General features: G+C 31.7%; 55 protein-coding genes, 2 pseudogenes and 1 other annotated feature (1 of these 58 running past the window's edge). Of the genes and pseudogenes, 15 read left to right on the top strand and 42 right to left on the bottom strand.

Annotated elements, in window-relative coordinates; translation table 11 throughout:
* The 8 genes from asrA to J418_RS0106345 all read right to left on the bottom strand — a co-directional run.
* Window positions 1–467 carry the beginning of an anaerobic sulfite reductase subunit AsrA gene (gene asrA / locus J418_RS0106380; protein WP_017895141.1) on the bottom strand. The gene continues 517 nt to the left of window position 1, outside the view, so the window shows 467 of its 984 coding nt (coding positions 1–467); it begins with the start codon at window positions 465–467; its stop codon lies beyond the left edge, outside the window.
* Between the two features lie 86 nt (window positions 468–553).
* Window positions 554–1234, bottom strand: a complete 681-nt coding sequence (locus tag J418_RS0106375) for a Crp/Fnr family transcriptional regulator (RefSeq protein WP_017895140.1) — start codon at window positions 1232–1234, stop codon at window positions 554–556.
* 12 nt (window positions 1235–1246) lie between these two features.
* On the bottom strand, window positions 1247–1846 hold the full coding sequence (locus J418_RS0106370) for a molybdenum cofactor guanylyltransferase (protein ID WP_017752895.1): 600 nt from the start codon (window positions 1844–1846) through the stop codon (window positions 1247–1249).
* On the bottom strand, window positions 1833–2375 hold the full coding sequence (gene mobB, locus J418_RS0106365; RefSeq protein WP_017895138.1) for a molybdopterin-guanine dinucleotide biosynthesis protein B: 543 nt from the start codon (window positions 2373–2375) through the stop codon (window positions 1833–1835). The genes J418_RS0106370 and mobB overlap by 14 nt, the downstream gene beginning before the upstream one ends.
* Complete coding sequence (locus tag J418_RS0106360; RefSeq protein ID WP_017895137.1) at window positions 2353–3546, bottom strand: molybdopterin molybdotransferase MoeA; 1194 nt, start codon at window positions 3544–3546, stop codon at window positions 2353–2355. Before J418_RS0106360 ends, mobB begins: the two co-directional genes overlap by 23 nt.
* A 22-nt stretch (window positions 3547–3568) precedes the next feature.
* Entirely contained in the window at window positions 3569–5641 is a 2073-nt protein-coding gene (locus tag J418_RS0106355) for a molybdopterin oxidoreductase family protein (RefSeq protein ID WP_017895136.1), read from the bottom strand.
* A 5-nt stretch (window positions 5642–5646) separates the two neighbouring features.
* Window positions 5647–6951: an MFS transporter gene (locus tag J418_RS0106350; RefSeq protein WP_017895135.1), complete on the bottom strand. Its 1305-nt coding sequence runs from the start codon at window positions 6949–6951 to the stop codon at window positions 5647–5649.
* Between the two features lie 283 nt (window positions 6952–7234).
* Window positions 7235–8950 carry a methyl-accepting chemotaxis protein gene (locus J418_RS0106345; RefSeq protein ID WP_017895134.1) on the bottom strand — a complete coding sequence of 572 codons (1716 nt, stop codon included), beginning with the start codon at window positions 8948–8950 and terminating at the stop codon, window positions 7235–7237.
* Between the two features lie 304 nt (window positions 8951–9254).
* Between J418_RS0106345 and J418_RS0106340 the strand changes: the two genes are divergently transcribed.
* Entirely contained in the window at window positions 9255–10478 is a 1224-nt protein-coding gene (locus tag J418_RS0106340; protein ID WP_017895133.1) for an EAL and HDOD domain-containing protein, read from the top strand.
* Here the strand turns inward: J418_RS0106340 and J418_RS0106335 are convergent.
* A complete protein-coding gene (locus J418_RS0106335) occupies window positions 10468–10890 on the bottom strand; it encodes a GNAT family N-acetyltransferase (RefSeq protein WP_017895132.1) in 423 nt (140 codons plus the stop codon). The two genes, J418_RS0106340 and J418_RS0106335, sit on opposite strands and share 11 nt — an antisense overlap.
* A 705-nt stretch (window positions 10891–11595) precedes the next feature.
* Between J418_RS0106335 and J418_RS0106330 the strand changes: the two genes are divergently transcribed.
* The gene (locus tag J418_RS0106330; protein WP_017895131.1) at window positions 11596–11826 is read left to right on the top strand and encodes a DUF1292 domain-containing protein; all 231 of its coding nucleotides are present in this window, start codon (window positions 11596–11598) and stop codon (window positions 11824–11826) included.
* A gap of 78 nt (window positions 11827–11904) precedes the next feature.
* On the opposite strand, the gene J418_RS0106325 is transcribed toward J418_RS0106330, so the two are convergent.
* From J418_RS0106325 to licT, 3 genes are all read right to left on the bottom strand, one after another.
* Window positions 11905–13743 carry an APC family permease gene (locus J418_RS0106325; protein WP_017895130.1) on the bottom strand — a complete coding sequence of 613 codons (1839 nt, stop codon included), beginning with the start codon at window positions 13741–13743 and terminating at the stop codon, window positions 11905–11907.
* A 173-nt stretch (window positions 13744–13916) separates the two neighbouring features.
* A complete protein-coding gene (locus tag J418_RS0106320) occupies window positions 13917–15806 on the bottom strand; it encodes a beta-glucoside-specific PTS transporter subunit IIABC (protein WP_017895129.1) in 1890 nt (629 codons plus the stop codon).
* Between the two features lie 198 nt (window positions 15807–16004).
* Window positions 16005–16832: a BglG family transcription antiterminator LicT gene (gene licT / locus J418_RS0106315; RefSeq protein WP_017895128.1), complete on the bottom strand. Its 828-nt coding sequence runs from the start codon at window positions 16830–16832 to the stop codon at window positions 16005–16007.
* Between the two features lie 344 nt (window positions 16833–17176).
* Here licT and J418_RS0106310 point away from each other — a divergent pair, with 344 nt between their 5' ends.
* The 4 genes from J418_RS0106310 (at window position 17177) to J418_RS0106295 (ending at window position 21332) form a co-directional block, all read left to right on the top strand.
* The gene (locus J418_RS0106310; protein WP_017895127.1) at window positions 17177–17890 is read left to right on the top strand and encodes a MurR/RpiR family transcriptional regulator; all 714 of its coding nucleotides are present in this window, start codon (window positions 17177–17179) and stop codon (window positions 17888–17890) included.
* 165 nt (window positions 17891–18055) lie between these two features.
* Window positions 18056–19393, top strand: a complete 1338-nt coding sequence (locus tag J418_RS0106305; protein WP_017895126.1) for a 6-phospho-alpha-glucosidase — start codon at window positions 18056–18058, stop codon at window positions 19391–19393.
* A gap of 304 nt (window positions 19394–19697) precedes the next feature.
* Complete coding sequence (locus tag J418_RS0106300) at window positions 19698–20192, top strand: DUF2798 domain-containing protein (protein ID WP_017895125.1); 495 nt, start codon at window positions 19698–19700, stop codon at window positions 20190–20192.
* A gap of 261 nt (window positions 20193–20453) precedes the next feature.
* Window positions 20454–21332, top strand: coding sequence for a YitT family protein (locus J418_RS0106295; protein ID WP_017895124.1), 879 nt, complete (start codon window positions 20454–20456; stop codon window positions 21330–21332).
* 107 nt (window positions 21333–21439) lie between these two features.
* Here the strand turns inward: J418_RS0106295 and J418_RS0106290 are convergent, their stop codons facing one another.
* Window positions 21440–22393: a MerR family transcriptional regulator gene (locus J418_RS0106290; RefSeq protein ID WP_017895123.1), complete on the bottom strand. Its 954-nt coding sequence runs from the start codon at window positions 22391–22393 to the stop codon at window positions 21440–21442.
* A gap of 71 nt (window positions 22394–22464) precedes the next feature.
* On the bottom strand, window positions 22465–22791 hold the full coding sequence (locus tag J418_RS0106285) for a winged helix-turn-helix transcriptional regulator (protein ID WP_017895122.1): 327 nt from the start codon (window positions 22789–22791) through the stop codon (window positions 22465–22467).
* A 112-nt stretch (window positions 22792–22903) separates the two neighbouring features.
* Between J418_RS0106285 and J418_RS0106280 the strand changes: the two genes are divergently transcribed.
* The gene (locus J418_RS0106280; RefSeq protein WP_017895121.1) at window positions 22904–23692 is read left to right on the top strand and encodes an amidohydrolase family protein; all 789 of its coding nucleotides are present in this window, start codon (window positions 22904–22906) and stop codon (window positions 23690–23692) included.
* Window positions 23693–24077: 385 nt separating this feature from the next.
* A complete protein-coding gene (locus J418_RS0106275; RefSeq protein ID WP_017752906.1) occupies window positions 24078–24266 on the top strand; it encodes a hypothetical protein in 189 nt (62 codons plus the stop codon).
* Window positions 24267–24491: 225 nt separating this feature from the next.
* On the opposite strand, the gene J418_RS0106270 is transcribed toward J418_RS0106275, so the two are convergent.
* The 3 genes from J418_RS0106270 to J418_RS0106260 all read right to left on the bottom strand — a co-directional run bounded on the left by J418_RS0106270 (window position 24492) and on the right by J418_RS0106260 (window position 26228).
* Complete coding sequence (locus J418_RS0106270; RefSeq protein WP_017752907.1) at window positions 24492–24935, bottom strand: GNAT family N-acetyltransferase; 444 nt, start codon at window positions 24933–24935, stop codon at window positions 24492–24494.
* A 97-nt stretch (window positions 24936–25032) separates the two neighbouring features.
* Entirely contained in the window at window positions 25033–25488 is a 456-nt protein-coding gene (locus tag J418_RS0106265) for an AraC family transcriptional regulator (RefSeq protein WP_017752908.1), read from the bottom strand.
* Between the two features lie 125 nt (window positions 25489–25613).
* Window positions 25614–26228 (bottom strand): GNAT family N-acetyltransferase, encoded by a 615-nt coding sequence (locus J418_RS0106260; protein WP_017752909.1) that lies wholly within the window; start codon window positions 26226–26228, stop codon window positions 25614–25616.
* Window positions 26229–26380: 152 nt separating this feature from the next.
* On the opposite strand from J418_RS0106260, the gene gdhA reads away from it, so the two are divergent.
* Complete coding sequence (gene gdhA, locus J418_RS0106255) at window positions 26381–27727, top strand: NADP-specific glutamate dehydrogenase (protein WP_017752910.1); 1347 nt, start codon at window positions 26381–26383, stop codon at window positions 27725–27727.
* 180 nt (window positions 27728–27907) lie between these two features.
* Here the strand turns inward: gdhA and J418_RS0106250 are convergent, their stop codons facing one another.
* The 5 genes from J418_RS0106250 to J418_RS0106230 form a co-directional block, all read right to left on the bottom strand.
* Entirely contained in the window at window positions 27908–29149 is a 1242-nt protein-coding gene (locus J418_RS0106250; RefSeq protein ID WP_017895120.1) for a hypothetical protein, read from the bottom strand.
* A gap of 106 nt (window positions 29150–29255) precedes the next feature.
* On the bottom strand, window positions 29256–29843 hold the full coding sequence (locus tag J418_RS0106245; protein ID WP_017895119.1) for a nitroreductase family protein: 588 nt from the start codon (window positions 29841–29843) through the stop codon (window positions 29256–29258).
* A 76-nt stretch (window positions 29844–29919) separates the two neighbouring features.
* On the bottom strand, window positions 29920–30396 hold the full coding sequence (locus J418_RS0106240; RefSeq protein WP_017895118.1) for a PhzF family phenazine biosynthesis protein: 477 nt from the start codon (window positions 30394–30396) through the stop codon (window positions 29920–29922).
* Window positions 30397–30462: 66 nt separating this feature from the next.
* Window positions 30463–30675 (bottom strand): hypothetical protein, encoded by a 213-nt coding sequence (locus J418_RS0106235; protein ID WP_017895117.1) that lies wholly within the window; start codon window positions 30673–30675, stop codon window positions 30463–30465.
* Between the two features lie 93 nt (window positions 30676–30768).
* A complete protein-coding gene (locus J418_RS0106230; protein WP_017752915.1) occupies window positions 30769–31650 on the bottom strand; it encodes a DMT family transporter in 882 nt (293 codons plus the stop codon).
* 138 nt (window positions 31651–31788) lie between these two features.
* On the opposite strand from J418_RS0106230, the gene J418_RS0106225 reads away from it, so the two are divergent.
* Window positions 31789–32667: a LysR family transcriptional regulator gene (locus J418_RS0106225; RefSeq protein WP_035123007.1), complete on the top strand. Its 879-nt coding sequence runs from the start codon at window positions 31789–31791 to the stop codon at window positions 32665–32667.
* Window positions 32668–32679: 12 nt separating this feature from the next.
* Here J418_RS0106225 and J418_RS0106220 read toward each other — a convergent pair whose 3' ends face one another.
* The 6 genes from J418_RS0106220 to J418_RS0106190 all read right to left on the bottom strand — a co-directional run bounded on the left by J418_RS0106220 (window position 32680) and on the right by J418_RS0106190 (window position 38309).
* Window positions 32680–35046, bottom strand: coding sequence for a type IA DNA topoisomerase (locus tag J418_RS0106220; RefSeq protein WP_017895115.1), 2367 nt, complete (start codon window positions 35044–35046; stop codon window positions 32680–32682).
* A gap of 184 nt (window positions 35047–35230) precedes the next feature.
* The gene (locus J418_RS0106215; RefSeq protein WP_235807033.1) at window positions 35231–35632 is read right to left on the bottom strand and encodes a hypothetical protein; all 402 of its coding nucleotides are present in this window, start codon (window positions 35630–35632) and stop codon (window positions 35231–35233) included.
* Window positions 35633–35994: 362 nt separating this feature from the next.
* Complete coding sequence (locus tag J418_RS0106205; protein WP_017895113.1) at window positions 35995–36363, bottom strand: BlaI/MecI/CopY family transcriptional regulator; 369 nt, start codon at window positions 36361–36363, stop codon at window positions 35995–35997.
* Between the two features lie 56 nt (window positions 36364–36419).
* Window positions 36420–36776 carry a low molecular weight phosphatase family protein gene (locus tag J418_RS0106200; protein ID WP_017895112.1) on the bottom strand — a complete coding sequence of 119 codons (357 nt, stop codon included), beginning with the start codon at window positions 36774–36776 and terminating at the stop codon, window positions 36420–36422.
* A 128-nt stretch (window positions 36777–36904) separates the two neighbouring features.
* Window positions 36905–37945: an ACR3 family arsenite efflux transporter gene (gene arsB / locus J418_RS0106195; RefSeq protein WP_017752922.1), complete on the bottom strand. Its 1041-nt coding sequence runs from the start codon at window positions 37943–37945 to the stop codon at window positions 36905–36907.
* Window positions 37946–37988: 43 nt separating this feature from the next.
* Complete coding sequence (locus tag J418_RS0106190; protein ID WP_017752923.1) at window positions 37989–38309, bottom strand: ArsR/SmtB family transcription factor; 321 nt, start codon at window positions 38307–38309, stop codon at window positions 37989–37991.
* A 385-nt stretch (window positions 38310–38694) separates the two neighbouring features.
* Between J418_RS0106190 and J418_RS15880 the strand changes: the two genes are divergently transcribed.
* Window positions 38695–39159 carry a hypothetical protein gene (locus J418_RS15880; protein ID WP_017895111.1) on the top strand — a complete coding sequence of 155 codons (465 nt, stop codon included), beginning with the start codon at window positions 38695–38697 and terminating at the stop codon, window positions 39157–39159.
* 28 nt (window positions 39160–39187) lie between these two features.
* Here J418_RS15880 and J418_RS0106180 read toward each other — a convergent pair whose 3' ends face one another.
* Complete coding sequence (locus tag J418_RS0106180) at window positions 39188–39919, bottom strand: hypothetical protein (protein ID WP_017895110.1); 732 nt, start codon at window positions 39917–39919, stop codon at window positions 39188–39190.
* 550 nt (window positions 39920–40469) lie between these two features.
* Between J418_RS0106180 and J418_RS0106170 the strand changes: the two genes are divergently transcribed.
* Window positions 40470–41015 (top strand): HXXEE domain-containing protein, encoded by a 546-nt coding sequence (locus J418_RS0106170; protein ID WP_017752927.1) that lies wholly within the window; start codon window positions 40470–40472, stop codon window positions 41013–41015.
* 25 nt (window positions 41016–41040) lie between these two features.
* On the opposite strand, the gene J418_RS0106165 is transcribed toward J418_RS0106170, so the two are convergent.
* From J418_RS0106165 to J418_RS0106130, 8 genes and pseudogenes are all read right to left on the bottom strand, one after another.
* Entirely contained in the window at window positions 41041–41673 is a 633-nt protein-coding gene (locus J418_RS0106165) for a hypothetical protein (protein WP_017895108.1), read from the bottom strand.
* Complete coding sequence (locus J418_RS0106160) at window positions 41670–42173, bottom strand: flavodoxin family protein (protein ID WP_017752929.1); 504 nt, start codon at window positions 42171–42173, stop codon at window positions 41670–41672. The genes J418_RS0106165 and J418_RS0106160 overlap by 4 nt, the downstream gene beginning before the upstream one ends.
* Window positions 42174–42515: 342 nt before the next feature.
* On the bottom strand, window positions 42516–43187 hold the full coding sequence (locus tag J418_RS0106155) for an MFS transporter (RefSeq protein ID WP_080629771.1): 672 nt from the start codon (window positions 43185–43187) through the stop codon (window positions 42516–42518).
* Between the two features lie 67 nt (window positions 43188–43254).
* Window positions 43255–45197: pseudogene (gene iolD, locus J418_RS15500) on the bottom strand (3D-(3,5/4)-trihydroxycyclohexane-1,2-dione acylhydrolase (decyclizing)).
* 16 nt (window positions 45198–45213) lie between these two features.
* The gene (locus J418_RS0106145) at window positions 45214–46014 is read right to left on the bottom strand and encodes a 5-deoxy-glucuronate isomerase (protein ID WP_017895106.1); all 801 of its coding nucleotides are present in this window, start codon (window positions 46012–46014) and stop codon (window positions 45214–45216) included.
* A gap of 32 nt (window positions 46015–46046) precedes the next feature.
* Window positions 46047–47063: a 5-dehydro-2-deoxygluconokinase gene (gene iolC / locus J418_RS0106140; protein WP_017752933.1), complete on the bottom strand. Its 1017-nt coding sequence runs from the start codon at window positions 47061–47063 to the stop codon at window positions 46047–46049.
* A gap of 12 nt (window positions 47064–47075) precedes the next feature.
* Complete coding sequence (locus tag J418_RS0106135) at window positions 47076–47921, bottom strand: class II fructose-bisphosphate aldolase (protein ID WP_023625460.1); 846 nt, start codon at window positions 47919–47921, stop codon at window positions 47076–47078.
* Window positions 47922–47929: 8 nt separating this feature from the next.
* Entirely contained in the window at window positions 47930–49084 is a 1155-nt protein-coding gene (locus tag J418_RS0106130; RefSeq protein WP_017895104.1) for an iron-containing alcohol dehydrogenase, read from the bottom strand.
* Window positions 49085–49365: 281 nt separating this feature from the next.
* Between J418_RS0106130 and J418_RS0106125 the strand changes: the two genes are divergently transcribed.
* The gene (locus J418_RS0106125; RefSeq protein ID WP_017752936.1) at window positions 49366–50148 is read left to right on the top strand and encodes a DeoR/GlpR family DNA-binding transcription regulator; all 783 of its coding nucleotides are present in this window, start codon (window positions 49366–49368) and stop codon (window positions 50146–50148) included.
* A 96-nt stretch (window positions 50149–50244) separates the two neighbouring features.
* Here J418_RS0106125 and J418_RS0106120 read toward each other — a convergent pair whose 3' ends face one another.
* Window positions 50245–51693: an MDR family MFS transporter gene (locus tag J418_RS0106120; RefSeq protein WP_017895103.1), complete on the bottom strand. Its 1449-nt coding sequence runs from the start codon at window positions 51691–51693 to the stop codon at window positions 50245–50247.
* Between the two features lie 204 nt (window positions 51694–51897).
* Window positions 51898–52149 (top strand) — a binding site (T-box leader).
* An 80-nt stretch (window positions 52150–52229) separates the two neighbouring features.
* Here J418_RS0106120 and J418_RS0106115 point away from each other — a divergent pair.
* Both J418_RS0106115 and J418_RS17005 read left to right on the top strand, forming a co-directional pair.
* Complete coding sequence (locus J418_RS0106115; RefSeq protein ID WP_017895102.1) at window positions 52230–53405, top strand: aminotransferase-like domain-containing protein; 1176 nt, start codon at window positions 52230–52232, stop codon at window positions 53403–53405.
* On the top strand, window positions 53399–53584 hold the full coding sequence (locus tag J418_RS17005; RefSeq protein WP_136711423.1) for a sortase domain-containing protein: 186 nt from the start codon (window positions 53399–53401) through the stop codon (window positions 53582–53584). Before J418_RS0106115 ends, J418_RS17005 begins: the two co-directional genes overlap by 7 nt.
* An 18-nt stretch (window positions 53585–53602) precedes the next feature.
* On the opposite strand, the gene J418_RS0106110 is transcribed toward J418_RS17005, so the two are convergent.
* The 4 genes and pseudogenes from J418_RS0106110 to J418_RS15495 all read right to left on the bottom strand — a co-directional run.
* Entirely contained in the window at window positions 53603–54757 is a 1155-nt protein-coding gene (locus tag J418_RS0106110; protein WP_017895101.1) for a mannitol-1-phosphate 5-dehydrogenase, read from the bottom strand.
* Between the two features lie 2 nt (window positions 54758–54759).
* Window positions 54760–55200 carry a PTS mannitol transporter subunit IIA gene (locus J418_RS0106105; protein ID WP_023625458.1) on the bottom strand — a complete coding sequence of 147 codons (441 nt, stop codon included), beginning with the start codon at window positions 55198–55200 and terminating at the stop codon, window positions 54760–54762.
* 17 nt (window positions 55201–55217) lie between these two features.
* Window positions 55218–57263, bottom strand: coding sequence for a BglG family transcription antiterminator (locus J418_RS0106100; RefSeq protein ID WP_017895100.1), 2046 nt, complete (start codon window positions 57261–57263; stop codon window positions 55218–55220).
* Between the two features lie 22 nt (window positions 57264–57285).
* Window positions 57286–57671 (bottom strand): annotated as a pseudogene (locus tag J418_RS15495) (PTS mannitol transporter subunit IICBA); the annotation flags it as partial.

Here is a 57671-nt window from a genome sequence, read left to right as displayed (position 1 = left end):
ATATTGTATTCATCAGTTTTATTACTGTTCATACTTGTACAAAAACAGTTTTCAAAACTATGCTCGCATTCCATAAGGACAAGTTTGACTTTTTGCCTTAATTCTTTATAATATATATCTTCAAAACCACTTTTCAAATAGATTTGATCCAATCTTTTAATTGCATGAATATCACAGCTTCTCAAAAATAAAAGTATCTTTTTGTCACTGATTTTAGGTTCCTTTACACTATCTTCAGTAAAATAAAAAAGTGTCTGAGTAATTGGAAGAAGTACTTCCTTTGGCGAAAAGTCAGATTTTCTGACAAACTCTATGTCTGCAATGGATTTTATCTTTTCATATCTAACTGAATCAGTATCAGAAAATCTTCCCATACCTTCCATATCTACTGGAGCATAAATATTATATTCTCCACCTATACTATTTAAAAATTCATCAAACTTTTCAGTAGTTGTACTATACCCCATATCACACCTCCTATTTAAAATTATATTAAATATACTACAAACTCGAAAATATGGATATGACACAAATCACACTCTGTAATTATCTTTTAAATTCCTCTAAAATAGGAAGACAGCATGTGAACATCTGGAATTATTATCTTCTTATCGTGAAATTCAACCATATTTTTCTTCTTAAAGTCACTTATACATCTTGATATAGTTTCTCTTGTACTTCCAAGCATATCTGCCAGATAGGTTATGCTTATATCCAGATCTATTAAAACTCCACCTTCAACTTCTACACCATAATCCCTCGACAATTTCCATAGCTTGGCAGCCAGTTTTTTGTCCATTCGTATTGGAACTGCATTTTTCAACTGCCTGTAGAGTCTTCTTATCTTTTTGGACATTGAGGTTAATACTAGACTTGAAAATTTGCAATCTTTAGCCATAATCTCGACAATATCCTGTTTTGAGATACACAGTACCCAACTGTCTTCAAATGCTTCACAGCTTACAGATACGGATGCATTCCCAAATATGTCCTCATTTATCAAATTTCCATTGTCAAGAATATAGATAATTCTTTTCTGTCCATTTTCAGATATCCTGTATACAGTTACCTTTCCATATATCACTATATATATTTCATCTATCCTGTCTTTTTCATAAAACAGTGCATCACCTTTTTTCAATTTTCTTTTAAAGCATTTTTGTTGAAGAATATTCAATGTAGATTCATCCATGTCCTCAAATATTTTTAAATCATCATAAGTAACTTTAATCATTTCCTCATCTCTCTAACGTAAACATAATAATCTGTACATATCCTCTTTTGTATTGATATTGAAAAACATATCCATCCCTGGATCATACCTTGCTATAATATCCTTTTTTATATAAAATGTATTTACGGTTTTTATAAGTTCCTTCACAGACCTTTTATCCTGTTTTAACATTTTCTCTATATATCCCACTAGATTTTTTGAATAAAACCCATTAAATGGCTCAATGTATTCCCTGCCTTCAAATCCTTTAGTAACACATGCATCTACATTAATGTCCTTTATACAATTTTTCATAAATCTTATATAATCCAAATTTATATTAGGCATATCACATGAAATAAAATACACGTATCTACTTGAACTTTCATAGAGTGCTGAATGAATACCTGCAAGGGGTCCACCTGTTCTGAGCTTATCAAAAGCCAATTTACATCCGCTGTATTCTCCATAAAATTTATTGGCGGATATTATTATTTCTTCAAATTCCATTTTAAGATTGGATATCAACATATCCATTACATATCTTCCGCCTATCTTTAGAAGCTGTTTGTCAAATCCCATCCTGGAACTCATGCCGCCAGCCAGAATTACTGCTGTTTTAAATGTATCCATTTTCAATAAAATCTGCTATGGAGCAAGCATCATTCAAATTAAAAACCGGAATAGGCATATCTAAAGGTTCATCACTTGCTATCCCAATATATTTTTCGGGGTCAACTCTTTTTGAATTTTGGTAGAGCAATTCATCATTTATTTTACTTCTGTGTACTTCTATTTTAGGGTATTTATTTTCCCTGAAACCTTCTATAAATACAATATCAATATCATTGAATAATCTCAAGACTTCCTCAATATCCAGTTCTTGAGGTAAAACCTTCATTATCGCCATTTTACTGGAATTTGATATTATTACGTTGTCTGCACCTGCTCTGGTAAATCTATAAGTGTCTTTGCCCTCTTTATCTATCTCAAATTCATGAGTTCCATGTTTCAAAACTCCAACTCTATAATTTCTATCTTTTAAAATTTTCACAAGTTTTTCAATAAGTGTGGTCTTACCGGAGTTGGAACCTGCAGCAATTATGGAAATTACTGCAGGTTTTCTCTTGGTATTAAGATTACCTAAATATGAATTTTCCATTTAAAACACTCCCTGCCTTTACACTTCCATAATCTTTTGGTACTATTACAACACCATTTGACCTAGTTAAAGTATAAAGCGTATTTGAACATTGAGAACCTGTCTGAAATGCATAATATTTTTCACCATGCTTTACTATTTTGACGTATATATTCTTTTCCCTTCCGATTTTTCCATGAAAATCATCTCTTAAAATTACAGGAAATTCACTGTGATTCTGGGAACCTCTTCCCATCATTTTATATATTGCTGGTTTTACAAATTCTTCAAAACTGTTTATAAGTGACAGTGGATTGCCCGGAAGTGAAAATATAAGTTTATTATGATATTCGGCAAATGTAACTGGCTTTCCAGGCTTTACCGCCACCCCCGAAAATTTAACATGAGCTCCTATTTCCTCAAGCACATCTTCTACAAAATCATAGTCACCTGCAGAAGCTCCTCCAGATATTATTACTATATCTGCCCTCTTTAGTGCATCTTCAATTTTAAACTTTATTATTTTTTTATCGTCTGGTATAATACCATAGGATATTGCAACTGCCGATACATTATCTATCATGGCTTTTAAAGAATATCCGTTAGAATTTCTTATTTTTCCATGAGTAAGACTTGACTCTATATCAACAAGTTCATCCCCGGTAAGCAATATTGCAATCTTTGGGCTTCCATATATATTGACAGAACTGTATCCAAGTGATGCCATGAATCCTATTTCTGCGGGTCTTATAGCTGTACCTCTTTCAAGTGCCAGATCACCTTTTCTAATTTCTTCTCCATATTTGATTGTATTATTGTACTTTTTAACATTGTTTTCTATAAAAATACATCCATTTTCCACATGGACTTTTTCTTTCTCGATAACTGCATCTGCTCCAAATGGCAAAGCCGCTCCTGTCATAATCTTGTATGTTTCTCCACTTTTCAGTTCATACTTGTTGGTATCTCCTGCTCTTATTATGCCTTTTATTTTAAATAACTTTCTTTCACTATCACTGCTTCGAATTGCATATCCATCCATAGCGGACTTGTCGAAATTGGGCAAATTATCTCTTGAATATATATCTTCTGCCAGTACTTTGCCCAAACAGGAAACTATATCTCTATTTTCAATTTTCATCTGATTGGTTTCCTGAACAATAATCCTAACTGCATCCTGTTTGTCAATCATATATATACTCCTTTCCCTTTATTTAGATTTTCTCTAAATTTACAGGTATATATTTATAAGAAGGTTCTTTTGAATAGGTATCAAATACTGAAACAGAAAGTACATTTGTCTCTATATAGTGCAGAGGCGCATACAGTTGGTTTTCTTTAATCATACTACTTAATCTCGCCTTGAATTTACTGTTGTTTCCATTTATAGATGAAATTATTACATTGTCACCTTCTTCTATGCCAAGTGTTTCAGCCAATTTCACATTGAGTATTACATATGCTGCTTTAACAATTGAAGAATTTCCTGAATTTATTTCTCTTGTTCTGCTCTGAGTATGCCACTGGCCTACGGATATTCTGCCCGTATTCAATATATATGGAAATTTTGAATCGACCGGACACGGATTTTCCATTACATTCTCATATATGAACTTCATCCTTCCGTTTTGGGTAAAGTATATATTGTCCTCAAAAAGTCTTCTTTCATCTTGAAGTAATTTGTCCCCACTTTTAAAAGGCCATTGTATCCCTTTGGAGTTTACAAGCATTTCATAATCTATGCCTGTTATATCACAGGGCATTCCCCTGCTGAGTTCTTTTATGGTATTAAATGCGTCAAGTGGGGTTTTCCACTTTTCAAGTTCTTGTTTCATTCCAAGAGCTCTCCCTATTCCCAGGAATATATCATAGTCACTCATCTCATCTTTTCCCATATCAATTACAGGTACTACTGCCGACAATCTTCTCTCAGTATTTATAATGGATCCTTGCTTTTTTGTAAGTGGAACGGAAGGAAGAAACAGGTCACATATTTTTGAACTGTCTGTATCTCCATAGAGATCCTGTACTACAAAAAAGTCCAGTTTTTTTACTGCATTTTCAAATTCCTTGTTGTTGGCCCATGAATGCCTGGGATTGGTGGCAATAACCCAAAGTGATTTTATCTCACCCCTATCTATCCTGTTTATTATTTCACTGTAGGGTATAGTAGGCTTTTTAGGAATCTTTTCTTCATCCACTCCAAGAATTTCAGCTGTATCCCTTCGGTGTTTAGGATTGTCAAAGTTCCTTCCTCCATAAAGGGCCGTGGTATTGCTGAACATTCTAGATCCCATTGCATTGCACTGTCCAGTTAATGAATTTGGTCCTGTTCCCTCTCTTCCAATATTCCCAGTCATAACTGCAATGTTTATAATTGCCTGTGCAGTTCTTACAGCCTGATACCCCTGGTTTACACCCATGGTCCACCAAAATGACACTCTCTTTCCATTGTGAATCAACTGCGCAAGTTCAAGCACTCTTTCACTCGATATACCGGTATTTTTCTCCACACTTGCAATATTATACTTTTTTACGTGGTCTCTAAATCCATCAAAATCCATAGTATAATTATCTATATATTCTCTGTCAATCCAGTTGTTTTCTATAAGCACATTGGCAAGTGTATACAAAAGATAAATATCTGACTTTGGAATTATATCCAGCCAAATATCCGCATTTTGTGCTGTCTCTGATTCTCTTGGATCTATGACCACTATACTGGCAGATTTATTTTTTTTGACTCTAGACCAGGCTACAGGATGGGCAATAGCGGGGTTTGCTCCTATAAATACAAGTGTATCTGAAGTTTCAAGATCCTTTAATGTATAGGGAGGAGCGTCAAATCCAAAACTCTGTTTATACGCCATAACTGTAGAAGCCATGCAAAGCCTTGTATTGCCATCTCCATTTATGCCCATGTGTATTCTGCCTACAAGTCCCAAAAGTGCAAGTTCTTCTGTAGTTATCTGGCCTGTGCTTATATATGCAGCACTTTCAACTCCGTATTTATTTTGTATGTACCGCATTTTATCTGCAAATAATTCAAAGGCCTCATTCCATGAAATAGCCCTTTTATTTCCATATTTGTCTTTCAGCACAGGTAGTTTATCTTTTCCATATCTACTGCACTGTTTATCAAGATTTATACCTTTTAAACAGGTGAATTTTCCATTCACAGGGTAATCTTTTTTAGGCAATATTTTTTTAATCATATTATCTTCTACATAAAATTCCAGATTACAGGCTAGAGAACAATAATTACAAGTGGACTGTTTTATCTCCATTTATCTCACCTCACTGCCTCTTCACACTTTCTATCTTTTGAAATCAAACCAAGTATTATAGAGGAAATTATTATCAATATTATAAAAATTATAAATCCTCTTGAATAACCTACAAGGCTTTTATTTGATTTATCTATAAAAGATGCCATTAAAGGCGGTATTAAAAATCCTCCAAATGCACCTATTCCACCTATCCATCCAGATGCTCCTCCAATTGCCTTAGGTATAGCTCTTGGTACTATCTTGAATACTGCAGCATTTACAGCTCCCATGCCTACAGCCAGAAGCAATATTCCTACAACAGATAAAGGAATTGATGAACTGAACACCATGCATAATGTACCTAATATTGATATAAATAGAGCAATGGCAGCTGTTCTTTCTCCTCCATATGAGTCTGCTATTTTACCTGTACATGCTCTTGTTATGGAAGTTACTATTGAATAAAGTGCAGTAAGAAGTCCTGCATATTTTATGCTCAATTTAAAAAATCCTGTCCAATAAGTAGGAAGCCAACTTGTAAGTGCCATGAACCCTCCAAAGGTAGTAAAATATATAATTACAAGTGCCCATGTTTTCCACATTCCAGCTGACAAAACCAGGCTTTCACTCGCCTTATCATTGGGAAAGAGTTCCTGTCCATATTTTTCATTTGCTATTTTTCTTGCTTCATCTTTCTTAATGCCTTTATCCATAAGCTGAAAATACCATGCATTCTGACCTATAAATATATAAATTATAGTTCCTATAACTAGAAAAATAAGCCATGCAAGATATGAGCCTGATAATCCCCAAAGTGGAATTGCTATATTGGGAACTATAATCATGAATATTCCAGGTGCTATATTTCCTACACCTGCATAGATTCCAAGTGCAGATCCCTGCTTGTCCTGTGGAAACCAGTAAGATGCCTGGCTTACACCTACAGAAAATGTAGCTATGCCACAGCCTGACAGGAGTGCAAGAATAAAGAGAACCCAGTAATATTCACTTAGATTCTGCCTAAAAAATGCCATGACAACGTATAACCCAAACATTCCAATTATAGAAAGCACCAATAGTACGATAAATGGTTTCCTTCCACCTGTGGTATCCACCCAGGCAGCAAATGGTATTCTAAGGAGAGAACCTGATAAAGACGGTGCTGCTACAAGAAGTGCAAGCAGAATAGGGCTGACTCCTGAAAAACTATTTTTAAAAAGTGCCGCAGTGGAGCCATAAAGTGCTACTGCTGCAAAACCTATAAAGAATCCTAAAGTAGCTCCTGTAAGCCCTTGCTTTGAATTTCCTTTTAAATACAAATCATTCATAATGCCAAAACCTCCATCTATAAAATTTATTGTTACAATAATATCATAGTTGGCTGCTTTTAACTGTGATATATATCACGATTTATTTAAAATATTATCAATATTTTATATTTTATCGCGTTATAATGATAATCTCTGAATTATCTATGTGTATATTTTTCAATATTTTATGTATCATAAAAAGATTTTGAAATGATAAATAACAGTTGAATAAAAAAAGGATGACCCAAAATAATATTTGAGCCATCCCTATATCTATAATATATTGCACTTTACACCAAGTTTAATTTATTTTGAATTTACTTATCAAATCAGAAAGTTTTTCTGCCATTTCAGCCTGTCTTTGAGAAGACTCTGAAATTCCTTCAACGGCTTTTGTAACTTCGCCTACACTTCCAAGTATCTCTTCAGAACCTGAAGCGGATTCCCCTGCTGTAGATGCTGCATTCTGTATGGCAGTACTTACCTGGGATACAGCTTCGTGCATCTGTTTTGAAGAGATGTCTATTTGATTGGATATATTATTTATAAATTCAGAATCCTTCTCATACTGAATTCCCGTATCCATAAGGAACTGATAATCCGGTTTGACACTATTTGCTATGTATTCAAGCACTTCTTTGCTGCTGTCAGATAAATTCTTAAAAGCTGCTTCTACAGCCAGTACCATTTTGTTTATATTTTCAACGGCATTCGATGATTCTTCCGCAAGTTTTCTAACTTCATCTGCAACTACGGAAAATCCTTTTCCCTGCTCACCAGCTCTTGCTGCTTCAATAGCTGCATTTAATGCAAGAAGATTGGTCTGCTCGGCTATATTTCCAATGGAAGCTGCCATTGTCTTTACTTCTGAGACTACCTTTCCAGCTTCAATAGCCTTTAAAATTCTATTGTTCTTTTCTTCATATACAGATGTACTCTCTTCTATGCTTTTGGAAGCTTTCTGCTTTATTTTTACAGCACGGTTTTTTATTTCAACAGATGATTTTGCAGCCTCATCAGCTTTTCCTGAAAGTTCACTTGTATTTGATTCCATTTCCTCTGATGATGCACTTATTTCTTCTGTAATACTGCTTAAATTTTGTGATCCATCAGCTATTTGCCCTGTCGACTCATTTACGGAGGACATCATTGATGATATTTCCTGAGTTGTAGCAGATAAATCCTGACTGGAATCATTTATATCTTTTATGGTTTTCGTTACTTCACTAATAAGATTATTTATACTTTTATTTGCATTGTTTAATCCATTGGCTATTATACCAAACTCATTTGTGCTTGAAATATTCAAGGATTTGGTCAAATCCCCATCACTCATAGAATTTGTAAATGCTAAAATTTCATCAAGTACTTTACCTGTAATACGAGAAAGGAAATTGCCCAATAGTATTGCAATAGCAAATCCAATTATGGTGAGTATCATTATAGTAAAAAAAGCTGATTTAAATATGGAATTGCTGTTATTATTTCTGTCAATGGACTTTTGTGATTCCACCTTAACCAGGTCTTCTATCGTAGATGTCACCTTTTCTCTATAACTTGCTGACTTTCTATTTAAATTCATGGCATCGTCATACTTTCCTGCAGACATTGCATCAAAAATATCATTGATACTATTTCTGTATGCAGCTAAATTATTCTCAAGTTGTGAAATCATATCCTTCTGATCAGAATCTGAATTGGTTTTTTTGTATGAATCCAATATATTGTTATTTTGCTTCATATATGAATCCAACTGCTGTATTGTCTTTTGAGTTCCATTTTTATTATGGCTTTCCACCAAATTTATTATATCCAATCTGGCATTTAAAGTATTGCTATCTAATTTATTAAGATTTCTAATATCAAGCAAATTTTCATTATATAGTTTTTGGGAAGATGAATTTACTCTCCCAATATCTATAATACCTATTGCACCTACTATTACAATAAATGCAGCTACTACACAAAAACTTAGCACTAACAATTTTTTTACTTTCATATTACTGATGGACTTCACAATATAACCTCCCCAATACATGTTTAAGTTTTATAAACAGAATTAATAAATGCACACATTTACTTGAAAAATTTAATTACTTTAAAATAGCCTCCCAATTGCGGTAAATTTAACCCCGCCAGGAGAGCACATAAAACTTGTTAAGTTATTAACAGATAAATTATAACATCGACAATGTTAGTAATCAATATTATTCGTTTAAAAAGTGTATAATGTTATTATATCTTAAGCACTTGAAAAATACAATATATTATATAATAATATTTATTATGAAATATTATTTGTTAAAAGGAAGAATGGTATTATGGATATTTTTTTAGCACGTCAGCCAATTCTTGATAAGTACGGCAAAATAATAAGCTATGAAATCTTATTTAGAAATAGCGGCACAGGTAATACATATAAATTTAACGATGGTGATGAGGCCACTATTAAAGTTATGCAAAATATTTTAATCAATATTGGTATGGAAAAAATCGTTGGACATAAAAAAGCCTTTATAAATTTTACTGAAAATATTTTAAAATCAGATTTATACTCTCTAATTCCATCTGAAAATATTGTAATAGAACTTTTAGAAGATATTGTTCCAAGTGAATCCGTCGTTAATTCATGTAAAATTTTAAAGAAAAATGGTTTTACAATTGCTTTGGATGACTTCATATTTGATGACTCATATATAGAACTTGTTAAACTTGCGGATATTATAAAAGTAGATTTTATTTTAACTAAAGGGAACAAAAGAAAAGAAATAATAGATATAGCAAGAAATATAAACCCACATTTAAAATTTTTAGCTGAAAAAGTTGAAACTTTAGAGGAGTTTAATGAGGCTTTATCTTTGGGTTATTCCTATTTTCAAGGATATTATTTTAGCAAACCTCAAATAGTTAAAGGAAAAAAACTAGAAGGTAATAAACTTATTTATCTGAAGCTTATAAAGGAACTTAGTTCTAAAGAATTTTCTCTGGAAAATATTCAGGACTTGATAAAAAAAGATATATCAATGTCCTACGAAATATTAAAACTGATAAATTCGGCAAAATATTATTTTAAAAATAAGATTAAATCAATAAATCATGCTGTATCTTTGTTAGGGGAAAGTGAGATAAAAAGGTGGCTTTACTTTATATGTATGAAGCCTATATGCAGCAACAGGCCACAAATAGTTATGCTGGAATCCCTATTAAGAGCTGAATTTTTAGAAAAGTTGGCTAAAAAATCTTCATTAGATAAAAATTCCTCTAATTTCTATCTAATGGGTATAATGTCCCTTATGGACGTAATCCTCCAAATGCCATTATCCAAAGTATTAGATGAACTTATGATTTCAGATGATGTCAAATATGCATTGACAGGCAGAGAATCAAATTATTACAGCAAAATGCTTGACATAGTAATCTCTTTTAGAACTGGCAATTTAAATAAAAGTATGCTTATGGCATCTTCTTATTTTAATCTCAATTATAGAGATTTACAAAACTGTTATATGGAATCTATTCAATGGGTGGATGAGGTCACTTTGTAAAGCCTTTTGATTGCATTTTCTCTACATCATTGAATAGAGCCATTCCCGTTTTCATTTTCTTGAAATTCATTTTTTCATAAAATTTCTCTTTCCCCGGTGAAGCATATAGTATAAAATTGCAGTATGGAATTTTCTTTATAATACTCTTTATAATTGTACTACCTACATGTTTTCCTTGATATTCAGGCAGTACTGCCACATCGTAGATTGCCGCCTGGTATACTCCATCTGAAATTACACGTCCAAAACCAATCAATTTATCGCTATGATAAACAAATACAACTGTATGACTATTTTGAAATGCCTTTTTATGTATTTCTGGATCAAAATAAGCCATATTTACTTCTTCCAAAATTTTAGATACACGATTCCAATCAACATTTGAACAATTATATTGAATTTTTAGATTCATTTTTTATCCTCTTTTCATTTTTAAAATACTTGTATTATATAACATTACCCCGTGTAACGTGCAAATTTAAATTATTATAGCAAAATTCGACAAAGTATAAAGGTATATGCGTTTGTGTGTCCGTCTATTATAAAAACAAATTTTAAAAATGTCCGCCTAATAGACGGACACATATATGTGACATACTTTAAATTTATTATATTGGTCTATTGAACAATTAATATATAATCGCCTACCCTCTTTAAAACAGATTTAAAAATAGTTTTTAATTTGTACCAAAAAGGTATTGATTATTTTCATTTGTATGCTATAATAATAATTAATAAATAGTAGTTATTAGTTATTGAATTTAGTAAACAGAGGGATTAATTATGAAAAATAAAAAAATGCAAGACCAGAAGAAAAAGTACATGAAAATGTTATATTTGCAGCTGAGGGAGACGATGTAGCTTTGAACTGTGATGGTGAACCTTGCAACTTCTCATATAGCAAAGGTCTATCTGATAATTAATGCGCCATACTCATTTGAGATGGCAGCAATTACAACTGGTAATTCAAAATAAAAAACCTCCTAATAGATATAAATTTATAGCAGCCAATCCGGCTGCTTATTTTTTTATTCCATATAATGTAAATAGCATATGGAAATTTGTATAAAATATCTCCCCTAGAGGAAATATAATAATTATGAGAGGTGGTGTATATATGGAAACAAGCAAATTGATAACTGTGGAAAATGAAGATGGTGAAAAGGTGGAGTTGGAGTTTATAGACACTATAAAAGTAGATGATCAGGAATACGTAATACTCGGGCCAAAAGGTTCAAATGAAGCTTTTGCCTACAAGTCAATTACTAAAAATGGTGAAACCCAGTATTTTGCAATAGGTACAGGAGAGGAATTCCAGAAAGTACTTGAAAAATACAATCAGGATTAAGGAAATAACATGTTTTTCAAAAAACCCGTAACCTTTAAAGGCTGCGGATTTTTAGCACTTTATAATATATTTCTTTTCTTATTTGCTTATTATATATGGCAATGTAATCAATCCTATATTCCTTTTCTTTAATAATGTACTCCTTATAAATAGAGAAGTTTGATTATGGAGAATATTTTGCCACCATCTCTTTACGACAAGCTGCGGCATTACAACTGTTATTGTGTCTTGAGGCATTACTTCAAATTCTTCAGATTCTACAAATTTTATAATAGGACCTATTAAATTTCTATAAGGTGATTTTCTTACAACTATAGGAATTTTTATTCCATATTCTTCCCAGTCTGAAAGCAATTTTTTAGTTGCCTCTTCATTTACCGATACATGGAAGACTATTATATCATCAGTAAAATTTCTCGCATAATTATACGACTTTAAAAATGATTTGTTAAGTGAATCAATAGGTATTATCATATAATTTCTCTGTTTATGGCGATCTATATTCTTTGGCTTTTGGGACCAGTCAAGTTTCAAGTCAGATGCAACTACATTATAGTGTGCTTTGATTCTCCACATTATAAACACCAAAATCGGTATTAACATACATACAATCCATGAACCTTCCTTGAATTTTGTAACACCTAGGACTATAGTTGTAACACATGAAATTATTGCACCGATTAAATTAATTACTGCCTTGTGTTTCCATGAACCACTTTTGTCCTTGAACCACTTCAAAACCATACCAGTTTGTGCAATTGTAAATGATACAAAAACCCCCACTGCATAAAGTGGCAATAATCTATGGTTGTCCCCTTTGAAACATATAATTAGGATCACAGCTATAAAAGATAAAAACATTATACCATTTGAATAGCTAAGTCTTGATCCTCTCTTTGAAAATTGTCTTGGAACATATCCATCCCTTGCTATTATTGAAAGTAAAATAGGGAATCCATTATATGAAGTATTCGCAGCCATAACCAATATCAAAGCCGTAAATGCCTGAATAATATAGAACATGACTCCCTTTCCAAATATCTGAATACCTAGCTGTGCAATTACAGTCATATTGGGATTATAAACAGCCTTGTATATTGTAGAAAGATATGAAATTCCTCCAAACAATACAAGTGAAACGCAACCTAAAAGCAGCAATACGATTTTTGCATTTTTCTGCGCCGGTTCTTTAAAATTAGGTACTCCATTACTTACAGCTTCAACTCCGGTAAGTGCTGTACAACCTGCAGCAAAAGCTTTTAAAAACACTAACAGCGAAAGTGTATTTGTAAAGTTTGGTATCTTGTAAATTGGCTGCGGATGAATCCCCATTATATTGTATTTTACAAATCCACATACAATAGTTATAACTAAGATAATAATAAACAAATATGGAGGTATGGCAAAAGTTTTTGCAGATTCACTAATACCTCTTAGATTGCCTATAGTCATTAAAATTATTAGCAAAATACATATAACCACATTATATGGAAGTAACTCTGGAAATGCAGAAGTAATTGCAGCGGCACCAGCTGAAATACTAACTGCAACAGTTAAAATATAATCTATACACAAAGCCGCTGCTGCTATCAAACTTGGCGTAACTCCCAGATTGTCCTGTGCAACTATATAGGCTCCGCCGCCCTGTGGATAGGAGTCAATAACTTGTCTATATGAAAATATAAGTATGAACAGCAGGAGTATAACCATAAGTACTGCATGTACCATATCGGTAAATGCCATAAATCCTACTGCAGGAACAAGTACATAGAGTATCTCCTGACCTGCATATGCTACTGAAGATATTGCATCACTGGACAAAAGTGGCAGGCCCCAGAATATATTGAATTTTTGCGATTTAAGCTGTTCTGTCTTAAGGGATTTTCCAATTAAAAATTTTTTAATACTATCAAACATAAGTCCCACCTCTAATGATTGATTATATATCAAGATAACTTGTACTACAATTTCAAAAAATACCTTAATTCTACTTAAAAACCATCATTGAGGACTTGAAAATTTATTTATCATGAAATTATTGTCTATATATCTGTTTTTAGCTATTTTGAATCGTTTTCCCAAAGTTCCCTTTATATCATAACAGTCAATAAACTATCCTTATAATCTATATTGCCCTTGTCTGTTTCAATAACACCTAAATAGGTACTGGAATTTGTTATTACTACTGGAGTTATTATAGAATATCCTTCTTCTTCTATAGCTTTAATATCAAATTCAAGTAATTCCTGACCTCTTTTTATTCTATCCCCTTGTTTTACTTTAGGAGTAAAATGTTTTCCTTCCAGTTCAACTGTATCCATACCTATATGAATAAGTATCTCCACACCATTATCGCTTGTTATCCCTATAGCATGTCCGGTTGGAAACAATGTTGTTATAATACCATCCACAGGAGAAACTACTTTACCTTCCGTTGGCTCAATAGCAATTCCATCTCCTAATGCACCTTTTGAAAAAGCTTCATCTTTAACTTCTGCCAGTGCTTTAACTGCACCTTTTAATGGACTGTTTAATATTTCCTGTTTCGAAGATGAATTTTCTTTCTTTGACTTTGTTGCCTCCACTTGAGTGTCCTCATCACGAACTCCTATAGCAAACATTATTAGAAAACTAGATACAAAACTTATTAAAATAGCCATGATTACACCATAAAATTCTCTGTTGAATCCCTGTGGACCAATATATCCAGTTATTCCAAGTATACCTACAGGCAGCATATAAGCCTTGCTTCCCATTAATCCCATTACAGCTCCACCTATTGCAGCACCTATACAACTTATTATAAATGGTTTCTTACGAGGCAGTGTAACACCATAAATAGCCGGTTCAGTAATACCAAAGAGTCCTGAAATAAATGCTGGTACTGCCAGTGATTTTAATTTGCTGTTCTTAGTCCTGAGCATAACTGCGAGTACTACACCTATTTGTGCAAAAGAGGCTGCAAAGAATGGTGAAATAACCGCATCATATTTAAGTACCCCTATATTATTGAATAATATTGAAAGCAATCCCCAATGTACTCCAAATATTACAAATACCTGCCATGTAGCACCTAAAAGTACTCCTTCAACAACGGGACTCAAACTGTAAACAGCAAGTGTTCCAGCTCCGATTAATTTTCCTGCCCAGGTTGCCAGAGGACCAATAACTATAAATACCAGCGGAACCGTAACTAACAAAGTGCAGACTGGAACCATAAATGATTTAACTACATCCGGTACTACTTTCCTGAATAATTTTTCTATCTTGGACCCTACATATGTTGACAGTATAATAGGAATAACACTTGATGAATAAGTCATCAATACAACTGGAATACCTAAAAAAGTCATGTATACAGGAGATTGAATTACAGTGCCGCTAAACAAAGTATATATTGGTTTGGTTGTTGTCAAATTAACTATTGAAGGATAGACAAGAACTGCACCTATTATCATACCCACAAATTCATTAAGCTTGAATTTCTTTGCAGATGTATATCCCAATACAACCGGGAAGAAGTAAAATAATGCATCTCCTATTCCATACAAAATATAATAAGTTCCAGAGGTATTTTCAATTAAATTCAAAGCAACAAGAAGTGATGTAAGTCCTTTAATAATACCTGATGCACATAACATTCCTAAAACTGGTGAAAATATTCCTGATATAACATCAATAAATTTGTTGAATATTCCTGATTTTTCTTTGGATTCTTCGGCTGAAGATCCTTGAAAACCACTGACCTTAATTATATCCTCGAATACATCTCCTACATGGTTTCCAATAACTACTTGATATTGTCCACTGTTTTTAACAACGGTTACAATACCATCCATATTTTTTAGAACTTCAGTATTGGCCTTGCTTTCATCCTTCAATTTAAAGCGCAGTCGTGTAATACAGTGAAATACATCATTTATATTTTCTTTTCCACCAACATTTTCAATAATGTGTTTAGCTAATTTTTCATACTTCATTTTTCATCTCTCTCCTTTTTTATTATTTTTAAATAATAAAGACCCCAACCAATCAGAAAAAATACAAATGATTTTTTCTCATTAATTAAGGTCTCGCCTGATCGAATCAGTAACAATCTCAATATTTATTTGTAAACGATTATCTATGCTTAAATAATAACTTGTCTTTTATTAATTGTCAATACCTTTTTATACTTTTTAATTTCTCTGAGTCACTCTCTGAATGTGAACAGTTAGATATAGCTGCTCCTCACTAGACAGACTTATTTCCAAATATTTCTGTATCCTCAACATACAGTTGTAAGCCTTCTTGTACTTTGCCTTAACCTGTCTCAACAGGAAGTCATCCTCTGAATCTTCTCTTTCTTTCTGACCAAGCCTTTGAAAGAAAAATCTCAAATGAGTTACAAACCTCTCATAATTAATGGATTTTTCATCTAAAACAATATTATACGTATATTTAACAATATTCAAAATGTCCCTTACCATTTTTGTCTGCCTTGTAATATCTATTTTATTATTTGAAACATTCCCCTGTGCATTTATTAAATGAAGTGCAATATTGGCAGCTTCATCTTCGGGCAGTTGTTTTCCAAGTTCATCTTCAATAAATTCAAGAGCCTTTAACCCTACCTTGAATTCTTTTGGATAAAACTTTTTTATTTCCCAGATCAGTGGATTCGAAGTACTGATTCCAGAATCAAACAGTTTTATGGCATTGTTAATGTGATCTGTAAATGTAACATATATATAATCATTTAACTCAACATCCAATATATTTTTAGCATATTCAATAATATCATAACATAGAGAAACATATTCTGAAGGAATGTCTTCTAACAGCAGTTTAAATTTTTCAGATGCATCTTTTTGTTTAAGAATAAAAGTTTTTTCTATCAAGCTTTCATCAACTTTTTCTCCTGGACTTTTTTTAAATGCAATTCCACAGCCCATAACTACATATTCATGTTTATCTGAATCCTTAACTACTATGGCATTGTTGTTGAATATCTTTTTTATTATCATTTCCATCCCTCCTATCTGCATATATTACTGAATTTTAGACAATAAAAACCCCAATTTAATGAAAAGAGACAAAATTTCTCATCTCATCAATTAAGGTTTCGCCTGATCGAATCAGTAACAATCTCGATATTATTTTGTAACCGTTTAGACAGTAATTAAATTATATATTCCTATTTGGATTTTGTCAACTCAAATTTCATTGAAAATAACTATACTTTCTCAAAAACATATACATAGATACATTTTTATCTATTTTACTGACATTACCTTGTTATTTTTTTTATTAATGCCTAAAATAATAGTATAACAAATCAGAGAGGCAGGTTGGTTTGGTGCATAATAACATGAACTTCACAGATCTAGAAAATACTATTTTAAATAGAATCAATTATTATATTGGTAAAAATAAAAGAGTAAACATAGAAACTATAGCAAAGGATTGCTTTGTTTCTAAAGGAACCATTGTCAAATTGGCAAAGAAACTTGGATTTAGCGGATACAGCGAAATGTACTATGTAACACTGGCGTCAAGTAAAAAACCATTTTCCGCTGATTATTCTGATGTAAAACAAATTTTTCAAAATGACAGGTCTCAAAATTATGTCAATACACTTTGTGATCTGCTTTGGAATTACCGAAACTCCAAAATATATATAGATTCTCTTGGAATATGTGATACTGCAAGAGATTATTATCTCCAGAAATTGCTTATTTTTGGTTTTAATGCTTCCAGCAGTTATCATTCCCAGGCATTTCACGTAAAGAATCCGGGATTATATATGTTTATGTCATATTCTGGGAATAATTCAACAGTTATAGACAAGATTAAAATTGCTATTGACAATGATTTTAATGTCATTGCCTTAACAGCAAATCAGAATTCACTTCTTGGAGAACTTGCAAATTCTACTATTGTAGTATCCGGGAATAGGTCATCTATAGAAGATTACAAGCCAAATTTATTTACGGCAAATTTGATTATTTTATTTGAATTTGTTTTAAGCAGATATTCAGAGAAATACTTGAAAAGTGAACAAAATACTAATTATGAGAAATGATGTAAAGAGATTTGCATCATTTCTTGTTTTAGTTAGTGAAAATTTTTATTGTTGGTAAACAATTTCATTAAAGTCCAAAACCTATTGAATAATAATCTTAAAAAAATATAATAGAGTCATAAGGAAGTGGAACAGAAAATTTATTTTAATTTAGGGGGAATCAAAATGAAAAAATATTCAATTTGTATCGTAGGCGGAGGAAGTCGTTATACACCAGATATGCTAGCTATGCTATGCAACCACAAAGAAAGATTTCCACTTAAAAAAATTGTATTGTATGATAATGAAAGTGAAAGACAGGAGATTGTTGGAAAGTATTCAAAGATTCTATTTAAAGAGTACTACCCAGAGTTGGAAGAACTTGTTTATACAACTGATCCGGAAGAAGCTTTTAAAGATATAGATTTTGCACTAATGCAGATTCGTGCAGGAAGAATGAAAATGCGTGAAAAAGATGAAAAAATTTCCATAAAACATGGATGCCTGGGACAGGAAACCTGCGGCCCTGGTGGATTTGCATATGGAATGAGAAGTGTTCCTGCAGTAATTGACATAATCAAGTCAATCCGCAAATATTCTCCAGAGTGCTGGATTTTAAACTACTCAAATCCAGCTGCTATAGTAGCAGAAGCAACTAAGAGAGTATTTCCTGATGATTATAGAATCATAAATATATGTGATATGCCAATTGCAATTATGGACATGTATGCTGCTGTTCTTGGAATGAAGAGAAGAGATTTGGAACCTAAATATTTTGGATTAAATCATTTTGGTTGGTTTACTCATATTCTAGACAAGAAAACAGGAGAAGATTATCTTCCAAAACTTAGAGAAATATTGAAGAAACCAGTAGATGTTCAAACAGAACCTCTTTTCCAGGAACCTTCATGGAAGGCAACTTTCCACTTCATGAGTCAGATGATAAATGACTATGATGAATATCTTCCAAATACTTATTTGCAATACTATCTGTATCCAAAGAAGATGTTTGAAAAAGAAGATCCAAACTACACAAGAGCAAATGAGGTTATGGACGGAAACGAAAAAGAAACCTATGAAAAAATGGAAAAAATCATCTCCCTTGGAAAGATGAAAGGAACTGAATTTGAACTTACAAGCGATGTAGGATGCCATGCAGAATATATAGTGGATTTGGCAACTGCCCTTGCAAACAATACAAAAGAGATATTTTTAACTATTACTGAAAACAAGGGCACTATTGAAAATATTGATTCTGAAGCAATGGTTGAGTTACCTTGCCGCATAGGAAGCAATGGAGTTGAGACTTTGACAGTAGGAAAGATTCCAAGTTTCTATAAAGGCTTGATAGAAAATCAATATGCTTATGAAAAGCTGACAGTCGATGCATGTCTTGAAGGAAGTTATAAAAAGGCTCTTCAAGCCCTTGTATTAAATCGTACTGTTGTGAATACGGATGTTGCAAAGGAATTGTTGTCTGATTTAATGGAAGCAAACAAGGATTATTGGAATGAATTAAAATAAAATGTGGCTATAAAATACCATAAGAAACAGCCTTCTATGATGAAATAAAAATATCATAGAAGGCTGTTTTATTGTGTGAATTGATAATTACTTTCTTAATCCTCTTCATAGATTTTTTAATTGACAGAATTATTTGTAATTTCTTTTGAAAGTTTAAAATTTATTTAAAAAAATTAAAATTAGGGTATTACATCAATTAAAATATTTATGATATACTATTAGTCAGTGAGGCATACCTGTAGGGCACACCGCCTGTTGTAGATATAACTCATTTTTTAGTTTAATAAAAGCAAAGGAGGATATTATGGAAAAATGTATGCCTAGAAATGGCAAAGAAGGTTTACTGTATGGTAGTATTATATGTGCATTGACCTGTATTTTCATGGCAACTATAAACATTTGTATTAATATGGGTGGAGTATCAGGAAAAGCTATAATTACATCACTAAAAGTATTTCCATTAGTTTTTATAATTGCAATGATAATTGAAACTTTTATTGTAGGTAAAATAGCCAATAAACTGATGAATGTTTTTACTGCACCAACAGACAGCTTAAATGCTCATATTCTGTTCAGGACATTTTTTACCGTTATTGGTATGTCAATTATCATGACAAATGTAGGTGGAAGTTTGGCAAGTGGGTTAAATATTGAGGTCCTTAAAAATTTCCCAATTTGCTGGCCACGTAACTTTTGTTTAGTTATATTTTTGGAATTACTCATTGTGCAACCTATTGCAAGAACTGTAATAAAAACAATGCATAAAAATGATGTGGATAATGTTACATTAAGCGCATAAAATAAAGAATTTTCACAATTATATAATAATAATAAGTATGGATAAATCTTTTATATAATATTTATCCATTTTTTTATTGATTCCATTCCCTTTATAAATATACTAATTTTACAAACCAATGTATTATTAGTGGAAAACTAAATTTAAAACAGAAGTTACATCGTCATTTGTCACTTCACATATATTGATTTTGTTATAGATAGCTTTTATACATAATGATACAATATAAATATAAAACTACTAATTTAGGAGGCTTCTTGAATGCTTAAAAGTTTTGTTATAAAAAAAAATATTATATATTATTACATAATTCAATATTTACAAGTAATAATTGGCTGCATACTAATTGCTCTAGCATTTAATTTATTTCTCAAGCCCAATAATATAGCCTCAGGTGGAATAGTAGGTTTATCTTTGCTTATAAATCGTTTATTTGGAATAGAGCCTGCAGTTGTACAATGGTGTGCAAACATACCTTTATTTCTTATCGGATTAATTATACTTGGGAAAAGATTTACAGTAAATACGATTTTAGGTTCTTTAATTTTGCCTTTATTTATACTATTGACATCAAATTTAAAAGCAATTACTTTAAGTCCATTTCTTGGATGTATATACGGCGGTATAATTTCTGGAATAGGACTTGGATTAGTTTTTAAAGGACATGCTTCAACTGGAGGTACATCAATAATAGCCAAAATTGTCAACAAATATACACCATTAAGTATAGGAAATTGCCAGGGTATTATAGACGGATTTGTTGTCATTGCTTCAGCGTATGTTTTTGACATCGAAAAGGCTCTTTATGCAATTATAACTTTATTCATAACAAGCAAATCCATTGATATGATACAATTGGGCTTCAGCGGATCAAAAGTTGCATTTGTAATATCCGACAAATCGGAAATCATTAAAGATGCTATACTAAAAAATTTGGACAGAGGAATTACAAAATTATCTGGTTTTGGAGGCTATACAGATAGAAAACTTACAGTTTTAGTTGTTGTAATGGATCAATCAGAAGTTAATAAATTTAAGGATTTAGTTAAAAATATTGATCCGGGAGCATTTATAATAATAAGTGATACTCACGAGGTTTTAGGACAGGGATTTAATCTAAGCAGAAAGCCTAAAAATTAATGGGAAATACAATCCATCACTAAAGTATTCAATACTACTGTTGAAGAGTTGTTCAAATTTGAAGATTAATTTCATAGGGATTAGCCTTGTAATCCCTATTTGTCATTTTAATTTTCTGTAGTTTTCAGATTTTCGAAAAACTCCTTTGCTGTAAATCCAAACTCTTTTTTTAGCTCTTCATCTATCTCACTCATAAATTTTTTACCTATCTGTCTATATTGTTTATAATCTTCATTTAGTATTTCTAAGTATTCATCAAAGATATTCTCATCTACTCCAAGACCGTTAAACATATCCATTGTTTGAGATACTGATTTAGCAAATATTTTTTTCTTTTCCTTATCTTTATTCATAAATCTTATAAATTCTACATATTGTTTTTTAATTTTTTCAATAAAAATATTATTATTGAAATTTTCCAATATATCTTCTTTAGATTTTTGTCTATATTCTTCTATTTTATTGACATCTATACTGTTCATAAGTTTTATAAATGGTTGGGTGTTATCAATCTCATTTAAATCATCCAAAAACTCAACAAGTTTCACCCATGCATCTTTTTTTTCGTCACTATCTACAGTAATATTTAAAAAAGGCTCATATGAATTCACAAAAATCTTTCCAAAGTTTCCGGGGAAAATTTTCAGCAATCTAGTAGAAATAAATTCTTTCTTTTCAGATATGGAAAATTCCAAAGTCTCTCTTAATTTTCTTACTTGTTCACCAATCGTACTATAATCTTCTAGATTCTTGTTAAGGATATTGCTAATAATAAGTCTGCTTTTTTCTAAATTGCTAATATTCTCCGTTATCTTATTCAGTGTATTCTTCATAATATCTGGGAGACTCTTATTGCCCTCTATCAAGCATTTTATTTCACTTACTGGTATATCTATAACTCTCAATGCACCAATCAAATTAAGTTTTACAATGTCAGTATCTGTATACTCTCTATAATTATTAGAACTATTTTTTGAAGGATTGATTAATCCTTCACATTCATAATACTTTATAGCTTTTTTGGTCAATCCAGTTTTCTCAGCTGCAATTTTAATATTCACAAACAACACCTCCAAAATTAACAAGTTAGCCAACCTATAATTTAAGTATAAGGGTGTCTGTAGGGTGCAAGTCAAGTATTATGTTCTTCTCCCCATTTGCACATCGCCTTTACAATAGGAATAAGACTTTCTCCCTTTTTACTAAGAGAATATTCTACCTTTGGAGGCATTTCCATATATTGTTTTCTTAGTATAATATCTTTATTTTGTAATTCTTTTAGCTGCGAACTCAACATCTTGTGAGTTATTCCATCAATATTCTTTTTAAGGGCACCGTATCTTACAGTGCCCATACATACAAGAAAGTAAATTATTTTCAATTTCCATTTTTCACTTATAATGGACAAAGTATATTCAAATGGTTCTCTATTTCCTACATAGCAAAGTTTCTCTTTCATATAATTACTCTCCTTTTCGAAAGTATATCACAAAAAAGTGCATACTATTAATTTTATTTATATTATATATAATTGATTATAGTAAAAATAAATTAATAAAGGAATGATATTTATGATTATTGATGGACATTCACACCTTACTTTACCTGTCGAAGAACATATAAAAGACATGAACAATTGTGGTGTAGACAAAACAGTATTATTTTCTACCTCCTTTCACCCTGAAATGGCTGCAAATGCACAAGAGGTTAAGACTTCAATGCAGTATCTTCAGGATTTGCTTGCTGGTAAAAAAGGAAATATGACAGAAATACGTAAAAAATCAATTGAAGAATTGGTAAAAGCTATTAATCAATATCCAAGTCATTATGTTGGATTCGGTGCTGTTCCGCCAAATTTAGATTTAAATACTACAGAACAGTACATCAACAATAATATTCAAAAAAATCACTTGGTTGGAATGGGTGAATTTACTCTAGGAAGTGGTCAAGTTCATCTTCTAAAAAATATTTTCAAAGCTTCAAGTGAATTTGGAAATCTTCCAATTTGGATACATGCTTTTTTCCCACTTACATTGAAGGATATCAGAGAAATATCTAATTTTGCATGTAGATATCCTGCTACACCTGTTATTCTAGGACATTTAGGTGGAATTAACTGGCTTGAAACAATGGACATTGTAAGAGAAACTCCTAATTTATTTCTTGATACCTCCGCTTACTATTCTACATTTGTTTTAAAAACTGTAATTAATGAATTGCCTGAAAAATGTATTTTTGGAGTAGATAGACCTTTTGGTGACCTTGCATTGTCTATAGAGGCCATATTAAAAGTTTCCGAATCTCAATCTGTTGCTAGGGCAGTATTAGGAGAAAATATGGCTCAATTGCTTGAAATTTGATTATCGGATTTATTTTAAAATATAAACAATGCATGAAATAATAAAAATTAGGAACTAAAAATAACTGACTTTTTCAGTCCCTAAAACAACTGGGTATTTATAGAACCTTGGGTAATTCAGTTAAAGATTTCAACTCAATATCTGGTGTAAAAGTCAATGCTTCTTTTTACTATTGAAACGATTTATACATGATACATTAAATCCATAGCTTTTGGCATCTGCTATATCCCAAGTATTACATAAAATTGTTATGACCATATTGCTGGAAAATTGGGAGTAAAACTTACAGAAGCTCTTTTGAAATCCAACTATATTGAACTAGAAATTATAAAAAACAGATTAAAAGATATATGAGTTCAGTGATACTAAGAGATAAATCATCACAGTGAGAAGATCAACAATCGTAATTATAATACATGTAAAACTCATAGTTGCTTTAAAGTCCTTAGGTGAATGGGGGAATGAAGTTTATAAATATAAAAAACATCTATCTAACATAATAGGGGTCGCTATAGTAATAGAACAAAAAACAGCAATAAAAAATACATGGATTGCCAAAATGAAGCATTTATAATTTTATCTATTGCCTGACAGTAAAACAGTTCTTCAGATCAGCTTCATTATCTAAATCATGAAAATCTTATATACTATATTTTCTAAATCATCGTTTTTACGACTTAATTAAAGACAAAATTATGTTACTTGAACTCTACGAATTGAAATTTATCAGCTTCGTGATTATGATCTCTCCAACTAATCAAAAGCTCTCTGTAAAATCAACCCGTTATCTGATTATTATCTAAATAGTTTTATTCATAAATGCCATTTTGGTATTGGTTTTGAAACCATTCTTTTCATAAAAATGTTCTGTTAAATTTCCTTTTAATGTAAGCAGGATTATTTTTTTTACACCCATTTCCCTTAATCTTTTCTCAAATTCCATAAGTAGCTGAGAACCAAGTCCCCGACCTCTACCCATATTTCTAATGGCAAATTCTTTGATTATAAACTCTTTTTCATCACAATATTGTTCAAAAAATCCCATAGTAAAGCCACATATTTTATTATCTTGATATGCACTTAATCCAAAAAATCCTTCTGTAAAAATAATAGGGCATAATCTTTTAGAAGATGTTTGAACCGTCCAATTGTCGTTCCAGGGTTGTGAATTGAAAGTTTCTACAAATAATTCTATAATTTCATCTAGCATATCCTCACTGATTTTCTTATATACGACATCCATTTCTTTTCCTCCTAATATTGATCTATGTTTTATCATAAAATATAAATAATCCACAATTCAAAATTATCCTGCAAATTATTATTTATCTTAATATTTTTTATAATATTGGTACACAAATTTCACAGTAATGTTTATCTATCATCCGCATTGCATAGCGTTCAACAATAGATCTTCTATCATCAATTTCATAATTCCTTTTCGATAACTCTGCAAATATCTCCTTCCATGCTTTTTGCACAGCAGCTGCCGTATGACTTATTTTAAATACGCAGTATTTTCCACCAATGGTTTCTCCAAAATTAATGTATTTATTATCATTCTTAAATTCATCTAAAATAACTAAACATACATCATAACGACAATCTTTAGGTTCTGTGAATTGAGGGTTATCTTGGGTTATTCCTAATATGATTGAACTTTCATTTAATAAGTTCTTTTCTCTAGCCCAATTTTTTAATTGTTCCATTATCTGTACATTCTCTGAACCATAAGGTCCTGTTCTCCGTATATAAGCAACTTTATATGATGGTATCATTTCAATATTAGTATTCATAACTTACCTTCTTTTTAAATATAGTACATCGATGCCTGAATTCATCATATAATGATTTAAAATGTATTTCAACTTATTTTTTTAAATGGCTAAATTCTAACATTGTGAATCAAATCAACTTTAATTTATAATTGTAATTCATGCCATTCTGATATTGGGATAACTGATTTTGGGGTTTCAGAATGCTCTCCAATAATTTTCTCCATCCAAATCATATCATACCAACTTCCAAACTTATATCCGCATTTTGTAAAATGTCCAATTTTTTTATATCCTAAATGCTCATGAAAATACATACTTGTATTAGTCAGATATGCATTCTCAGTAGATGTATATGCTATACATGCATTCAAGTTAAGGATATTTTGTCTCTTTAATATTTCCTCCAAAGCTAAATACAATTTTCTTCCTATACCTTTACCTCGACAATTCTGCCTCAAATATATAGTAGTTTCAACAGCCCAATCATATGCAACTCGCTTGTTAAATGACGAAGCATATGCATAACCAATAATTCGATTACTGTCTATAGCTACTATGTAGGGATACTGTTTTGATATATTAATAATTCTATCAGTAAATTCTTCAACAGATGGAACATCATATTCAAAAGAGATTGCAGTATTATTCACATAAGGTACATATATATCCAAAATTTCTTTTGCATCTGCCTTAGTTGCCATACGTATTGTAATATTTGTCATTATTTTACCTTCTTTTAAAAAATATTTGATTTGCATAAGTCTAATTCTCCTTATAAAAATTAAATTATTGTAATTCCATTAATTTTAATATAACATATAAGTTGAGTTCATTTAATAAAATGATGCAAGTAATGCATCTATATTTATTGATTTAGGACTAAAAAATTCAAGAAGGGATGTTAAACAATATGGAAGAAACTAAAATATACATTAAAAGTATTTTAGAAAAAATCAATAATAGAGATCCTTATCAACCAGAGTTTAAAGAAGCTGTTCAAAACTTTTTAAATACTATGGAGCCCGTTTTAGACAAGCATCCAGAGTATATTCATGAGAATATATTGGAACGTATTATAGAACCTGAACGTGCAATTCAATTTCGAGTGCCATGGATTGATGATAAAGGTCAATATCAGATAAATAGAGGTTTTAGAGTACAATTCAATTCAGCTATCGGCCCATATAAAGGTGGGCTTAGATTCCATCCAACAGTAAACCTTAGTATTATTAAGTTTTTGGGATTTGAGCAAATATTCAAAAATAGCTTAACTGGACTTCCAATTGGTGGAGGCAAAGGTGGAAGCGATTTCAACCCCAAAGGTAAATCAGATAATGAAATTATGAGATTTTGTCAAAGTTTTATGACAGAATTATCAAAGTATATTGGCCCGGATTTAGATGTACCTGCTGGTGACATTGGTGTAGGTGGTCGAGAAATAGGTTATATGTACGGACAATACAAACGTTTAAAAGGCTATCAGGCAGGTGTATTGACTGGTAAGGGAATAAGCTACGGCGGTTCTTTAATTCGTCCGGAAGCTACAGGATTTGGTTTGATATATTATACAGAAGAAATGCTAAATACCTTAAATGACTCTTTTAAAAATAAAAAAGTTGTAATTTCAGGATCAGGAAATGTTGCCATCTATGCTGTTGAAAAGGTTCATGAATTAGGAGGAACTGTATTAGCTGTTTCAGATTCAAATGGATACATAGTTGATACAAATGGTATTGATCTTTCCGTTGTAAAACAAATTAAAGAGGTTGAACGAGGGAGAATAAAAGAGTATGCTGAGCGAGTTAAAGGTGCAAAATATCATGAAGGCTCCGTTTGGAACCTGGATTTAAAATATGATATAGCTCTACCTTGTGCAACACAAAATGAAATTGGTGAAAAAGAAGCTCGTAAAATCACTGACAATGGTGTTAAATTAGTAGCCGAAGGAGCAAACATGCCAAGTACTCCAGAAGCTATTCAAATCTATAAACAAAATAATTTGTTATATGGGCCTGCAAAAGCTGCCAATGCCGGTGGTGTTGCAGTTTCTGCATTAGAAATGAGCCAGAATAGCATGAGATTAAGCTGGTCATCTAAAGAAGTAGATGATAAATTAAAAGAAATCATGCAGAATATATTCAAGAAATCCGCTGAAACAGCACATGCGTACGGACTTGGTAATGACTATTTAAGTGGAGCGAATATAGCAGGATTTATCAAGGTAGCAGAAGCAATGAGATCACAAGGGCTTGTATAGTCTTAATGTATAAATCTTTATAGCTTCAAAAATAATAAGTATTTGTATTCCAATGAAGAATATCATATTTCTTATAAGATTTGTATGAATAAAAAAGAATCCCCAAAGCATAGCAGTCAAAAGTGCTTTGGAGATTCCAAACTAAATTTAAAATTAAAAGAATTAATTATCAAAGCAATATTAATGTTTAGCTCGTATTTTTAAAGTATTTCTCCAGCTGCAAAAGAAGTATATAACTATAAATATAAATGGAAAAGCATATCTTCCTTGTCCCTCCGTTATAAAATACATTGATGTAAACATATAAAAGATCACAACTGCATATAAACTAAATCTATCAATTTCATTTCCTTTTCTGTTTAAAAGCATTTTTATCACTTTTATACTAAATAATATAATTGCAATTATTCCAGGCACAAATATTATATTTCTTACTATATTCGTATAAATCAAAAGTATAATTTGAATAGCATTGTCAAGCCCTGCCTGATTGTAGGTAAAAAGTATGTCATCCCCTACAAAATATGTATTGAAAAGCCTTTTGAATCCTAATATCAAAAATTGTTTTGGATGATTCTTTATCCATTTTTTAGCTGCAGCTGAAAGCATCTTGTTTTTCTGAGTCATATTGGCTTCTTTATATTTGTTAGTTGAAACTATGGAATTTTCAACATCTGCTGCTGCCATCCACCTTCCCTTTGTATTTTGAGAATTATTGTTTATATACAAAACTATGCCATTATTATTCGACACATAAGTAAATTGTCCTACAAGCTTGGTATTCCTATACACCATGGGAGCTGTAACAACACATGTAAGTATGAGAACTATAAGAGAATTTACCATTGGTTTCAACAATTTTTTATCAATAATTATTTCCACTAAAAACAGAGCAAAGAAAAACACAATAAAAAATGGTTTTATCATATTTTCCACCCCTGCCAAAATACCTATAAAAACATATTTAAATTTGTTATTTGAAAAGTATATGTTTGTAATTAGAAGCAGCAGCATAGTAAAAAGTATTTCAACTCCAATGATACTGTTGTAAAAAATATTTGTAGGGAAAAATATAAAAATTGTAAAAATTATTTTCTTCCTGGTTTCACTTAAATTGATTTTTTTTAGTAAATTGTACATTAATAAATAGATTATAGCAGTGAGAATTAAATTGAATATTTCACCTACAATAATGCTTTTTCCAAAGATACTAAATATAAATCCCAGTATAATGGAATAGCCTACACTAGTATATGTATCTCCAAAACTTCCACCATCTGCAATTTTTTTTGCCAAATCATAATAATAGTTAAAATCCGAATAAGGCACAGTTTTAACAAATACAACCCATAAAACACACAATACCAATGCTGATAACATTGAAATCAGGTAAAATCTATTGTCCTTTTTTAATATATTCAAAGTTAACCCCCTAATCAAAATATCTCCATAAAATTATACCCATATAGACCACATAATGGTGTTAAATTCCATTATATGGTCTTAATTGTTGAAAGCAATATACTTATTACTTGACATAAGTAACAGTATTTCCTGTTCTCTTAAGAGGTGCCATTTGTGACATTTGAGGGTAACCAAGTGCAAGTCCCCCACAAATTGTTTCATCTTTACTTAGCCCCAGCTTCAGCATATATTCACGGACATATTTATTGTCATCCAGCCAGTGAAGCTGATTTATCCAACAAGAACCTATATCCAGTGACACTGCTGCCAGCATCATATTCTCCAAAGCAACTGAACAATCTGCCATTGCATTGCCATATTCTTTTTGATTTGCAGCCACAATTAATGTTGGAGCATCATATGTAAAGTTGTACCCGCCTTTTTTTGATGCTAAAATTGAATTTTTTATACTCTTGTAAGTATCTTCTTTAATCTCCATTTTGGCAAATTCTCTTTCTACCACGGATTTTAATTCTTCCAAAGTTTCTCTATTCTGTATTACAATAAAATGACTTGTTTGATTATTTCCACCACTTGGAGCAAGACGCCCGGCTTCAACAATTAGAGAAAGTTTTTCATCTGAAATCTGTTCTTTTTTATATTTTCGTATACTTCTTCGTTTACTAATAATTTCCAATGTTTTATTTTTCATAAGATCAACTCCCAATATTCAGAATAAAATCAAGCAACTTTGTAGTTACTTAATTTTTACTTACTATTATAAATTATCATATATTAATATTTCCAATCATATAAGGCACAGCTTTTCCACTTATTTTTACTCTATCTCCAGCTAGTTTACAGTATAATGTTCCTCCACGTGATGACAACTGTCTGGCTACCATTACATCTTTGTTTAGTCTCTGCGACCAAAATGGTATTAAATTGCTATGTGCCGAACCTGTTACAGGATCTTCATTTACACCAAGTTTTGGATAAAAGCAGCGAGATACAAAATCCACATCAGTACCCCTGGCTGTAACAATAACTCCCAATCCATCTTTTAGTTTTATCATCTTTGAAAAGTTTGGAGTTAATTCTTTCAATTGTTTTTCTGTTTCTAGCACCACAAATAAATCTCTGGATAAATATGCTGCAATTTTTTGCATTGTATTATCATCTATCGGATCGTCTAAAACACATACACCTGCTGGATTTCCTTTGAATACCTCATCAGCAAAAGCGTCAACGACATAATATTTCATACTTTATCTCCCCTTCAGATAAGATTCATTATATAAAAATTATATCTATAATTATTAATTTTGTCTTTATTGTTTAACCGCCAAACAATAATTCACATTATCAAAAGCTGTTATTGGATATTCTGGATTTGCTTGATTATATTTTTTGAAATACTGGTCTGTTATTTCATCAGGTATCAAATGTTCATAAATTAAGAAATTATTATCATCCAATAGCTTTTCCAATTCTCTATAAGAATAGCTTGCAAGCATTTTTTCACTTGCAGCAGCAAAAATCAAATACTGTTTTGCACCATGCCTTGAATTCAAAATACTGTAAATAAATAATTAAATTATTTATTGTGCCTTTTCAAAATTTATAGTTTACTGCCCCTATCTTGTCTTAACATGTAATCTATTAGAAACATTAGCTTTACCTTGGGAAGAAATAAACAAACTCATCAGTATAAGTGCACCTCCAAAATACTCCTGAATGCCGAGTACCTCATGTAAAAATAAAGAAGCAAAAACAGCTGAAAATATTGGCTCCAATGCAAATGAAAAGCTGGTACTTTCCGGGGTAGTATATTTTTGTGCTATAGGTTGTACTACAAAACCATAAGCACTGCATATTACAGCAAGCCCTAAAACTGCTATCCATCCATTTCGAGTATCAGGTAATTTGGGAATTTCAAAAATAAATGAAAACAGAATTCCAAATAATGAGGCAAATCCCAACTGAAAAACTCCCAATTGCAATGTATTCCCTGATTTAACAAAATGCTTTGTTGTTATAATATATATTGCATTAAAAACTGCACCCAGTAAACATAATACTGATCCAAAATCCATCTCAAATCCATTTTTCAAAGTTAGAAATCCTATACCTGCAAGTACTACACAAATACCCAGTATTGTTTTTATTTGAGGCAATTTGTGATTTATAAAGACCTGCATTAAAGGTACAAATACTACTGTAGTACCTACCAGGAAACCTGCTGAGGAAGCTGTTGTTGCTTTAAGTCCCAGCAAAATACTTGTAAATATACAAAACAATATAAGTCCTATTATTGCACTATGGACAATTATTTTCATATTTACATCTTTAACTCTTTTAAAAAGAAGAACGAATGTTACGAAAAATGCAAGTCCAAATCTGAGTGCAATTAAATTGAAAGGACCTATGTCCCCAAGTCCCATTTTCATAAGCAAATAGGAAGTTCCCCATGCCATAGAAACAGTTAGAAGTAATAGATTTGCTCTTTTCTGTGTCATAATATTAACCTCATATTTTATAAATTATAATGCTTGTCTTTTCTATAAATCTATTATATAATCACGTATTATATAAGTAAAACAAACTTTTGTTATATTTAACATTAGATTTTCTAATGCACGAAAGGGCTGACAAACATGCGTATTTCAAGATATGAGGTTCTTATGAAGGTTATTGAATTGGGTAATTTAACAAAAGCTGCCGGATATTTTAACTATACACAATCTGCTGTAAGTCAGATAATTAGCTCTTTAGAAAAGGAACTTGGTATATCGCTTCTAAACAGGACTCATTCAGGAGTCTGGCTAACTGCAGAAGGCGAACAGTTACTTCCCTATCTTAGAAATATCAGTAACAGCCATCATAAACTTTCTGAGAAGATTTTTGAACTTTTGAACATGAAAACGGGGCTAATCAGAATTGGTACTTTTTCAAGCGTGTCCTGCCATTGGCTGCCACCTCTTATAAAAGAATTTAAAATTATATACCCAAATATCAAATTTGAATTACTACAGGGCGATTATAATGAAATAGAAACGTGGATAGCAAATGGCGTTGTTGATTTTGGTTCTACATGTCCGCCTCATAAAAAGAACTTTAAAACAATTTTTCTCAAAAATGATAAATTGAAAGTGGTAATCCCAAAGAATCATAAATATGCCCATGAAAAATTTTTTCCAATTCAGGCACTTGCCAGCGAACCTTTTATTTTACTGGAAACAGGCAACAGTAATATTATTTTACACATTTTTGAAGACAACAACATAACTCCCAACATCCATTATATTGCCAAAGACGACTATACTATAATGTCCATGGTTGAAAATGACCTTGGGATAAGTATATTATCTGAACTCGTCCTTACAAGAAGCCCTTATGAAATATTAGCCAAGGAAACCAATCCAACTTTCTATCGTACAATGGAAATTGCTTTAAAATGCAAGGAAAAGCCATCCCTTGCCGTTAAATATTTTATTGATTATATTGTCAATAGATTACAGAAAAGAACTATATAGATGGAAAATATTTTATTCAAACATGAAAACAATTTTTCCATCTTTATCAATTATCAATGCAGCATCAAATTTTTTGCCTGCCCTGCTCTTGAATCCTTTTATAAGATTGGTTTTTTTATCTTTTACAAGTTTTTTGGCCATTGATTCAGTTATGTTTTTTCCTGCTATACACTTACCTATAAAGAACTTGCAGCCCTCTTTCCACCTGCTGCATCCATATCCTGATTTATTGGAGGTAATTTCTCCTTCTCCACATATCGGGCATTTCCCCAAGCTTCTATTTTCCAGGCTAAAATCAAAGACAACTTTTCCTTCTTTAATAACAAGCACTGAATCAAAACTTTTTCCAGCTCTGTTTTTAAAACCTTTTATAATATTGGTTTTCCCATTCTTTATAAGCTTTTTTGCTGTAGACTCACTTATGGTTTTTCCCGCTATGGTTTTGGCTATAAAAAATTTACAGTCTTCCTTCCATCTGCTGCACCCATACCCTGTTCTGCCCACTATTATCTTCCCTTTATTACATACTGGACAAACGCCAAGGCTTTTGAATTTTTTATTATTTTTTTGACTGTATATTCTATCGATTTGAATACTACTTCCATTGGCAATTATATTATTCAATTCATCTTTAACTTCATCTACTATATTATTGATTTCTATATTGCCCTTATATACATTTTTAAGTTGCTTTCCAAACTCAACGGTTTTTTCCTTATCCAGATTAATTTTCAGCTTTTCAAGAGCCTCTATTAATTTTATGCCTTTTTCCTCACATTCCAAATGTGATTTAATTTCTTTTATGTACTCATAGCGTTTGGCATTTTTTATAATTCCCGACCTTGTTGCAACAGTACCTATCTCGCAGCCTTCCAAAATAGCCTTGTATTCATCGTCATCATTGCTATTTTTCAGTTCTTCAACTTCCTTTTTCTTGAAAGGATTTTTAAGAAAATTATTGAGCTCGGATTCCGTAACATTTTTAGGTTTTTGGGTTTGTTTTTCATCTACTGAAAGTTTTGTATCAAGCTCCTCGCCTTCAATAAATTCAGGAAGTTCATTATCCTTTTTCAATTTTTCATACTTTAAAAATCCCTGCTGCTTTATAACATTGCCTTTAAGTTCTATGGATTCATCACCTATTTTTATAAGCACCCTAGTTTCCTCAATTATCGTTTCCTCATTTAAAAAATTGCTTATAAATCTATTCTTTATTGAATTATAGACCTTCCTTTCGCCTTCACTTAAATGTCCCTCATCTGGAATTTTAATTGTAGGAGTAATTGCACTATGGCTTTCAACCTTGCTGCTGTTGAATATGGATTTCTTATCTTTAAAACCTATATCCACATTAAATTTTTCTTTTACCGCTGCAATTACCTGCTTTATTTTTCCCTTTTCCGTATCTGCAAGATATTCAGTATTGGTTCTTGGATAAGTCGTATATCCGCCTTCATATAATTTTTGCAAATGCTTCAAAGTATCATCCAGTGCCATTTTATACTGTCTGAACATTTTATTTTGGATAGTATCAAGGGAAAATAATTTAGGAGGCTGCCTTTTAACTGTTCTCTTTTTAACTTTACTAACTACAGCTTTTTTATCCTTCAAACTATTTAACAGGGCATCTGCCTTGTTCCTTTCATCTGCTGAAAAATGCCTGTCTTTTAGTTTTGCCTTTATCTGTAAGTTGTTTTTGTTTATAATTGCACCTATTTCAAAATAAGTTTCCGGCTTGAAATTCTCTATTGCTTTGTCTCTATCATAGACAAACTTTACTATAGGTATCAGAACACGCCCTACAGGTAAAAAGGATTTGGATTTTATACTTAAATACCTGGTTAGATTTATTCCATATGTCCAATCAAGATAAGTTCTTGCAAGGCCTTCATGGTACAGATTTTTATACTCTTCGTCATCTTTTAAATTTCTCAATTCATTGCGTATAGTTTGAGTTGTCTGTTCAGGCAGCCATAATCTCTTTACAGGCTTTTTTATATTTTCCTGATGAAAAATTCTAGTAATTATATTGTTTATAATTACTTCCCCCTCGCGATCAGCATCACCACAATTTACAATCTCGGATATATCGTCTCTTTTAATCAAGGATCTTATAATTTCATACTGTTTTCTTACTCCACCATCATCTCTAAGCTTGAATCTAAAGCTTTCCGGGATGAAAGGCAGTTCCTCTAAACTCCATCTTGTTTTTTCTCTATTAAAATAATCATCTACATCGAAAAGCTGCAATAAATGTCCAAATGCAAAAGTTATAATATAATATCTGTTTTCAAAGTATCCGTCATGTTTATTCATATTGCCAATACTCTTGACAACATTCATTGCCAGGCTTGGTTTTTCCGCTATTATTAATTTCATTTTGATTCCTTTCTAAATCCGTACTAACGTATAACTGTGCATTATTTAGTTTACATCTATTGCTGAACTGTCTACAATAGTTTTCTATAAAAATTATGTTTAAAACAAAAAAGTAACTGCGTCAATAATTATCCACAATTACCTATAATATCCGTTGAAAATACTAGATTATACTAATAAAATTTTATTTTTCATGAGCAAATATAACATGAGATGGATCTGGCTTTATATTTAATTTTTTACAAGCTTCTTCATATTGTTTCTTTGCAGATTCTGGTGCATTTGAATAAGTATACTCTTTAAAACCTGTAATTACTATTGATTTAGTGTTGTCTTCTGTAGAATCTTTAATATTAAACATATTTTTATATTTTTGCGGCATATCTTTTGTTTTACCTGAATATACAATTCTTACATTATTTTGTGTATTAGTTTTTACAGTTTTATTAATTGATGTATTGGTTCTATCTACAGAACTAGAACTGTTTTTAGCAAAAGCATTTACACTAATTACTGAACTTATCGTTAATATCACAGCCAGAGCACCTATAGTTACACCTTTTTTTCGTTTTTTTAAATTCAGCATATTTTCCAGTCTCCCTCTTAATATATTTTTCTTACTATTGAATCCCATAGTAAGATTATTTTGAAATGCATTATTTTTATTAAGTCTTAGAGAATTAATGAGAGTCAATGCGTATAATTTTCTCTCTTTTATGTCTGATTTCTTTAATTATCCAAAAAATTTATATACTTCTTGAGATAAGTAAATTGGAATTTTAAAAGGTACAATCATTCTTATTACTACAGCTAGCCATATATAGTAACAAAATGCATGAGTATATCTTTTAAATAGAGTTTTTTGCAAAAATACAATGACAATAATACCCAAACTTCCTACTAAAGATGCATGTAATAACTCTTTTATAAAAATTTCCAACATAGATATCATCTGTTTTTAATCCACTTTTCCAGTTCATCTAGATCATCATCGCTAATATCATCATTATCATGAAGTGTGGTAATAAAACTTTTTAATGAATTTCCATGAACCTTTTGGAAAAAATCCTTTGTTTCAAATCCTAAATATTCACCTTCTGTTACAATTGGCGTGTAATAGGTAATCCTTTTTTCCCTCTTTGCATCTATAAATTTTTTCTTTGTCAGGCGTGAAAGTAGTGTTAGAACAGTTGTAATTTTCCACCCTTTCCTATCTTCCATAATTTTAACTATTTCCTTAGAAGATACTGGAATTTGGCTTGACCATATAGCCTTCATAATTTCCAGTTCTGATTCAGGGATTTTTATAATTGACAATAATAACACCTCCTGTAATTACATTCTACAAGTGTAGAATGTAATTGTCAATAAACTTATTTAATTTCTTTACTTATTATTTTTTTTATTAGATTTTTTACTTTTTCCTCAATTATTTCAGCTGTTTTAATAAATTCCTCGTCGCTTTTTCCCGTAGGATCTTCAAGTCCCCAATCTTCTTCACATTTAGATGGCAAAAATGGACATTCAACATTACATCCCATCTTTATTACTATATCAATTTCAGGTAAATCATTAATAAGCTTAACATGTTGAACTGCATTTATGTCAATACTGTATACTTTCTTAATCGTTCTAACTGCATCTTTATTTATTTCAAATTTAGTTTCAGTACCAGCTGAATACGAATCAAAGACATCTTTTCCATATAGTCTTCCTATTGCTTCAGCCATCTGTGATCTGCACGAATTATGGACACATAAAAAGCCACTTTTGGTCTCATTTTGTTCCTCCTGTATTAAATTCTAATATTACTTTTATACTGATATTTCATGATTGATATAGATTCCATTGGAATTTTCTATTTCTTTAATGCAAAATACCTCTTTCCCCAATGCAATGATACATTTACGAGTCCTATCATTACAGGTACTTCAATCAAGGGCCCTATCACTGCTGTAAAAGCTTCTTTTGACTCTATACCAAATACAGCAACAGCAACAGCTATAGCAAGCTCAAAATTATTACTTGCAGCAGTAAATGAAAGTGTAGCTGTTTTCTTATAATCTATCTTTGATCTATAGCTTATAAAAAATGAAACTGAAAACATAACTACAAAATAGATTACAAGCGGTATAGCAATTCTAATTACATCTAATGGCAATTGTATAATATATTTTCCCTTAAAAGTAAACATCACAATAATAGTAAACAATAGTGCTATCAAAGCCAGAGGGCTTATTTTAGGAATAAACTTTTTTGTGTACCACTCTGTACCCATTTTAGGCTCAAGAAGTAATCTTGTTAACATTCCAAATACAAAAGGAATTCCAAGATAAACTACAACGGAAGAGGCTATTTTTACCATTGAAATATCCACACTATAACCTGTAAGTCCAAACCAGGTTGGAAGTACAGTTATAAATATATAGGCATATATAGAATAGAATATAACCTGGAATATAGAATTGAACGCTACAAGTGCAGCTGCATATTCCGTATCACCATCTGCAAGACTATTCCATATAATAACCATAGCAATGCACCTAGCAAGACCAATAAGAATAAGACCTGTCATGTATGCTGGGTATGCATGTAAAAATAATACTGCAAGTACAAACATTAATATAGGCCCTATAACCCAGTTCTGAATAAGTGATAGTGATAATACCCTTGGAGATTTAAATACTTTTCCAAGTTCTTTGTAGTTTACTTTAGCAAGTGGTGGATACATCATTAAAATAAGCCCAACAGCTATAGGTATAGATGTAGTGCCTACAGATAGATTAGCCAAGACTTGGGATATTTCTGGTACTCCCCATCCTAATAAAATCCCTGCAAACATGGCAGTGAATATCCATAATGTTAAATAACGATCAAGTACTGATAATTTATTTTTCATATATACTTCCCCCATATTTTTAATTCAATTATATTAATTTATTTTATATTTCACACTGATTACTATTTTTACAAATACAATCTTCTGTATCTGTTATAATATTCATTAAAAATAGTTCTAATTTATCCGTACTATTTTTATCTAATGAATAATAACTCCATATACCTTCTTTTCTGCATTTAACAATTTTACAATCCATTAATACTTTCATGTGATGAGATAGGGTAGGCTGTGTAAAATCAAAGTCTTCTAGTAAATCACAGGCACATTTCTCTCCACAGGATAATATATCAATAATTTTTAGCCTACTTTGATCAGATAATGATTTAAATATTTTTGCATATAACTCGTAATCTAATTTCATAAAATCGCCCCTTATATATAGATAATCATCTATATATAATATAGATGATTATCTATGCAATATCAATACAATTATATAAACAAATATATTAATAGACTATTATATTTATAATAGTCTATATATTGTAATCTTATTTGTTAATTACATTTAAAATTTATAGATTTAATGATTCCACAAAACTATACTTTTCTTGAACTCAAACAGTATCTTAAATTAATATTATATTTTCATAATCTACTTTTTAATTATAATCATAATTTAGAATAAAAATACAAGTTATGATATTCTTTTTATATAGAGTATATTATATTAAGTTGTATAACTTAAAAAATAAATCATAACACAAATTATATATGAATTGCAGGTATAAAAAATTGATGGAGTATTGAAAGGATTTGATATATTGATTAAAAATAAAAAGTATATTCTATTTGTAACAATATTCATTTTTACATTTGTTTTTACTTCATGTAATAAAAACACTCAAAATAGCAATATAGATAGAAATGAGATATATACCATTGTAAAAGAATCTTTTTTAACTCAAAGTGGATATTCAAATGAAATATCCAAACATATGTCAGAAGCTGTTTTTAATAATATAAATGTATATAAGGTATATTCATTAAATGATAAGCAATATAAAAAGCCTGTTAAAATCAATCTTGATTTAAAGCAAAAATCTCAAGAAACTAAAAATGGTACAACTTATGAAAATATGATTTATTCAATCACTATAAAAGACTCACAGAATAAAACGATAAGCGGTTCTTGTGATGTTCCTGTTAAATTTACTATACAGGCAGCCAATGATACTTGGTATATTACTAATAAAGAGGAACCAGCCTAACTTAAAATAAAATTTCTAAACGTAAATTTTAAACATCAAACAATAGACTTGCCAGATGCTTTACATGTTTTTCTCCAAGTTCAAGTCCTTTAACACAATAGTGGCAGTATGCAACAACTTTATCCGTAGTGATTTTTTTACAGTGTTCCCGCATCAATTGTATCTGCTGTTCTTTTGTATGTGGAATAAACTTTCCATCTGCATTTTCTACAAATCTCCTAGGGGCTAATTTCAAATTTCTCCCTGGGGCAGGTTTATACAAAGATATACCACAAAACTTGGTCTTTTCATAATTTTCTTCTTGTTCTACAATATCTATGTTCATTTTCTTTAATAATGAACGTACAGCTTTTTGTTCTGAAAAATTATCATAAGAACGCCAACAATCCTGTACTGTCATCTTCTCATGCAAGTAGTCGGGAAAAGGATACTCTGGATCACTTAAAATAAGCTCCCATAGTGAAACCCTTTTTATTTCAGGCATTGTTTCCTGAAAAATAGCAGAACAATTGTGGCATACATATACCATTTTATTATCTGGAGTAAAACCTTTAAAATCAGGAGTGTCTCTCCAGCGCTGTTGCAGCCACTCTGGCATTTGAACTGTAAATTCATTAAGCTTGTACTTTGGAACACAACATCTTATTATCTGCATGCGAAATCGTTTTTTTAAATAATTTTGAATTTTTACACTTAAAGCTGGATTTTCTCTAGTAAAAACACAGCTTGCTACATATATATAATTTTTAAAATCAGTCATTTATAATCCCTCCATTTTTTATAATTGACTCCATATAACATTATATACCTTTGCGTGCTATATTATATAATATAAAAAATAGATATTTGATATCAATATTAAAGATATCAAGCATTAATACTCATACTTCACTTACAAATATACAAGTAGTATTTGTTTATAGAAAATTCAACTATATGCTGGAATCTTTATCAAAATTCATAAATATGTTTTGATACAATAGTCGATTTTTTTCTAAAAAAGTGCCATGGCTTTTAATGTAGCCATAAAATTCAAATGAGATAAAATTTTATCCATTGCATCCTATATTATTATGTTTAGATTTGCATTTCTAATTGCATCTATAATAATATATTCCATTTCCATTGGAGTTTTTTCTGCACCCTCCTTTATCCATTTTAAAAGTACATTCCAAAGCCCTCCCGACAAGATGTCACAAATAGCCTTTAAATGTAGCGTTTAAGCCGTTTCTATTGACATAACAATTTGTAATTATTATACTCTATATTATGAAGTGACACAAGTGTGTCATATTGAAAGGAGAGATTCTATGTATAATATAAAAACAATCATATGGTTACTGCCTATATTATTTATGATTCATGACTTTGAAGAAATTATAATGGCTGAAGCATGGAGTAAAAGATTTAAAAAGGAGTTGAAGGAAGACACTTTTATGATGAAAAAGAAACCCTTTGGTTTAAATGATACAGGCTATTGGAGTACTGCAGCATTTTCAATTGGAGTGGAAATTATATTTGTGATTCTTTCAGTTGCTTCTATATTATCATGTACTTTTAACAGCTATTTTATTTGGTATGGATTTTTGTTCGCTTTTACATTTCACTTAATCTTTGCACATTTTTATTTATGCATACAATTCAAACACTATGTTCCCGGTGTAGTAACTTCTGCATTATTCTTGCCCGTATGTATTTACATAATGTATATTTCTAAATCACTTTTAAAATATGATTTATCCAAAGTGCTTCTCTCGTGTATTGCAGGAATTATATTTGGTATTATCATACTAATCTCACTGCATGATGGTATAAAAAACTTCAGTAAACTATTAAAGAGGTATTCCCTTGAATAATAGTATAAACAAAAATTTGGACGGTTTATTTTTTTAAAAACAAATCTTTTCGTTTTAAACCATTTGCTTTGATTAAATGCCTCCATCCCATTTCTGCAGCAAGTTTATACAAAATTCTTGGAAAATTTGCTGTAATAAATATATTTTCTCCTGAAGTACCTTTTAATATATTACCTGAAAATTCTTTTAATGCTTTTCCTAAATTTTTTTTAGGTCCATGTCCAATTGGAACATTTTTTAAAGATGTTATCATTCCACCTGCTCCAATCCCAATTCCCTGTCCCCATTTAATGCCTGACTTTTTACACCAATTCTCCATTATTTCAATTGCCAGCTTATTCTGGTGTCCTTCATAGAAGCCACAATTTACAAGACAATAAACAATAATCTCTTTTTGTTCTATTTCTATAAAAAACTTTTCCAATTGAATAAGGCAGTTTAATAGATGAGATGGAATTCCATCTACATACAGAGGAAAAGCAAATACCAATATATCACATCTTGCCAGTTCTTCCATCTGTTTTAAAGTTAATTTCTTTTTATTGAAATTATATTCGGAAATTATATTATTGTTCAAGAAAAGCTTCAAGTCCTTTAATATACAAGCAGAAGCACTGCCTTTTATTTTAGGACTTCCGTTAATAAACGCTATCTTCATAATATCTGTCCCTTCATTTCAAAAATATTATGGGTAAATACAACTTTGTCTACAATGCAATCTAAATTAATTGAATTTGCTTTTACAATTTTTTTAGCAGTTTGTCGTTCTCTTTCTGTTATATTTTGACCATAAAAATATACTTGCATGTTTATATTATTATTATATCGTCTCCTATGATGCATTTCCCCATTTTTTATTATAAAATAAGGATGCAGATAAGGAATACTTCTGTCCAATACATTCTTGACAAATGGGCTAAATCCCCCATAACAGCATTCACTAATAATAATAACATCACTGCATTTTGATAAATATTCCCCCATATCTTTATATTTATCATGTATTACACAGGCTGCAGGTGTCTTTATCCAGCACCCGAAGCAACCTATGCAATTATGTATTGTCCCATCGTCTGAGATAATTATCATATCATCTAATATATTGGAAAATATCTTTTTTAAATCATCAGCTTTCAGATCATGTATTAATAATTTCATTTATCACTCATCTCCTATAAGCAGCCACGCCATTATTCAAATTAGTATACTTGCACTCTTCTTTAACCTCTTTCGATTATTTATAATGAAATTATACTACTATATTATAAACTCCCATATTCAATTCCCTGTCCAGGTAAACAATCCTAACTTCCTTTCTCCATCTTCTTTTAAATATATCATATTAAAGTAATTAATTCTTGTATGATATTGCAATTGATATAATATGCAGCTGTCCTGCTAACATTGTGTAATTGATTTTCATTAAAATATACCTGAACTTATTAGAGAAATACAATTTCATTTAATGCACAGGTTCAGGTATAGTCTATTATAAAATAATTATTTATTATATATTTTGTTTATATTTGAACTATCTGAAGTTTTCTTTTTATAATTTCTAAAAGATTCTTCTATTTCTTCCAGTGATTTGTTAAGGGTTTCTGGTACAAATTTATACGTATATGCCCACGCTATAGCTCCAAGTATGACAAATATTATAAATGCACCTGATAATCCAAATTTTGATAGCAAAGTAGGAAATACAACTCCAACACAGAAATTGGCTATCCATAAGAAAAATGTAGATATTCCCATGCCGAGTCCTCTTAATCTAAGTGGAAATATTTCAGATAACACAAGCCAAATTACCGGCCCAACAGTTCCCTGGAAAAAAGCCAAGAAAACCATAGTCAATATTATTACCAGATAAGGAAGAATGGCCTGTCCTTGTAATAAATGTGTAAGAATAGCTATTGTCAGCATAGATAACGTACTTCCTGTATATCCAGTAAGCAGCATAGTTCTACGTCTAATTCTATTTGAAAAAACCTTCATATAAATTATTGTAACTATAACAGCTATGGATCCATTTCCTATATTGGCAATCAATGCTGCCTTAACACCAAATCCAGCCTTTTCCAAAACAGTAGTTCCATAATACATCATTACATTAATTCCCGCTATTTGCTGTATAATACCTATTCCTATACCAATCAATACAAGACGGCGAATCCATGATTTATTTAACCTTCTTTCTTAATAATAAACTCTTTTATAAATTAGAAGACATCCTCCATAATTAGTACTGACGTGCCTCACCAAGATTTTTCTTTATCACATTTTCATATACATCATGAATTCTCTTGCTCTTGGATACCTGGGCCAATCCTACTCTCCACCAGGAACCATATTTATGAATCATTGTCTTTGGCAGTACTTTTATGTCTATAAGAGTAGATACCTTTTGTTTCTTTGAATCTATTATTGCTTCTTTTAACTCTTCTATCGTCTTTACAGTATAGGTCTTGCATCCATAGGAAGCTGCATTCATGGCAAAATTCATAGGAACAAGGCCTCCGTCCAACTTCCCGGTTTTTGGATTTCTGAATCTGAATTCTGTTCCAAAACTGTTCATTCCATGTTCCATCTCAAGGTTGTTTATACATCCAAAAGCCATATTGTCAAACAGTACTACATTTATCTTTTTTCCTTCCTGAATAGAGGTTGGAAGTTCAGAATGAAGCATCATATAAGAACCATCTCCGACAAATGCATACACTTCCCTGTCAGGCTCTGCAATCTTTACACCCAGTGATGCATTTACTTCATATCCCATGCATGAAAATCCATATTCTACATGATAGGTATTGACACCCTTTGGCCTCCATATTCTCTGCAAATCTCCAGGCAAACTTCCTGATGCACCAACTACAATATCATCATTAGCAAGCATTTCATTAAAGATACCTACAACTCTTGATTGTGTCAGGCATGAACCGGTTATTTCCTTGAATTCTTCAAATACCGACGGATCAAGATGATCCTGTATTTCAGGCACAAAACCTTTTTCTTTATACTCCGTACTGTATACTCTCCTCACTTCTGCATCCAGTTTGTCCCTGGCCTCTTTTATTTCAGTTTTGTATGAGGACTTATACCCTGTTTTTGAAAGTTCATTTGTCAAATCTTCCAATGCTGCTTTAGCATCAGCTACAACTCTAACTCCATCCAATTTATAAGCATCAAATCCAGCTATATTTATATTGAGAAAATCAACTTCAGGATTTTGAAACAACCATTTTGACGATGTTGTAAAATCTGTATATCTTGTACCAACACCAATTATAAGATCTGCCTTTTTGGCAATCATATTAGAAGCCAAACTTCCTGTTTCCCCTATTCCTCCAAGGTTCAATTTATGATCCCACACTATTGCACTTTTACCAGCCTGAGTCTCTCCAAATGGTATGTTGAATTTTTCTGCAAAATTTTTAAAAGCCTCTGCAGCTTCAGAATATTTTACTCCACCACCGCATACAAGCATAGGCTTCTTTTTCTTTAAGATAAGTTCAACTGCATCCTTTATCATTTCTTTCGTTGCGAGTGTTCTTTCTATTCTGTGTACTCTTTTCTGGAAAAATTGTTCTGGATAATCATATGCCTCACCTTCAACATCCTGAGGTAATGCTATGGTAACCGCTCCTGTATTTACAGGGTCTGTCAAAACCCTCATTGCATTTATGTAGGCTGTCATGAGCTGTTCAGGTCTTGAAATCCTGTCCCAATATTTGCTTACAGCTTTAAAAGCATCATTTGTGCTTATTGTAAGATTGTTAAACTGTTCCATCTGCTGCAGTGTACTGGATCAGGCTGCCTTGTAGCATATACATCTCCTGGAAGGAATAGTACAGGTATTCTGTTTGCACTTGCTGTAGCAGCTGCTGTCACCATATTGGCAGCACCAGGCCCAACTGATGAAGTACACGCATATATTTGTTTTCTCAATTTTTGTTTTGCAAATCCTATGGCAGCATGAGACATTCCCTGTTCATTTCTTCCCTGATGTACTATCAAATCTCCATGATCTTCTTCCAACGCCTGACCAAGTCCTACTACATTTCCATGTCCAAAAATTGTAAAAATACCTTTGACAAATTTAGTTTCAACACCATCAAATTCAACATATTGATTGTCAAGAAATTTCACCAGTGCCTGTGCAACTGTAAGTCTTATTTTTTTCATAATTTAACCTCCTTCCTTATTTGTCAGGCCATATTTTTACGTCTTTTTCCCATAACCATTTATGTTCTTCAACATCAATTCTGTCAGTCCATGGATTATTTTTAAGATGCCTTATCATCCAGCAGTAATACATTGCATATCCAGGTGCCGAAGTCTGAGGATGGACATCTCCCCCATGAATGGCAACATAGCTGTTGTCCGATATCTTATGGGCATCATCTCCAGTAAGGCATAATCCCAACCCCTGAGGTTTGTTGAATTTATAATAATAAACTTCAGGCTGAGGATGATAATGTGGAGGATAGCTTGACCATTTTCCTGGGAATGTAATAACTTCTCCCATTACCATATTTGAATAAGGGGCATTATGATAGTCAAATACGGTTCTTACAATTCTTCTTGCAGTATCATTCCATACTCCTTTGCCAAATATATCACTTTGACAATCTTTCGGAAAATATAATTTCGGATCAAAGTCGTTTTCATTTTCAGCAGCCTGAAAGATTATTTCACTTTCTTCTTGAGCTTTTACTGTTACTTTTGTACCATGTGGAACATGAATACACCATGGTTCTTCATCAAACACTGAATGTCTCTCCATTATCTGATTATTGCCATGCCAGTCTACTTCAATTTTGCCGTCTAAAAGAAGAACAGCCATTTCCTTGTTATTTTCTTCATAAGATTCTTCTGAATTTTTTCTAATCCTGTTTACTGATATATCCATAAGCATTTCTTTATGCGGGCCATTTATTCCACATATTTTATTTTCACCAAATTTTAAAGAACCCAAATTACCAAATTCACTTAAACTCATATGCTAATTCCTCCCAACTATAATATTCTGCTTTAATATCTTGCCACCATTTCACCGTATTTAGCCTTTTCTTCTTTTATAAATTTTTTTATTTCTTCCACTTTAGGCATTGCATCTGAACAACTATGGCTTGCAACAAGCATTGCAGCTGAAGCACTTCCGAATTCAAGAGCATCTATTATATCCCATCCTTCAAGAAGTCCATATATGAAAGCTGAACCATAAGCATCCCCACCTCCAAAAGATTTCATCAGTTTAACAGGGAATGGTTTGATACTGTATTTTCTTCCATCTTCCGTATAGGCTGTAGATCCATCTTTGCCATGCTTTATAACAACTATCTTGTTTCCATATCCAATCCATCTGTTTGCCGTTTCAATATCACTGCTGTTTTCTGCAACAAGACCTTCCATAAGGTTGAATTCCTCTCTTGAGCCTATTACCAGATCACTGTTTTTACCCATCATTGAATAATAAATTGCTATTTCATCTTTGTTTTTCCAATTGTACTTTCTATAATCTATATCAAAGATTACAGCTGTATTGTGTTTTTTTGCATATTCCATTGCTTTAAGGGCAGCTTCTCTTGAAGGACTCTGAGCAAGAGCTGTTCCTGATATGGAGATTGCTTTTGTATTTCTTATATAATCTTCGTCAATTTCATCTACATTCAAGCTTAAATCTGCAATACTGTTTCTATACATCAATATACTGCTTTCTGTAGGGCTGAGTATTTCAGTAAAAGTAAGTCCAAGAGATTCTCCATTCTCTGCCCTATAAATTTGAGAAACATCTATGCCTTCCTTTTTAAAGTAATCAATAATAAAATCTCCAAATCTATCATCTGATATCTTACCTATAAATCCAACTTTTTTTCCAAGTCTAGCAAGCCCTACAGCTACATTTGCAGGAGATCCTCCAAGGTATTTCTTGAAAGTTGCACTTTGTGCCAAAGTCCTGTTTATTTCCACCGGGTTTAAATCTATAGTTGCTCTTCCCAAAGGTATAACATCAAATTTTCTGCCATTGTCAAATTGAATATACTGCATTTTTTCTCCTCCCTAGGCTTTATTATTACTTCCAAAAATTTTTATATGCTTTTTAACATTTAAATATGCACCTTCAATTTCAGCTTCATGCAGCTTGAAATAGTCTGTGTGCTCATGTTTCCTGCATAATTCTTCTACCTTCTGAGCAACCGAAATAAATGTAGCAGTAGCTATATTTATCTTTCTCACCCCATATGAAACACATTTTCTAAAATCATCATCACTTATACCGGAACCTCCATGTAAAACCAGAGGGACATCCACCTTTTTATAAATATTTTTCAATACATCGAAATTTAGATTAGGCAGACCTTTATAAACACCATGAGCATTTCCTATGCCAATTGCAAGCGCATCAACCTTTGTTTCACTATAGAATTCATATGCCTCACCCGTATCTGTATACATGGCAGATATATCCTCTGAACCATCTTCGCTGCCTCCCACTCTACCAATTTCAGCTTCTACTGAAGCACCGTATTCTTGGGCTTTTTTGATGACACTTTTAGTTAAATCAATATTTTTGTTCAGAGTATATTTGGAACCATCTATCATAACAGAGGTAAATCCTAAATCAAGTGCCTCATGTATACAATCCATAGTCAAACCATGATCCAAATGCACTGCTACGGGAACTTTGGCTTTTTTAGCTGCCTCCATCATTACAGGTCCTATTAAATGCAGCGGTGAATGCTTCAGCCTGCTTTCTGCAATCTGCAATATTATAGGTGATTTCAATTCTTCTGCAGCCTTGACAGCTCCTATTATCATTTCCATATTTGCAATACTAAAAGCACCTATTGCATACTTTCTGTCTTCAGCTTCATCCAGTAATTCTTTTAATCTTGTCAGTGACATAACTTCACCTACTTCCATAATCCTTTATATATCTCTATTATATCTTCCTTTTTAACTTCTCTTCTTGTGTTTTGAGGACTTCCACTTTGAAGTGCATCTTCAGCCATCTTGTCCAAATTTTCCATGAATATACTCTTTTCAACTCCAAATTTCTGTAATGTCTGTACATTTAATTTTGTACAAAGATTTCTAACAGCCTCTATAAATTTCTCTCCTGCCTGTATATCACTCATATTTTTTTCATATACTCCAATTGTCCTGGCCAAAGTACAGAATTTATCAGGTGCACCAGACAAAATAAAATCAAGGCAATCTGTTAAGAGCATTGCATTTGATAATCCATGTGGTACATGAAACAATGCACCTATAGGTCTGCTCATACCGTGTACTATAGTAACGGAGGAATTGTTAAATGCTATTCCTGCTTGAAGTGCAGCTATAGACATTTCTGTCCTCGCATTGACATTTTTTCCATTATTATAAGCTTCCAATAAATTATCAAATATCTTTTTTACTGCAGATAGAGAAAATATTTCTGACATAGGTTGAACAAGTTTTGACGTATAGGATTCTATAGCATGGGTGAGTGCATCCAATCCTGTAGAAGAAGTAACATTTTTAGGAGAAGTAATTGTAAAAATAGGATCTATTACTGCAATAGTTGGTATTAGATATGGTCCTTTTAACAGCATTTTTATATTTTTTTCAGTATCTGTTATTATGGTAAATTGAGTTGCTTCTGAGCCAGTTCCAGCTGTGGTTGGGATTGCCACCAATGGAGGAGTTTCTTTTTCAATTATCTTTCCAAGATAATCGTTTATCTCACCTGAATTCGTTATCATTGCACCTATGGCTTTCATTGTATCAATAGGACTTCCACCACCCAGTGCTATTAAAAAGTCACAATTGTTATCTTTGTACTGCTTGATTCCATTGTTGACCATAACATCTGTAGGTTCTCCATTGACGTCATGATAAATAGAATAATTAACTTCCAGCTTATCCAATAAATTAGTAATATTGCTTATGCTATCCAGTTTAATCATCACATCATCTGTAACTATAAGTGCCTTCTTGCCCAATAGTTTTATATCTTCACTAGCTTTATCCAGGGCCCCCTGGCCTGTAAAAACATATCTTGGCATTAAAAATAAATTACTCAAAACTTCACCTTCTTATATTTTTTGATTATTTGTTTGTGAATTTATGATTACTTGTTGATTAAATATTACCACTTATAGTTTCATTATGTCAATATATTTATTAAAACTTTGTTAAAATAAATTTGGATAAACATATTTTAGTTATTTATTGATCAAGTTATTGTTAACATTTGAATTGAATTGTTTACTTTTTTGAGTTTTTATATATAATTATATATAAGGGCATAGTAAATTTATTAATAAAAACATTTTAATTGTACTTTTAATGAAAGGAGAAAGCCATGAAACTGAAAAGAATACAAAAAATAGAAGAATATATATTAGATAATAAGACAGTAACACTAGACCAATTGGCTAATATATTTAATGTTTCAAAAAACACAATAAGAAGGGATGTAAGTGAGTTAGTTGAAAAAGGTACAATAAAAAAGGTATACGGAGGTGTATCTGTAAATTCCAATCCCCTTATTCCTTTTGATAAAAGGCAAATAAAAAACAGCCATCCAAAATCTTTAATAGCTGAAAAAGCAGCTGAACTGATTAATGATGGTGATATAATATTTGTAGATTCGGGAACAACTACAGTAAACCTTGCATATTTTCTAAAGGATAAAAAAAATATAACCATAATAACCAACAATCTCAATTTCATCAATAAATGCATAAAATATGACAATATAAATATAATTTCTACTGGTGGCAGTCTGGTAAGAAATACAAATTCATTTGTAGGTATAGATACACTGAACCTTCTAAAAAAATATAATATAAACAAAGCTTTTATGGCTTCTACAGGAATATCTTTAACAAATGGTGTAACAAATGGTTCTCCACAAGAAGCTGAAATAAAAAAACTTGTGATTAGCAAAAGTAGCCTGGTATATGTGTTAATAGACTATTCAAAATTTGGAACTTCTTCTTTAATGACATACTGCTCAATAGGAGATATAGATTATCTAATAACTGATAAAGTGCCACCAGAAGAATATATAGAATTCATTAACAAAAACAATGTGAATTTAATAATAGCACAAGATGACAACTGTATATATGCACAAGGATAGTTTTTATATATTATATAGAATAAATCTTTAGAAAAGGACTGCTGAAAATCATCTTCCTATTTAAATAGGAAGATGATTTTCAGCAGTCACCGTTACTCATATTTCACTTTTCTCTTCCTTTGGCATTGCTATGGATATAATCAATGAAAGTACGGATATTGCTATCAATATTATAAATAGTACATGAAGAGAACTATTCAGGGAAAACTTTATCTGTTCAACAGTTGCATTGGAATTATATCCGGATGCCTTGTATAAATTACCCGGATCTACTCCTTTAATTCCTATCCCCACAAAATATTTAACTATAAATAAATTGAATATACCTCCAAATACACTTACTCCTATTGTTTGTCCCAATGTTCTAACTAGAGCGTTGGATGCAGTTACAGCACCCCTTTGATTGTATCCTACAGATTCCTGTATAACTATGGTCAAAGTAGTAAAAGCTCCTCCAAATCCAAAACCCATTATAAAAACATATATTAATACCAGTAAAATCGGAGAATTTATGCCCAGGGTAGGAAGCAGTATTGTACCTACTATAAGGATGAAATTTGAAACCAAAACTACGAATTTTGCTCCACGAACTACTATAAGTTTTCCCAAAACTACTGAAGCTATAAGCCAGGCAACTGACATTGGAGCAAGAGCCAAACCTGATATTTTTGCACTGAATCCAAGTACATTTTGTATATATATGGGGAAATATACATCTGCACCTATCAATACAGTTGATGCCAGAAAACTTACTAAATTTGTTATTGTAATTGATCTTGTAAATATACTGAATGGGATAATTGGTTCTTCCGCTTTTTCTTCTATTTTATAGAATGCAATTAACAATACAACAGCAGCTAAAACTGATATTATATTGAATATATAAGTGGAATTTTTATTTTGGCCTGACACAAAAATATTTAAAAATATAATCATGGCCAATGATAAAGTAACAATTCCTGCAAAATCAATTTTGCATCTTTTCTTTTCAAAATTTTCTTTTATATTTTTTTGTATAAGTATGACTGACAGTATTCCAAAAGGCATATTTATAAAAAAGATCCAGTGCCAGGACAGAGTATCTATTAAAATTCCTCCTAAAAATGGACCTGTAAGGCTTGCTACTCCCCATACAGTGCCTATAATGCCCTGAACTTTCGGTCTCTCTTCAATAGTAAATACATCACCTATTATTGTATATGTAAGTGTAAATATCGAACCTGCACCCAATCCCTGAATTACACGAAACCCTATAAGCATGTACATGTTCTGTGATAGTCCGCACAGACAACTTCCAATTAAAAACATTATTATTCCTATGGAAAGCATATTTTTTCTTCCATATAAATCCGACAATTTGCCATATATAGGTGTAGAAATTGCAGAGGCCAATAAATATACTGAAAATACCAGGCTGATAATTTGAAATCCCTGCAAATCCCTTGATATGGTTGGAATGGCCGTAGTAACCACTGTACCCTCAACCGCTGCCAGAAACATTGCAACAGTCAATGCCATTAGTATGTTTTTCTTTCTTGAACCCACTTTTAATCACTTCCTCATTATCATGAATAAAAATACAGATATTAATTTCAAGGAAATCGATACCTGCACTGTATTTTGTAATCCTTTAATACATAGAGATTATATCATTATATTTTATTTATTAATAGGTTAAATTCGTTATAATAAGCTGCAAAATAAATTATGGACAATCTGTCATTATTCTGATAATATATATGTATTATATTAAAGGCATTGATGTGAAAGAGTAATTACATACATGAAACAAAGAGAGAGAATGCAGGTGGAAATTTCTCATGATTGATGTAATAAAGGTAGTCACAGAGCTTTAAACTGAAAGCTTCAGGCAAGTAGGCTTTAACGGAATCCCACCGTTAAGAGGGAACTAGTATCGGCATATGTTGCCCGTACTATGTTGAGAGTGTACATTTGTACAAAATTAGGTGGTACCACGGAAATTTACCCTTCGTCCTATTATATAGGATGAAGGGTTTTTGATATTTCCAAATGCGCATTGGAAATATCACCAAAAATTTTTAGAAAGTGGTGAAATATAAATGAGTATAAAATTTGCTGAAAGAATGAATAAAGTCCAAAAATCCTTTATAAGAGAAATTTTAAAAGTTACAGAAAATCCAAATATAATATCCTTTGCAGGCGGTCTTCCAAATCCTCTATCCTTTCCAATCAAGGAAGTTGAAGAAGCGTCTATAAAAGTTTTAAATGAAAATGGCAGTGATGTACTCCAATACAGTACAACTGAAGGTTATCGCCCTCTAAGGGAATACATTGCACAAAGATATCTTAAAAGATTCGGTTTAAAGGTTGATGCCGATGAAATATTAATAACAAATGGCTCACAGCAGGGATTGGACTTGCTTGGAAAAATATTTTTGAACAAGGATGACAATGTTCTTATTGAACGTCCCGGATATTTAGGTGCAATACAGGCATTCTCAATTTTCGAGCCGGTTTTTAATTCAGTTCCCGTAAATAATGATGGGGTTGATATTGATTTACTGGAAAAATCCCTTGCTATGAATAGTCCAAAATTATTCTACACAGTTCCCAACTTTCAAAATCCTTCTGGAACTACATATTCAGAAAATAACAGGAAAGCTGCTGCAGACATTTTGAAAAAATATGATACAATTCTCATTGAAGATGATCCCTATGGTGAACTGAGATTTATAGGAGAGGACCTACAGCCTATAAAAACTTATCTGGGAGATAAATCCGTTATGCTTGGTTCATTTTCTAAGATAGTAGCTCCTGCAATGAGGCTTGGCTGGATATGTGCCAAAGGTGAAATCATGGAAAAACTAATAACTGCGAAACAGGCAGCTGATCTCCACACAAATTATTATTCACAGAGAGTAGTCCATCAATTCTTAATGGACAATGACATTGAAGACCATATAAAAAAGATCAGAAAATTGTACAAGGGGCAGAGAGACTGTATGGTGTCAATGATTGAAAGATACTTTCCTGAAGGCATAAAGAGCACAAAACCTGAAGGTGGAATGTTTCTGTGGGTAACCCTTCCTGAAGGTATTTCATCTTTGGAACTGTTTGATCTTGCAGCCAAAGAAAATGTTGCCTTTGTTCCAGGAGATCCATTTTATGTCAATGTAAAAGGCAGCAACACATTGAGGCTCAACTATACAAATTCCGACGAAAAATCCATTGAAGAAGGTATTAAAAGACTTGCCAGAGCAATCGGGAAATTATAACCTATTTAACCTCATACCCTCACAATATAAACTATATACAGCATCAAAGTTGTTTTGCCAAATCAATAGAAGTACTTAATCCTACAAAGGATTCCACTATCACACTTGTTACCTGTACTCCTATAAGAATTGCAACACACAGGCTTATAATTAAAGCCAAAGAAAAAAGCAGCTTATAGGGCTGCTTTTTACAAGCATTATAGATTATTCTTTAGTTCTTCATATTTCTCTGCTATCTTTGCATTTAAAGGATTTTCTACTGCAAGTCCTGTTATATCACAAATTGTCTTTTTAATACCATTTGCCTTTATACCCTGCTGTATCTGTTTTGCCTTTTCATCTCCATCATAGTCAAACAGGAATCCTGCTGCTATACCACAAATGATGTTTCCATATTCCAATTTGAGTTCATAGCATAGATTCAATGGAGTTATCAATCTGTCATGTCCTGATAATTTTCTTACAGGATCCCTTCCTACACGGAATACCTGATCCTTCAAATAGGCATTTTTAAATCTGTTTATTATTTTTTTAGAATACCTTGTTAGAGAATCAATATCCATTTTATGCTTTATGCTAAGTGCCTTTACGGCCTCTGAATGAAATCCAATGGCAACTTTTTGTATAAAATCATCTTTTATAGCTTCATGTATAAATTCATATTTTTTAAGATATCCAAGATAAGCAATAGTTGCATGGGCACCATTTAACAAAAATAATTTCCTTTCAAGAAAAGGTGACAACTTTTCAACATACTCTGCACCTTTTATTCCGTCATTTACCTTGACCTTGTTTTTTTCAATATCCCATTCATAAAAATCCTCCACTGCTACATCTATTGGAAGCTCCTTTTTCATATCCACATTTGGGACAATTCTATCCACTGCACTATTAGGAAATCCTACACTTTTGTCTAAATATTCCCTAAATTCTGAATTTTCTCCTTCAAATATCGCATCCTTAAGCATATCCGTAGCCATGAGGGCATTCTCACAAGCTATTATATCAAGTGGCTTTGGATTGGTTTTGGCCCTTTTCTTCAAAATGCCCTTCAGCGTATTTCCCGTACTCTTCAAGTTGTTTGCCCCAAGAGATGTAGTTATGAGATCCGCATCCAGTACAACTTTTTCAAGTGAAGGTATATCCTTCAGGCTAACTGCCTTTACATCCTCAATTTTTTCTTTATTCTGTGTTGTACTCAAAGTTATAACCGTATATTCACCATATTTGTTTATATTGTCAACCAATGAATCTGCTATATCTACAAATGTAACTTCGTATCCGGATTTACGGAGCAGATACCCTATAAATCCTCTTCCTATATTTCCTGCACCAAAATGAACTGCTTTCATAATTAATTGTCCCCCTTTTCTATGATTTCTATAATTTCCTGTTCTGTCTTTGCATTTCTAAGCTTTTCAACATTTTCTTCATATTGTACAGTCAGGGCTATACTGGACAGTATTTCCATATGATCGTCTCCCTTACCTGCTATTCCTATTACTATATATGCTGTATTTTCTTCTCCAAAATCAACTCCACCAGGATACTGTGCTATAACTATTCCAGTTTTGAGTATCTGTTTTTTATATTCATTCATGCCATGGGGAATGGCAACACCGTTTCCCATATAGGTGGTAACTTCTTCTTCCCTTGCCTTCATGCCCTCTATATAGTTCTCCTTTACATAACCATTTTTCACCAAAAGCTTTCCTACTCTTTCTATTGCCTCATCTTTTGATTCTGAAGGTACATTTAATACAATATTTTTTTCTGACAATATTTCCTTGTTCATAATTTTATTTTCCCCTTTCATTCCTCTTCTTTATTTACAATGTTTATCAAATGATTTCTTATATCGCTTAAACTTCCTGATTTTAATATTTCAACAAATTCCTTTTCCTCTATTAAAGACACACTGATCTTTCCTAAAAGACGTAATATATAGCTGTTCTCTTTATCCCTGGCAAGCAGGACTAAAAATGTATCTACATCTTCCATTGAAAATCCTCTAGTTGACATTTTAAAAACTTTATTTGTTCTATAAACCCCCACAAAAGGTAGTTTCATCTTGTCACTTCTAGTGTGAAGCAGTGCTATACCGGTATTGGGGACAACTAAATTTCCCTTGGCTTCTCTTTTTAGAATAAGATCTTTTATAACCTCTTTACCTGCTGCAATATCGGCCTCTGACACATCCTCCACTACAAAGTCTATTAACTCTTCAAAATTCTCAATATTTACTTCCCTAATATGAAAATTCTTTAAGATTGTATTTGCAAGTTCACATTTTCTATTTGCTGCTTCATCGGAGTCAAGGGCACTCATGCTCTTCTTTTCTGTCTCATCCATATACTTGATTTTGGAAATATAGCCATTAACTTTTTCAACATCCTTCTTCATCATAAAAGGTGAAACCTCAATTATATTGTGGATTTCTTCACTTCCCGTTCCAATAGATACAGTGGACAAAATCAAGTCATATTCCCTGCTGTCTTTTTCTATATTTATATCATGCAATGCACTTATATAAATGGTGCCTATGTCCGGAAAAAGAGATTTCACTTTGCTCTCCAGTATTCTTGCACTGCTTATTCCCCCAGGACATACAATCAGTATCTTTAACTTACTTGAAATTTCCTCTTTTCTCTGAAGTGCACCACCTATGTGCATTGTTATATATCCAACTTCATTGGAAGATATTTTGATATTGTATCTTGAAAATATTAATCTGCATTCATCAAACAGTATCTTGAACAGTTTCGGATAATGCTTTTCTATTTCGGATGCCATTGGATTCAATACATTAAGGCCTATATTCAACAGGTGAAATGTCTGCCTCAAATGATTGGTTAAATCCTGCAGCAATTGTACATCATCCGTAATATCCACATCTATTCTCTGGGACACATCAGCAATTATTTCAGAAGATATGTCCTGAAAATTGATATCAGATTCATTTGAATCATCATAATAGTATTTATAATCATTAATATAAATACATAAATAAGCTATTTCATCTTCTGGAAGATTTATATTATTTTCACCTAAAGGTTCAATAAGGGACTTTAATTCTTCATATGCCTTCATTGACCTTAATTTCTCCTTGACATTCTCTGGCAGATGTATATTGTCATTGTTTTTAGTTTTCTTGATTGATACAAGTATTAGTATGAACAGGTTGAAATACTTTACGTCATTTAATTTAAGATGTTTTAAATTCAAATTTTTCAATACACTCTTTACAAGTTCAATAGTGCCACTTTCAAAAATCATGTTAAAAAGTGACTTAACTGTTTCATCTGTACCTTTATCATAGAAAAATCCCAATAGATACTCAAAAGGTTTAAAATTGAACAGTAATTCTACAAGTGCATTTCTCTTATCCCATTCTGACCCTTCAATACTTACTCCATGATTTCTTTTTCTGATCAAGCACAAGTTTTTTCTAATTACAAATTTCTCAATAGTATCAAGATCAAGACTTATACTCCCCATAACTACATTGAATTTATAGCTGAAATAGGATATCTTCAATGATTCTTTTGAAACCAAAAGTTCACATGCTATGGCAATCCTTCTCTGCTCTTTATTGAATATCCATTGAACTGGAATTGCGTTCAAGGAAGATTTCACATCTTGAATACTGTCTTTTTTGCCTGAAATATATATATCCATATTTTCATTTACAAATATAGTAAGACTCTTCTTCTTTAAAATTTCATTAAGGAAAGAAATCTCCCTCATAATTGTCCTTGTACTTACCCCCAGTTGTTCATGGAGAATATCAACATTAAAAGAATTACCATTTAACAATCCATCCAATATAAATTGCTGCCTTGGAGTCAAATTATCCATATTTCCTCCTCCAGATTATTACTTATTTTTTTAATCTGTTTATAAATTCCTGGTATCTAGCACGGTCCAGAAAGTTCTTTACTGTTATTATTTCTGCATCAGGTGCTGAATTCCTAGCTCTTTCACTTAAATTTTCCTGAACAAATACTACATCTGTATCCTTTGGAATACTGTCAACTGAATAGTGTTCAACTTTTATACCTTCAATTCCAGCATCCTTAAGCTGCTTCTTTAGAAGAGATTCTCCCATTGCCGAAGATCCCATTCCTGCATCACATGCAAATACTACAAAATTAATGTCTGACTTTTCATTAACTATATTATTTGAATTATCATCAGAATCATTCTTCAATCTCTGTATAAATTCCTGGTATCTGGCACGGTCCAGAAAGTTCTTTACTGTTATTA

Origin of the sequence: Clostridium tyrobutyricum DSM 2637 = ATCC 25755 = JCM 11008, from assembly GCF_000359585.1 — a bacterium.
In the GTDB taxonomy this organism is placed as follows: domain Bacteria; phylum Bacillota; class Clostridia; order Clostridiales; family Clostridiaceae; genus Clostridium_B; species Clostridium_B tyrobutyricum.
The sequence above is the reverse complement of the archived record's forward strand: the minus strand, read 5'-3'. Positions and strand labels throughout refer to the sequence as shown.

What these genes read in the sequence shown, in the direction of transcription:
- J418_RS0106375 (WP_017895140.1), bottom strand. Translation starts at nt 1,234, where the DNA reads ATGATTAAAGTTACTTATGATGATTTAAAAATATTTGAGGACATGGAT.
- J418_RS0106370 (WP_017752895.1), bottom strand. Translation starts at nt 1,846, where the DNA reads ATGGATACATTTAAAACAGCAGTAATTCTGGCTGGCGGCATGAGTTCC.
- mobB (WP_017895138.1), bottom strand. Translation starts at nt 2,375, where the DNA reads ATGGAAAATTCATATTTAGGTAATCTTAATACCAAGAGAAAACCTGCA.
- J418_RS0106360 (WP_017895137.1), bottom strand. Translation starts at nt 3,546, where the DNA reads ATGATTGACAAACAGGATGCAGTTAGGATTATTGTTCAGGAAACCAAT.
- J418_RS0106355 (WP_017895136.1), bottom strand. Translation starts at nt 5,641, where the DNA reads ATGGAGATAAAACAGTCCACTTGTAATTATTGTTCTCTAGCCTGTAAT.
- J418_RS0106350 (WP_017895135.1), bottom strand. Translation starts at nt 6,951, where the DNA reads ATGAATGATTTGTATTTAAAAGGAAATTCAAAGCAAGGGCTTACAGGA.
- J418_RS0106340 (WP_017895133.1), top strand. Translation starts at nt 9,255, where the DNA reads ATGGATATTTTTTTAGCACGTCAGCCAATTCTTGATAAGTACGGCAAA.
- J418_RS0106335 (WP_017895132.1), bottom strand. Translation starts at nt 10,890, where the DNA reads ATGAATCTAAAAATTCAATATAATTGTTCAAATGTTGATTGGAATCGT.
- J418_RS0106330 (WP_017895131.1), top strand. Translation starts at nt 11,596, where the DNA reads ATGGAAACAAGCAAATTGATAACTGTGGAAAATGAAGATGGTGAAAAG.
- J418_RS0106325 (WP_017895130.1), bottom strand. Translation starts at nt 13,743, where the DNA reads ATGTTTGATAGTATTAAAAAATTTTTAATTGGAAAATCCCTTAAGACA.
- J418_RS0106320 (WP_017895129.1), bottom strand. Translation starts at nt 15,806, where the DNA reads ATGAAGTATGAAAAATTAGCTAAACACATTATTGAAAATGTTGGTGGA.
- licT (WP_017895128.1), bottom strand. Translation starts at nt 16,832, where the DNA reads ATGATAATAAAAAAGATATTCAACAACAATGCCATAGTAGTTAAGGAT.
- J418_RS0106310 (WP_017895127.1), top strand. Translation starts at nt 17,177, where the DNA reads ATGAACTTCACAGATCTAGAAAATACTATTTTAAATAGAATCAATTAT.
- J418_RS0106305 (WP_017895126.1), top strand. Translation starts at nt 18,056, where the DNA reads ATGAAAAAATATTCAATTTGTATCGTAGGCGGAGGAAGTCGTTATACA.
- J418_RS0106300 (WP_017895125.1), top strand. Translation starts at nt 19,698, where the DNA reads ATGGAAAAATGTATGCCTAGAAATGGCAAAGAAGGTTTACTGTATGGT.
- J418_RS0106295 (WP_017895124.1), top strand. Translation starts at nt 20,454, where the DNA reads ATGCTTAAAAGTTTTGTTATAAAAAAAAATATTATATATTATTACATA.
- J418_RS0106285 (WP_017895122.1), bottom strand. Translation starts at nt 22,791, where the DNA reads ATGAAAGAGAAACTTTGCTATGTAGGAAATAGAGAACCATTTGAATAT.
- J418_RS0106280 (WP_017895121.1), top strand. Translation starts at nt 22,904, where the DNA reads ATGATTATTGATGGACATTCACACCTTACTTTACCTGTCGAAGAACAT.
- J418_RS0106270 (WP_017752907.1), bottom strand. Translation starts at nt 24,935, where the DNA reads ATGGATGTCGTATATAAGAAAATCAGTGAGGATATGCTAGATGAAATT.
- J418_RS0106265 (WP_017752908.1), bottom strand. Translation starts at nt 25,488, where the DNA reads ATGAATACTAATATTGAAATGATACCATCATATAAAGTTGCTTATATA.
- J418_RS0106260 (WP_017752909.1), bottom strand. Translation starts at nt 26,228, where the DNA reads ATGCAAATCAAATATTTTTTAAAAGAAGGTAAAATAATGACAAATATT.
- gdhA (WP_017752910.1), top strand. Translation starts at nt 26,381, where the DNA reads ATGGAAGAAACTAAAATATACATTAAAAGTATTTTAGAAAAAATCAAT.
- J418_RS0106245 (WP_017895119.1), bottom strand. Translation starts at nt 29,843, where the DNA reads ATGAAAAATAAAACATTGGAAATTATTAGTAAACGAAGAAGTATACGA.
- J418_RS0106240 (WP_017895118.1), bottom strand. Translation starts at nt 30,396, where the DNA reads ATGAAATATTATGTCGTTGACGCTTTTGCTGATGAGGTATTCAAAGGA.
- J418_RS0106230 (WP_017752915.1), bottom strand. Translation starts at nt 31,650, where the DNA reads ATGACACAGAAAAGAGCAAATCTATTACTTCTAACTGTTTCTATGGCA.
- J418_RS0106225 (WP_035123007.1), top strand. Translation starts at nt 31,789, where the DNA reads ATGCGTATTTCAAGATATGAGGTTCTTATGAAGGTTATTGAATTGGGT.
- J418_RS0106220 (WP_017895115.1), bottom strand. Translation starts at nt 35,046, where the DNA reads ATGAAATTAATAATAGCGGAAAAACCAAGCCTGGCAATGAATGTTGTC.
- J418_RS0106215 (WP_235807033.1), bottom strand. Translation starts at nt 35,632, where the DNA reads ATGCTGAATTTAAAAAAACGAAAAAAAGGTGTAACTATAGGTGCTCTG.
- J418_RS0106200 (WP_017895112.1), bottom strand. Translation starts at nt 36,776, where the DNA reads ATGGCTGAAGCAATAGGAAGACTATATGGAAAAGATGTCTTTGATTCG.
- arsB (WP_017752922.1), bottom strand. Translation starts at nt 37,945, where the DNA reads ATGAAAAATAAATTATCAGTACTTGATCGTTATTTAACATTATGGATA.
- J418_RS0106190 (WP_017752923.1), bottom strand. Translation starts at nt 38,309, where the DNA reads ATGAAATTAGATTACGAGTTATATGCAAAAATATTTAAATCATTATCT.
- J418_RS0106180 (WP_017895110.1), bottom strand. Translation starts at nt 39,919, where the DNA reads ATGACTGATTTTAAAAATTATATATATGTAGCAAGCTGTGTTTTTACT.
- J418_RS0106170 (WP_017752927.1), top strand. Translation starts at nt 40,470, where the DNA reads ATGTATAATATAAAAACAATCATATGGTTACTGCCTATATTATTTATG.
- J418_RS0106165 (WP_017895108.1), bottom strand. Translation starts at nt 41,673, where the DNA reads ATGAAGATAGCGTTTATTAACGGAAGTCCTAAAATAAAAGGCAGTGCT.
- J418_RS0106160 (WP_017752929.1), bottom strand. Translation starts at nt 42,173, where the DNA reads ATGAAATTATTAATACATGATCTGAAAGCTGATGATTTAAAAAAGATA.
- J418_RS0106145 (WP_017895106.1), bottom strand. Translation starts at nt 46,014, where the DNA reads ATGAGTTTAAGTGAATTTGGTAATTTGGGTTCTTTAAAATTTGGTGAA.
- iolC (WP_017752933.1), bottom strand. Translation starts at nt 47,063, where the DNA reads ATGCAGTATATTCAATTTGACAATGGCAGAAAATTTGATGTTATACCT.
- J418_RS0106135 (WP_023625460.1), bottom strand. Translation starts at nt 47,921, where the DNA reads ATGTCACTGACAAGATTAAAAGAATTACTGGATGAAGCTGAAGACAGA.
- J418_RS0106125 (WP_017752936.1), top strand. Translation starts at nt 49,366, where the DNA reads ATGAAACTGAAAAGAATACAAAAAATAGAAGAATATATATTAGATAAT.
- J418_RS0106115 (WP_017895102.1), top strand. Translation starts at nt 52,230, where the DNA reads ATGAGTATAAAATTTGCTGAAAGAATGAATAAAGTCCAAAAATCCTTT.
- J418_RS0106110 (WP_017895101.1), bottom strand. Translation starts at nt 54,757, where the DNA reads ATGAAAGCAGTTCATTTTGGTGCAGGAAATATAGGAAGAGGATTTATA.
- J418_RS0106105 (WP_023625458.1), bottom strand. Translation starts at nt 55,200, where the DNA reads ATGAACAAGGAAATATTGTCAGAAAAAAATATTGTATTAAATGTACCT.
- J418_RS0106100 (WP_017895100.1), bottom strand. Translation starts at nt 57,263, where the DNA reads ATGGATAATTTGACTCCAAGGCAGCAATTTATATTGGATGGATTGTTA.